Source organism: Micromonospora sp. Mcm103, from assembly GCF_024519755.1.
In the GTDB taxonomy this organism is placed as follows: domain Bacteria; phylum Actinomycetota; class Actinomycetes; order Mycobacteriales; family Micromonosporaceae; genus Micromonospora; species Micromonospora aurantiaca.
Genome location: NZ_JALJRJ010000010.1, coordinates 115,343 through 171,043, shown reverse-complemented (window position 1 = coordinate 171,043; position 55,701 = coordinate 115,343). Strand labels below are relative to the sequence as shown.

Annotated in this window: 57 protein-coding genes and 2 tRNA genes (1 of these 59 running past the window's edge); 33 read left to right on the top strand and 26 right to left on the bottom strand. The window is 73.4% G+C overall.

Annotated elements, in window-relative coordinates:
- The 3 genes from OC439_RS15175 to OC439_RS15165 all read left to right on the top strand — a co-directional run.
- Positions 1–1,423: the 3' portion of an ATP-dependent DNA helicase UvrD2 gene (locus OC439_RS15175; RefSeq protein WP_262013968.1), read on the top strand. Its footprint begins 701 nt before the window's first position; 1,423 of the gene's 2,124 nt are visible here — the last part of the coding sequence; the start codon falls outside the window, past its left edge; it ends in the stop codon at positions 1,421–1,423.
- Positions 1,424–1,552: 129 nt separating this feature from the next.
- Complete coding sequence (locus OC439_RS15170) at positions 1,553–1,807, top strand: hypothetical protein (RefSeq protein WP_262013967.1); 255 nt, start codon at positions 1,553–1,555, stop codon at positions 1,805–1,807.
- A gap of 132 nt (positions 1,808–1,939) precedes the next feature.
- Positions 1,940–2,305 (top strand): WhiB family transcriptional regulator, encoded by a 366-nt coding sequence (locus tag OC439_RS15165; RefSeq protein WP_194800474.1) that lies wholly within the window; start codon positions 1,940–1,942, stop codon positions 2,303–2,305.
- Between the two features lie 336 nt (positions 2,306–2,641).
- Here OC439_RS15165 and OC439_RS15160 read toward each other — a convergent pair whose 3' ends face one another.
- From OC439_RS15160 to OC439_RS15150, 3 genes are all read right to left on the bottom strand, one after another.
- On the bottom strand, positions 2,642–3,988 hold the full coding sequence (locus OC439_RS15160) for an ABC1 kinase family protein (protein ID WP_135241920.1): 1,347 nt from the start codon (positions 3,986–3,988) through the stop codon (positions 2,642–2,644).
- Positions 3,989–3,998: 10 nt separating this feature from the next.
- Positions 3,999–5,111 carry a TOMM precursor leader peptide-binding protein gene (locus OC439_RS15155; protein WP_262013966.1) on the bottom strand — a complete coding sequence of 371 codons (1,113 nt, stop codon included), beginning with the start codon at positions 5,109–5,111 and terminating at the stop codon, positions 3,999–4,001.
- Positions 5,112–5,289: 178 nt separating this feature from the next.
- Positions 5,290–5,457, bottom strand: a complete 168-nt coding sequence (locus tag OC439_RS15150) for a DUF5679 domain-containing protein (RefSeq protein WP_007464795.1) — start codon at positions 5,455–5,457, stop codon at positions 5,290–5,292.
- A gap of 474 nt (positions 5,458–5,931) precedes the next feature.
- Here OC439_RS15150 and OC439_RS15145 point away from each other — a divergent pair, with 474 nt between their 5' ends.
- Together OC439_RS15145 and OC439_RS15140 are read left to right on the top strand one after the other, a co-directional pair.
- Positions 5,932–6,453 (top strand): M48 family metallopeptidase, encoded by a 522-nt coding sequence (locus OC439_RS15145; RefSeq protein ID WP_262013965.1) that lies wholly within the window; start codon positions 5,932–5,934, stop codon positions 6,451–6,453.
- Positions 6,454–6,570: 117 nt separating this feature from the next.
- The gene (locus OC439_RS15140) at positions 6,571–7,206 is read left to right on the top strand and encodes a hypothetical protein (RefSeq protein WP_262013964.1); all 636 of its coding nucleotides are present in this window, start codon (positions 6,571–6,573) and stop codon (positions 7,204–7,206) included.
- Between the two features lie 141 nt (positions 7,207–7,347).
- Here the strand turns inward: OC439_RS15140 and OC439_RS15135 are convergent, their stop codons facing one another.
- Positions 7,348–8,619, bottom strand: a complete 1,272-nt coding sequence (locus OC439_RS15135; RefSeq protein WP_091423230.1) for a zinc-dependent metalloprotease — start codon at positions 8,617–8,619, stop codon at positions 7,348–7,350.
- Between the two features lie 115 nt (positions 8,620–8,734).
- Between OC439_RS15135 and OC439_RS15130 the strand changes: the two genes are divergently transcribed.
- The 5 genes from OC439_RS15130 (at position 8,735) to OC439_RS15110 (ending at position 13,849) form a co-directional block, all read left to right on the top strand.
- Positions 8,735–9,748: a PDZ domain-containing protein gene (locus tag OC439_RS15130; protein WP_194800479.1), complete on the top strand. Its 1,014-nt coding sequence runs from the start codon at positions 8,735–8,737 to the stop codon at positions 9,746–9,748.
- A gap of 127 nt (positions 9,749–9,875) precedes the next feature.
- Complete coding sequence (locus OC439_RS15125; RefSeq protein ID WP_262013963.1) at positions 9,876–12,872, top strand: UPF0182 family protein; 2,997 nt, start codon at positions 9,876–9,878, stop codon at positions 12,870–12,872.
- Positions 12,873–13,043: 171 nt separating this feature from the next.
- Positions 13,044–13,117, top strand: a tRNA-Met gene (locus tag OC439_RS15120).
- Positions 13,118–13,420: 303 nt separating this feature from the next.
- Positions 13,421–13,494, top strand: a tRNA-Met gene (locus OC439_RS15115).
- A gap of 106 nt (positions 13,495–13,600) precedes the next feature.
- A complete protein-coding gene (locus tag OC439_RS15110; protein WP_210900112.1) occupies positions 13,601–13,849 on the top strand; it encodes a hypothetical protein in 249 nt (82 codons plus the stop codon).
- A gap of 46 nt (positions 13,850–13,895) precedes the next feature.
- Here the strand turns inward: OC439_RS15110 and OC439_RS15105 are convergent, their stop codons facing one another.
- Positions 13,896–15,221 (bottom strand): ABC transporter substrate-binding protein, encoded by a 1,326-nt coding sequence (locus OC439_RS15105; protein ID WP_262013962.1) that lies wholly within the window; start codon positions 15,219–15,221, stop codon positions 13,896–13,898.
- A gap of 122 nt (positions 15,222–15,343) precedes the next feature.
- On the opposite strand from OC439_RS15105, the gene OC439_RS15100 reads away from it, so the two are divergent.
- Positions 15,344–16,177: a phosphoribosylaminoimidazolesuccinocarboxamide synthase gene (locus tag OC439_RS15100; RefSeq protein WP_262013961.1), complete on the top strand. Its 834-nt coding sequence runs from the start codon at positions 15,344–15,346 to the stop codon at positions 16,175–16,177.
- A gap of 3 nt (positions 16,178–16,180) precedes the next feature.
- Here OC439_RS15100 and glpK read toward each other — a convergent pair whose 3' ends face one another.
- A complete protein-coding gene (gene glpK, locus OC439_RS15095) occupies positions 16,181–17,665 on the bottom strand; it encodes a glycerol kinase GlpK (protein WP_262013960.1) in 1,485 nt (494 codons plus the stop codon).
- A 64-nt stretch (positions 17,666–17,729) separates the two neighbouring features.
- Between glpK and OC439_RS15090 the strand changes: the two genes are divergently transcribed.
- A complete protein-coding gene (locus tag OC439_RS15090; protein ID WP_262013959.1) occupies positions 17,730–18,668 on the top strand; it encodes a ribose-phosphate diphosphokinase in 939 nt (312 codons plus the stop codon).
- A gap of 10 nt (positions 18,669–18,678) precedes the next feature.
- Here the strand turns inward: OC439_RS15090 and OC439_RS15085 are convergent, their stop codons facing one another.
- Positions 18,679–19,146, bottom strand: a complete 468-nt coding sequence (locus tag OC439_RS15085) for an ATP-binding protein (RefSeq protein ID WP_262013958.1) — start codon at positions 19,144–19,146, stop codon at positions 18,679–18,681.
- Positions 19,147–19,261: 115 nt separating this feature from the next.
- Between OC439_RS15085 and macS the strand changes: the two genes are divergently transcribed.
- Positions 19,262–20,383, top strand: coding sequence for a MacS family sensor histidine kinase (gene macS / locus OC439_RS15080; protein WP_262013957.1), 1,122 nt, complete (start codon positions 19,262–19,264; stop codon positions 20,381–20,383).
- Between the two features lie 11 nt (positions 20,384–20,394).
- Positions 20,395–21,027: a response regulator gene (locus OC439_RS15075; protein ID WP_262014005.1), complete on the top strand. Its 633-nt coding sequence runs from the start codon at positions 20,395–20,397 to the stop codon at positions 21,025–21,027.
- A gap of 4 nt (positions 21,028–21,031) precedes the next feature.
- Here OC439_RS15075 and OC439_RS15070 read toward each other — a convergent pair whose 3' ends face one another.
- From OC439_RS15070 to OC439_RS15060, 3 genes are all read right to left on the bottom strand, one after another.
- On the bottom strand, positions 21,032–21,604 hold the full coding sequence (locus tag OC439_RS15070; RefSeq protein WP_262013956.1) for a DUF5709 domain-containing protein: 573 nt from the start codon (positions 21,602–21,604) through the stop codon (positions 21,032–21,034).
- Positions 21,605–21,683: 79 nt separating this feature from the next.
- Positions 21,684–22,355: an ATP-binding protein gene (locus OC439_RS15065; protein WP_262013955.1), complete on the bottom strand. Its 672-nt coding sequence runs from the start codon at positions 22,353–22,355 to the stop codon at positions 21,684–21,686.
- A gap of 56 nt (positions 22,356–22,411) precedes the next feature.
- On the bottom strand, positions 22,412–23,410 hold the full coding sequence (locus OC439_RS15060) for an SDR family oxidoreductase (protein WP_262013954.1): 999 nt from the start codon (positions 23,408–23,410) through the stop codon (positions 22,412–22,414).
- Between the two features lie 192 nt (positions 23,411–23,602).
- Here OC439_RS15060 and OC439_RS15055 point away from each other — a divergent pair, with 192 nt between their 5' ends.
- Positions 23,603–24,871, top strand: coding sequence for a glycosyltransferase (locus OC439_RS15055; RefSeq protein WP_262013953.1), 1,269 nt, complete (start codon positions 23,603–23,605; stop codon positions 24,869–24,871).
- Here OC439_RS15055 and OC439_RS15050 read toward each other — a convergent pair.
- The 4 genes from OC439_RS15050 to aroA are packed head-to-tail and all read right to left on the bottom strand — an operon-like array spanning position 24,754 to position 29,057.
- Positions 24,754–25,719 carry a hypothetical protein gene (locus OC439_RS15050; protein WP_262014004.1) on the bottom strand — a complete coding sequence of 322 codons (966 nt, stop codon included), beginning with the start codon at positions 25,717–25,719 and terminating at the stop codon, positions 24,754–24,756. The two genes, OC439_RS15055 and OC439_RS15050, sit on opposite strands and share 118 nt — an antisense overlap.
- A gap of 60 nt (positions 25,720–25,779) precedes the next feature.
- A complete protein-coding gene (gene hisN, locus OC439_RS15045) occupies positions 25,780–26,598 on the bottom strand; it encodes a histidinol-phosphatase (RefSeq protein WP_194800491.1) in 819 nt (272 codons plus the stop codon).
- 60 nt (positions 26,599–26,658) lie between these two features.
- On the bottom strand, positions 26,659–27,786 hold the full coding sequence (gene rsgA, locus OC439_RS15040; RefSeq protein WP_262013952.1) for a ribosome small subunit-dependent GTPase A: 1,128 nt from the start codon (positions 27,784–27,786) through the stop codon (positions 26,659–26,661).
- On the bottom strand, positions 27,756–29,057 hold the full coding sequence (gene aroA / locus OC439_RS15035; protein ID WP_262013951.1) for a 3-phosphoshikimate 1-carboxyvinyltransferase: 1,302 nt from the start codon (positions 29,055–29,057) through the stop codon (positions 27,756–27,758). Before aroA ends, rsgA begins: the two co-directional genes overlap by 31 nt.
- 102 nt (positions 29,058–29,159) lie before the next feature.
- Between aroA and OC439_RS15030 the strand changes: the two genes are divergently transcribed.
- The 5 genes from OC439_RS15030 to rsrA all read left to right on the top strand — a co-directional run bounded on the left by OC439_RS15030 (position 29,160) and on the right by rsrA (position 32,514).
- Complete coding sequence (locus tag OC439_RS15030) at positions 29,160–29,867, top strand: SOS response-associated peptidase (protein WP_262013950.1); 708 nt, start codon at positions 29,160–29,162, stop codon at positions 29,865–29,867.
- 213 nt (positions 29,868–30,080) lie between these two features.
- Entirely contained in the window at positions 30,081–30,473 is a 393-nt protein-coding gene (locus OC439_RS15025; RefSeq protein ID WP_013288375.1) for a WhiB family transcriptional regulator, read from the top strand.
- A 101-nt stretch (positions 30,474–30,574) separates the two neighbouring features.
- Positions 30,575–31,186, top strand: a complete 612-nt coding sequence (locus tag OC439_RS15020; RefSeq protein ID WP_262013949.1) for an alpha/beta family hydrolase — start codon at positions 30,575–30,577, stop codon at positions 31,184–31,186.
- A 228-nt stretch (positions 31,187–31,414) separates the two neighbouring features.
- Positions 31,415–32,224, top strand: coding sequence for a sigma-70 family RNA polymerase sigma factor (locus tag OC439_RS15015; protein ID WP_315985935.1), 810 nt, complete (start codon positions 31,415–31,417; stop codon positions 32,222–32,224).
- A gap of 2 nt (positions 32,225–32,226) precedes the next feature.
- A complete protein-coding gene (gene rsrA, locus OC439_RS15010) occupies positions 32,227–32,514 on the top strand; it encodes a mycothiol system anti-sigma-R factor (RefSeq protein ID WP_135241896.1) in 288 nt (95 codons plus the stop codon).
- A gap of 81 nt (positions 32,515–32,595) precedes the next feature.
- Here the strand turns inward: rsrA and OC439_RS30370 are convergent, their stop codons facing one another.
- The gene (locus tag OC439_RS30370) at positions 32,596–32,670 is read right to left on the bottom strand and encodes a 50S ribosomal protein bL37 (protein WP_369752275.1); all 75 of its coding nucleotides are present in this window, start codon (positions 32,668–32,670) and stop codon (positions 32,596–32,598) included.
- Positions 32,671–32,909: 239 nt separating this feature from the next.
- On the opposite strand from OC439_RS30370, the gene OC439_RS15005 reads away from it, so the two are divergent.
- Both OC439_RS15005 and OC439_RS15000 read left to right on the top strand, forming a co-directional pair.
- Positions 32,910–33,125, top strand: coding sequence for a biotin/lipoyl-binding carrier protein (locus OC439_RS15005; RefSeq protein WP_135241895.1), 216 nt, complete (start codon positions 32,910–32,912; stop codon positions 33,123–33,125).
- Entirely contained in the window at positions 33,122–33,634 is a 513-nt protein-coding gene (locus OC439_RS15000; RefSeq protein ID WP_262013948.1) for a GNAT family N-acetyltransferase, read from the top strand. The genes OC439_RS15005 and OC439_RS15000 overlap by 4 nt, the downstream gene beginning before the upstream one ends.
- A gap of 6 nt (positions 33,635–33,640) precedes the next feature.
- Here the strand turns inward: OC439_RS15000 and OC439_RS14995 are convergent, their stop codons facing one another.
- The gene (locus OC439_RS14995; protein WP_262013947.1) at positions 33,641–34,216 is read right to left on the bottom strand and encodes a TetR/AcrR family transcriptional regulator; all 576 of its coding nucleotides are present in this window, start codon (positions 34,214–34,216) and stop codon (positions 33,641–33,643) included.
- Between the two features lie 119 nt (positions 34,217–34,335).
- Here OC439_RS14995 and OC439_RS14990 point away from each other — a divergent pair, with 119 nt between their 5' ends.
- Entirely contained in the window at positions 34,336–35,925 is a 1,590-nt protein-coding gene (locus tag OC439_RS14990; RefSeq protein WP_262013946.1) for an MDR family MFS transporter, read from the top strand.
- Between the two features lie 506 nt (positions 35,926–36,431).
- Here the strand turns inward: OC439_RS14990 and OC439_RS14985 are convergent.
- Positions 36,432–38,033: a tetratricopeptide repeat protein gene (locus tag OC439_RS14985; RefSeq protein ID WP_262013945.1), complete on the bottom strand. Its 1,602-nt coding sequence runs from the start codon at positions 38,031–38,033 to the stop codon at positions 36,432–36,434.
- Between the two features lie 184 nt (positions 38,034–38,217).
- Between OC439_RS14985 and OC439_RS14980 the strand changes: the two genes are divergently transcribed.
- On the top strand, positions 38,218–39,246 hold the full coding sequence (locus OC439_RS14980; protein ID WP_194800719.1) for an SIS domain-containing protein: 1,029 nt from the start codon (positions 38,218–38,220) through the stop codon (positions 39,244–39,246).
- Between the two features lie 25 nt (positions 39,247–39,271).
- The gene (locus OC439_RS14975; protein WP_262013944.1) at positions 39,272–40,864 is read left to right on the top strand and encodes a PAS domain-containing sensor histidine kinase; all 1,593 of its coding nucleotides are present in this window, start codon (positions 39,272–39,274) and stop codon (positions 40,862–40,864) included.
- Here the strand turns inward: OC439_RS14975 and OC439_RS14970 are convergent.
- On the bottom strand, positions 40,839–42,689 hold the full coding sequence (locus tag OC439_RS14970; RefSeq protein WP_262013943.1) for a glycosyltransferase family 39 protein: 1,851 nt from the start codon (positions 42,687–42,689) through the stop codon (positions 40,839–40,841). The two genes, OC439_RS14975 and OC439_RS14970, sit on opposite strands and share 26 nt — an antisense overlap.
- 496 nt (positions 42,690–43,185) lie before the next feature.
- On the opposite strand from OC439_RS14970, the gene OC439_RS14965 reads away from it, so the two are divergent.
- Genes OC439_RS14965 through OC439_RS14950 form a run of 4 tightly spaced genes read left to right on the top strand, consistent with a single transcriptional unit; the run spans position 43,186 to position 46,527 of the window.
- Positions 43,186–44,895 carry a nitrite/sulfite reductase gene (locus tag OC439_RS14965; protein ID WP_262013942.1) on the top strand — a complete coding sequence of 570 codons (1,710 nt, stop codon included), beginning with the start codon at positions 43,186–43,188 and terminating at the stop codon, positions 44,893–44,895.
- Positions 44,892–45,050 (top strand): hypothetical protein, encoded by a 159-nt coding sequence (locus tag OC439_RS14960; protein WP_262013941.1) that lies wholly within the window; start codon positions 44,892–44,894, stop codon positions 45,048–45,050. The genes OC439_RS14965 and OC439_RS14960 overlap by 4 nt, the downstream gene beginning before the upstream one ends.
- A complete protein-coding gene (locus OC439_RS14955) occupies positions 45,047–45,796 on the top strand; it encodes a phosphoadenylyl-sulfate reductase (RefSeq protein ID WP_013288360.1) in 750 nt (249 codons plus the stop codon). Before OC439_RS14960 ends, OC439_RS14955 begins: the two co-directional genes overlap by 4 nt.
- Entirely contained in the window at positions 45,778–46,527 is a 750-nt protein-coding gene (locus tag OC439_RS14950) for a sirohydrochlorin chelatase (protein WP_262013940.1), read from the top strand. The genes OC439_RS14955 and OC439_RS14950 overlap by 19 nt, the downstream gene beginning before the upstream one ends.
- A 63-nt stretch (positions 46,528–46,590) precedes the next feature.
- Here OC439_RS14950 and OC439_RS14945 read toward each other — a convergent pair whose 3' ends face one another.
- Positions 46,591–46,848 (bottom strand): WhiB family transcriptional regulator, encoded by a 258-nt coding sequence (locus OC439_RS14945; protein ID WP_013288358.1) that lies wholly within the window; start codon positions 46,846–46,848, stop codon positions 46,591–46,593.
- Positions 46,849–47,295: 447 nt separating this feature from the next.
- A complete protein-coding gene (locus OC439_RS14940; protein ID WP_262013939.1) occupies positions 47,296–48,246 on the bottom strand; it encodes a diacylglycerol/lipid kinase family protein in 951 nt (316 codons plus the stop codon).
- Between the two features lie 43 nt (positions 48,247–48,289).
- On the opposite strand from OC439_RS14940, the gene OC439_RS14935 reads away from it, so the two are divergent.
- Complete coding sequence (locus OC439_RS14935; RefSeq protein ID WP_262013938.1) at positions 48,290–48,691, top strand: hypothetical protein; 402 nt, start codon at positions 48,290–48,292, stop codon at positions 48,689–48,691.
- Between the two features lie 30 nt (positions 48,692–48,721).
- Here OC439_RS14935 and OC439_RS14930 read toward each other — a convergent pair whose 3' ends face one another.
- The 3 genes from OC439_RS14930 to sodN are packed head-to-tail and all read right to left on the bottom strand — an operon-like array spanning position 48,722 to position 50,087.
- Complete coding sequence (locus tag OC439_RS14930) at positions 48,722–49,129, bottom strand: ATP-binding protein (protein ID WP_262013937.1); 408 nt, start codon at positions 49,127–49,129, stop codon at positions 48,722–48,724.
- Positions 49,130–49,161: 32 nt separating this feature from the next.
- Positions 49,162–49,686, bottom strand: coding sequence for a GNAT family N-acetyltransferase (locus tag OC439_RS14925; RefSeq protein ID WP_262013936.1), 525 nt, complete (start codon positions 49,684–49,686; stop codon positions 49,162–49,164).
- On the bottom strand, positions 49,683–50,087 hold the full coding sequence (gene sodN, locus OC439_RS14920; protein WP_135241884.1) for a superoxide dismutase, Ni: 405 nt from the start codon (positions 50,085–50,087) through the stop codon (positions 49,683–49,685). Before sodN ends, OC439_RS14925 begins: the two co-directional genes overlap by 4 nt.
- Positions 50,088–50,165: 78 nt before the next feature.
- Between sodN and OC439_RS14915 the strand changes: the two genes are divergently transcribed.
- The 3 genes from OC439_RS14915 (at position 50,166) to OC439_RS14905 (ending at position 52,876) form a co-directional block, all read left to right on the top strand.
- Positions 50,166–50,504, top strand: a complete 339-nt coding sequence (locus OC439_RS14915; protein WP_262013935.1) for a S24 family peptidase — start codon at positions 50,166–50,168, stop codon at positions 50,502–50,504.
- A 157-nt stretch (positions 50,505–50,661) separates the two neighbouring features.
- On the top strand, positions 50,662–51,837 hold the full coding sequence (locus OC439_RS14910; RefSeq protein ID WP_262013934.1) for an NADP-dependent malic enzyme: 1,176 nt from the start codon (positions 50,662–50,664) through the stop codon (positions 51,835–51,837).
- An 85-nt stretch (positions 51,838–51,922) separates the two neighbouring features.
- Complete coding sequence (locus OC439_RS14905; protein WP_262013933.1) at positions 51,923–52,876, top strand: zinc-binding dehydrogenase; 954 nt, start codon at positions 51,923–51,925, stop codon at positions 52,874–52,876.
- Positions 52,877–52,880: 4 nt separating this feature from the next.
- On the opposite strand, the gene OC439_RS14900 is transcribed toward OC439_RS14905, so the two are convergent.
- The 3 genes from OC439_RS14900 to OC439_RS14890 form a co-directional block, all read right to left on the bottom strand.
- Positions 52,881–53,846, bottom strand: a complete 966-nt coding sequence (locus OC439_RS14900) for an alpha/beta hydrolase family protein (protein WP_262013932.1) — start codon at positions 53,844–53,846, stop codon at positions 52,881–52,883.
- Between the two features lie 40 nt (positions 53,847–53,886).
- A complete protein-coding gene (locus tag OC439_RS14895; RefSeq protein ID WP_262013931.1) occupies positions 53,887–54,420 on the bottom strand; it encodes a nucleotidyltransferase domain-containing protein in 534 nt (177 codons plus the stop codon).
- A gap of 141 nt (positions 54,421–54,561) precedes the next feature.
- On the bottom strand, positions 54,562–55,560 hold the full coding sequence (locus OC439_RS14890; RefSeq protein WP_262013930.1) for an alpha/beta hydrolase family protein: 999 nt from the start codon (positions 55,558–55,560) through the stop codon (positions 54,562–54,564).
- Positions 55,561–55,701: the final 141 nt, after the last annotated feature.

The window sequence follows — 55,701 nt, the reverse complement described above, 5'->3', positions numbered from 1 at the left end:
GCTCCAGCAGCGGCTGCTGGAGGCGTGGCTGGGCGGCCGGGACGACCTGACTGTGGTCGGCGACGCCAGCCAGACGATCTACTCGTTCACCGGCGCCACCTCGTCGTACCTGGTCGACTTCCCCCGCCTGCACCGGGGCGCGACAGTGGTCCGGCTGGTCCGCGACTACCGCTCCACCCCGCAGGTCGTCGGGCTCGCCAACGCGGTGATCTCGCAGGCCCGGGGCACCGAGGCGCGGCTGCGGCTGGAACTGCACGGCCAGCGCCGGCCCGGCCCGGAACCGGACCTGCGGATCTTCACCGACGAGCCGGCCGAGGCGAACGCGGTCGCCGCCCGATGCCGGGCGCTCGTCGCGGCCGGCACCCCGGCCCGGGAGATCGCGGTGCTGTTCCGCACCAACGCGCAGTCCGAGGCGTACGAGAAGGCGCTCTCCGAGGCCGGGGTGCCGTACGTGCTCCAGGGCGCGGAGCGGTTCTTCGAACGGCCCGAGGTGCGCCAGGCGATGATCGCGTTGCGCGCCGCCACCCGGTCGGCCGACGCGGGGACCCCGCTGCCGGCCGCCGTGGTCGAGGCGCTCACCGCCGTCGGCTGGGCGCCCGACGCGCCCCCGCCGGGCGGCGCCGCCCGCGAGCGGTGGGAGGCGCTCGCCGCGCTGGTCCAGCTCGCCGAGGAGTACGCGGCGCAGGCCGAGGAGGAACCGGGCCTGACCGGGTTCACCGAGGAACTCGCCCGGCGGGCCGCCCAGCAGCACGTGCCCACAGTCGAGGGCGTGACGCTCGCGTCGCTGCACTCGGCGAAGGGGCTGGAGTGGGACGCGGTGTTCCTGGTCGGGCTGGCCGAGGGCACGCTGCCCACCACGTACGCGAAGACGATGGAGCAGGTCGAGGAGGAACGGCGGCTGCTCTACGTCGGGATCACCCGGGCCCGGGAGTGGCTCTGGCTGTCGTACGCCACGGCCCGCTCGCCGGGTGGCCGGGCCCGGCGGCCGTCGCGGTTCCTGCCGCAGCTCGACCGGTCCGGCGGCGGTGAGCGGGCCGGCGGCGCCGGGCCGACGCGGCGGGCCGAGCGGCGCCGGCCGCAGGTGGTCTCCTGCCGGATCTGCGGCGCCACGCTGCTCGCCGGCGCGGACCGCAAACTGGGCCGCTGCCCGACCTGCCCGTCCGACATCGACGAGGAGCTGTACGAGCGGCTGCGCGAGTGGCGGCAGCGGGTGGCGGGCGCGCAGAAGGTGCCGGCGTACGTGGTCTTCACCGACGCCACGCTCACCGCGCTGGCCGAGCGGAAGCCCGGCCGCACCGAGGAACTGGTGGCGATCGCCGGGATCGGGCCCCGAAAAGTCGGGCTTTACGGGGATACGGTGCTCGCCCTGGTGGCCGGTGCCACGGTGGACGACGTCTGCCCACAGAAAACTTCTGAAAACTAGCCGTAAATCGTTTGCCCTCCCCCGAGGGCGAGGAATAGCCTCATGACACACCTCGCGAGCGGCGCCGTTCTGGCTGCTCAAGAGGGATGAGTCCACGGTCGGCACGAGGAGAGTAGGGAGGTGGCACCAGTGAAGATCTTCAACTATGAGCGTCTCGCGGCGATGCCGTCTGCCGTCGCTCCGCTGTCGGCCGTCCGGGTGGCCCTCGCTGCTCGACCGTCGGCTCCGCAGGTGCACCAGGTCCCGGTTCAGGCCGAGCTGAACCTGACCGTTGCGCCGATCGCCGGAGTCGAGGGGACCAGTGGCTTCGCGGGCAAGGGCATCGATGGCGCCAAGAAGCGCACGGATGTCCGCGGTGTTCCACCTCGAGGTAGACCGGTCTGATCCATCAGACCACCGGCTCACCTCGAGGCCGCGGAACCCGCATACCGGGATCCGCGGCCTCAGTTTTTTGTCCCGCCGAAGTACGTCGGAATGCGATCCACGAGATCGAAGTGAGAGAGAGGTGACCGGAGGATGAGTCTGGCGTTGGCCCCCCTCGACGTGAGCGTCGACGTGGAGGCGAACCTGCCCTGCCGGAAGTTCGACCCCGACCTGTGGTTCTCCGACTCGCCCGCCGAGCTCGAGCTGGCCAAGTCGCTCTGCGGGGACTGCCCGCTGCGCGTCGAGTGCCTGGCCGGGGCGGTGGAGCGAGCCGAGCCCTGGGGCGTCTGGGGCGGCGAGATCTTCGAGCGTGGCGCGGTCGTCCCGCGCAAGCGGCCCCGTGGCCGTCCGCGCAAGGAGGACCTCGCCCGTGACGCGCAGCTCCGGGTCGAGGCGGAGGCGCGACTGGCGGCCAGCGGGCTGTCCGAGTCGCGGAACTCCGTCCGGCTGGCAGCCTGACACACCTACGTTCCGAAACCGACCGATGCCGGTGTCCCTCCACCGGCCGACCTGAAAGAGAAACCCTGATGCTGAACCTGCCGAACGGATTCGAGATGCAACTACTCCACGAAGCGTTGTCCAGGGCTCGAATGCGCCGGCCTCAGGCCGGTCGCACCACCACGAGCACTGAGGCAACCCGTTCCGCCCGTACCGTCGCCATGCGGAGTCGCAGCCAGTCGGCCCGCGACCTGGGCGTTCTGTAGAACGATCGTGAGGAAGGGGCGGTGACCTAGTCGGTCACCGCCCCTTCGCCGTGCTCGTGGCCGGCCCGCCCGCTCGCCGGCCGGCCTGCGCTCAGGCCACCGGCGCGAAGCCCGGCAGCCAGCGTTCCAGGATCGACCGGTAGGACGCCTTCGCCTCCAACTGGCAGAGCACCCCGATCGACCCCAGCGTGACCCGGTGGATCATCAGGTACGACGGCGGCAGGTTGAGCTGCCGGCTGAGCTGGTAGGCGGGCGAGCGCGGGCTGGCCAGCCGGGTCGCCTCGGCGCGCAGCCACGCCCGGGTGAAACGGAACTCGTCGGCGGCGATCGGCTCCAGCATCGGACGCAGGAAGTCGAGCACGGCCGGAGCGTCGATCGACTCGGTACGGCTGACGAAGCCCTCGGCGCGCAGCCCCTCCACCACACCGTCGGCGTCCTCGCGCAGCGCCAGCGCCGCGATCCGGCCGATCGGCTCGGGCGTGCCCTGCGGCATCCGGGCCACCGCCCCGAAGTCGATCACGCCGAGCCGGCCGTCCGGGAGCAGCCGGAAGTTGCCCGGGTGCGGGTCGGCGTGCAGCAGACCGGCCCGCTCCGGCGCGGACAGGTGCAGTTCGGCCATCAGCCGGCCGGCCTCGTTCCGCTGCTCCTCGGTGCCCTCCCGGATGATCTGCGACAGCGGGATGCCCTCCACCCACTCGGTGATCAGCACCCGCGGCGCGGCGTCGAGCACCTCCGGGATGAAGATGTCCGGGTCGTCGGCGTACGCGGCCGCGAACGCCCGCTGCGACTCCGCCTCCAGCTCGTAGTCCAGCTCCTCGGTGATGCGCTCGCGCAGCTCGGCCAGCAGCGGCTTGACGTCCAGCCCCGGCTGGATGGCCCGGAACATGCCGCCCAGCCGGGAGAGCTGCTTGAGGTCGGCGAGCAGGGCGTCACCGGCACCCGGGTACTGGATCTTCACGGCCACGTCCCGGTGCCGGGGACCCCCCTCCGCTTCGTACCCCGGATCGCGCCAGACCGCCCGGTGCACCTGGCCGATGCTGGCCGCGGCGGCCGGCGTGTCGTCGAACTCGACGAACCGGTCACGCCAGTCCGGGCCGAGCTGCTCGGCGAGCACCTTGTGCACTGTCGCCGCCGGCAGCGGCGGCGCGGCCTCCTGAAGCTTGGTGAGCGCCTGCCGGTAGGGCGCGGCGACCTCCTCGGGCAACGCCGCCTCGAACACCGACAGGGCCTGGCCGAACTTCATCGCCCCGCCCTTGAGCTGCCCGAGCACGCTGAACAACTGCTCGGCGGTGCGCTGCTGGATCTCGGCGGAGATGACGTCGGACGCGAGGCCGGTCACCCGCTTGCCCATGCCGAGGACGGTTCGACCGGCGAACCCGAGCGGCAGAGCGGCGAGTTTGGCGGTGCGGGACACGGCCCGGCGCGGGATGTCGGTCACCCGGCCATTGTTACCGACGCGGGGCCTCCGCTGCTGCCGTGCGGCGGGTAGTGGCCGGGGCCGACCGGATCGGGCGACGCCGGCAGCAACCGCAGGAGGGGTGCGGCGGCCACCGTCGGTAGCGGACCCGGCCCGGCCCGCGGATCTCCACCGCGCCGCCGAGCGTCTCCGGCTGGGCGCCGTCGAGCTGGGCCAGCACCTCGGCCGTCGCGAAGGCCGCCGCGGCGAGCCGGGTGGCGGCGGCGCAGGCCCGCTCGCCCCGGTCGGCGGCGAGCTGGGCGGCCAGCGCGGGCCAGTCCGGATCCCGGTCGCCCCGGTGCAGGTCGAGGCAGCGCAGGCAGGGACCGACGGGCGGGCGGACCAGCGGGCCGATCACCGGTACGCCGCCGCGCAGGTCGAGCAGCAGGTGCGGCTGGCGCCGGCGGGCGTACCCGGTGGCCAGCAGCTCGGCCGGACGGTCGACGCCGAGCTGCACCACCAGGTCCGGCCGGGCCGCCCGCGACGGGACGGTGACCGTTCCGGGCGCGCACCGCTCCAGCGCCGCGCGTACCGCGAGGGCCAGCGGCCGGCCCAGCTCCGCGGCGGTCAGGCCGGTCCCGACCAGGTCACCGGCGCCGACCGGGCCGGCCAGATCGGGTACGACGTGCCCGACGCCGGCCTGCGCCAGCGCGACGGTGACCGCGGCGCCGAGTCGTCCGGTGCCGGTGACCAGCACCCGGGCGTCGCGGCGGCGGCGCAGTAGCCGGGCCGGTGTGCCGGGCAGGTCGGGCGACGCGAGCGCCAGCGCGGTGGCCTCGGCGGTCAGGCGGGCCCGTGTCGTCCCGGCGAGGTCACGGGGGAGCAGTGCCTGCGCCGGCACCACCAGCCCGGCGTCCCGGAGCGTGTCGAACAGGGCGCGTGCCTCGTCGGGCGGGACCCGGGCGGCGCGCACCTCGGCCAGCACGGCGCGTTCGCTGCGGGTGCCGTCGAGCAGGTCGAGCAGGCGGGCCGTCCCGGGCGAGGACATCTCCAGCAGCACCGCGCGGCCGGGCGGCTCGCCGAGCTGGAGCGTGTGCCGGTCGCGCCAGAGCCGGGTCAGGCCGGGGAGCAGGACGGGACGGACGAGCGGTGTCGGGTCGGTCACGCCACTGATCGTGACCGTCTCCGCGCGCTCCGTCGCTCGTTGTCCACAGGTGCGGCGAGCCGTGGCCAGCGTTGTCCACAGGTTCTCGCCGGTTTTCCACAACTAGCCGGTAACTCTGTCGGCTACACGACCGGGGAGGACGGCCGACGGCCGCCCTCCCCGGTGTCTGCCGTACGGGTCAGACCTTGGCCTTGCCCAGGATGCGGTTCACTGTTGTGCCGCACACCGGGCACTTGCCCTTGGCCATGTTCATGCCGGTCTTCGAGACCTCCACGTGCCCCTCGAAGTCCCGCTTCTCCTTGCACTTCACGCAGTAACCGTTGTAGGTCTGGGCCTGGTCGGCCACGGTAGCCTCCTCGTCTCGTCCGCCGGAGGTGTCCCGGCGGTCTCCCTGCGGCGGCCCACGCGTGGCACCGGCGCCGGGGGGTTCTCCGCGGTCAGTCACCTGACCGTGGTTGGCGGACCCTACCCAGGTACGGGCAGTTCCATGTCAGCTGTGCGCCGACTCTGTGAGCAAGTCGACGTCGAGAGTGTGCATGCCGAGTAACGTCGGATAAGTCAGTTTCGCGCGGACACGCCGGATGAATGCACCCAGATCCGCTTCGGGTGGCCCCGCCGACTGTCACTCGTCGTAGATCACTTAACGTGAACAGGGCCGGTCAGGTGATGGTCAGCTACCGTCGCAAAGAATTTTTTCCGGACTCCTGACAATCAACCGCCACTTTCCGGGCGCGTGTCGTCGTGTTGACTCTTGCGGAGTCCTGGTCAGTACGCATTAGCTTTCCATCGTGACAGTCAACCGAGGCTGCGCGGACCGGTAATGGCCGTGACGCGGAAGCCCGTCGTCGAGGTGCGGCGCAGCCAGCGTCGGCGGCGCACGGTGTCCGCGTACCGGGACGGTGAGCGCGTCGTCGTGCTGATCCCGGACCAGTTCTCCCGGGCCGAGGAGAGCGAGTGGGTCGACCGGATGCTCGCCCGGCTCGCCGCCCGGGAGGGCCGGCTGGCCCGCTCGGACGCCGAACTGCTCGCCCGCGCCACCCGCCTGATCGACCTCTACCTGACCGAACACGGGTCGGCCGCCGCTCCTGCGAGCGTCCGCTGGGTGACCAACCAGAACGGCCGCTGGGGCTCCTGTACGCCCGCCGACCGCACCATCCGGATCTCGCACCGGGTCCAGGACATGCCCGACTGGGTGATCGACTACGTGCTGCTGCACGAGCTGGCGCACCTCATCGTGCCCAGCCACAACGCCGACTTCTGGGCGCTGGTCGCCCGCTACCCCAGGTCGGAGCGTGCCCGCGGCTACCTGGAGGGCGTGGCAGCCACCGCCGCCGTCCCCTGACCACCGCCCATCGCCCACCGCGGTCGATCATGAAGTTGGCCCGGCGTCTCGTCCGCTTCGTCACCGCCAACCTCATGATCGTGAACGGACTCCGGCGGGTGGGGTTAAGGTCGGCGAATGTCGCGACGTGTGGTGGTGGCGCTGCTCGGCCCGGTGACGTGGACGCCGCCCGGAGTCGATCCGGCGCGATGGCGTACCGCGCTCGCCGAGGACGTGGTCGACCTGCTCGCCACGCTGAACGAGGTCGAGACCGCCGTCGCGGTCACCGCCCGCGACCGATGGCTGGCCGACGCGGTGGTCTGGCCCGGCACCCAGGTGTACGAGGTGCCCGAGCCGACGCCGAACGCGGTGTTCGCGGCGATCATCGGCGACCAGGCGGCCCGCGATGACGGGGCGGGCGGCTACGACCAGGTCGCGGTGGTGGCGGCGGACGCGCCGGACGTGCCCGGGCTGACGCTCGGCAAGCTGCTCCGGCCGCTCACCACCCGGCCGGTGGCGGTGGCCCCGGTCGAGGGGGACGGAACCGGGCTGCTGGGAGTGGCGGCGCGACTGCCCGTACCGGCATGGCTGCCGGCGCTGGACCTGGACGCGACCGCGCCGGCCGAGGTGCGGCGGGCGGCGCCGAGCCCGGGCGACGTGGCGGTCACCGCCGGCTGGCACCGGATGCGCGGCCCCGCGGACCTGGCCGCCCTCGATCCGGCCGTCGAGGGCTGGGAGGCGACGCGCGCCCTGCTGTCCGGCCGCCCCGTCTGACACCCCGCCCGCCACGCCCCCTCCGCACGCCGCACCCACGAGGCCGCCGATTCGCCGATCTTGGAGTTGTGGCACCTCACGGAAGCCGCACTCGGGACATCCTGGGCGCCACAACTCCAAGATCGACGGTGGGAGGCCGCGTCAGCGCTTGTCGTCGTCCTCGCCGGGGGACTTCTCCTCCGGGGCGCCGGGGGCGGAGAAGTCGAAGTTCGCCAGCTCGTCGTCGAGATCGGTGCTCGTCGTGGCGAACGCCTCCGGGGCCGCGAAGTCGTCGTCGGAGGGCAGCAGGTCCGGGTGGCCCCAGACCGCGTCCCGCCCGGCGATGCCGCGGTGCTCGGTCAGCGCCGCCCACAGCACCGTCGCCTCACGCAGGCGGCGGGGCCGCAGTTCGAGGCCGACCAGCGCGGCGAACGTCTGCTCGGCCGGGCCACCCGCGGCACGGCGGCGGCGGAACGCCTCGCCGAGGCGTACCACGTTGGGGAGGCGGTCACCGGCGGCGCTGTCGACGACGTGGCAGACCCAGCCCTCGACCAGGGCCAGTACGGTCTCCAGCCGGGCCAGCGACGCCTTCTGGGCGGGCGTGTCCTCGGGCGTGAAGATGCCCTCCAGCGCGATCGCCTGCATCGACTCCGGGTCGGTCGGGTCGACCCGGCCCATCGCCTCCTCGATCGCCTCCCGGTTGACCCGGATGCCCGCGGCGTAGTTCTCCACCGCGGTCAGCACGTGCCCGCGCAGCCACGGCACGTGCTGGAACAGCCGCTGGTGGGCGGCCTCGCGCAGGGCCACGTAGAGGCGTACCTCGTCCTCGGGCAGTTCCAGGCCCTCGCCGTACACCTTGATGTTGGCGGGAACGAGCGCGGCGGTGCCGGCGGGGCCGAGCGGCAGGCCGATGTCACCGGCGGAGAGCACCTCGGCGGCGAGCGAGCCGAGCGCCTGGCCGAGCTGGCCGCCGAAGAGGGCGCCGCCGAGCGTGGCGACCATCGACTGCATCGGGCCGAGCTGGGCGCGGGCCTCCGGCGGCACCAGGTCGCCCATCGCGCCGACCATCCGGCTGGCCACCGGGTCGCAGAGCTTGCGCCACACGTCGAGCGTCTTGAAGATCCACTCGTTGCGGTTCCAGGCGACCGAGGTGCGGATGCCGGAGGGCCACGAGGTCGCCGGCTCCAGCCACAGGTCGGCGATGCGCAGCGCCTCCTCGACCGCGTTGCGTTCGAACGGCGACACCGCCGGGTCGCCGGCGGCGGCGAGCTGGCTGGCGGCTACCTGCCGGGCCAGGTCCCAGTTGACCGGCCCGCTGCCCGGCGCCGAGAGCAGGTGCTGCAACTGCGACATGAACTGCTGCATCGCCGCGGGATCGTTGGGGTCTGGTGGTTGACCACCCGGGAGCGCGAAGCCGAACGGAATATCAGGCACGACGTCTACGGTACGCGGGCCCCGCCGCAGGTCGTGCCACTCGGCGTTGCGCTGAGGGCGAAGTCCGCCGGTCACCGCGCCGGATGGCAGGGGACGGATCGGTACGCTCTGGCCCATGAGACGTCGCGGCGTGACCGTCCTCCTCGGTGCCCTGCTCACCGCTCTGCTCAGCATCGGCGTGCTGAGCGTGCCGCTGCCGTACGTGGTGCTCGGCCCGGGTCCGACGGTGAACACGCTGGGCAGCGAGGACGGCAAGGAGGTCATCCAGGTGACCGGCCGCGCGACGTCCACCTCCGCCGGTCAGCTCCGGCTCACCACAGTCGGTGTGCAGCCGACGGTGCGGCTGCGGTCGGCACTTGCCGGATGGTTCTCCTCGGACGAGGCGGTGGTGCCGCGGGAGCTGGTCTACCCGCCGGGGGAGTCGCAGGAGGAGGTCGAGAAGCGCAACGCGGAGGACTTCCAGAACTCGCAGACCAGCGCCGAGACGGCGGCGCTGCGCGAGCTGGGCTACCCGATCAAGGTGCTGGTCAAGGCGGTCACGCCGGGCGGCCCGTCGGTCGACGTGCTGCGCCCCGACGACGTGGTCACGTCGGTCGACGGGGTGCCGGTGACGAGCGCGGCGAAGCTCACCGAGCTGATCCGGGCGAAGCCGGCGGGCACCGCGTTGACGATCGGCTACACCCGTGGCGGCACCCCGGGTACGGCCACGGTGACCAGCCGCGAGCAGGACGGCCGGCCGCGCATCGGCGTGGAGATCGACCAGCAGCAGCCGCACCCGTTCACCCTGAAGATCGATCTGGGTGACATCGGCGGGCCGAGCGCCGGACTGATGTTCTCGCTCGGCATCATCGACAAGCTGGAGCCGGCCGACCTCACCGGCGGGAAGATCATCGCCGGTACCGGCACCATCGACGACGAGGGTCGCGTCGGCCCGATCGGCGGCATCGCGCAGAAGCTGGTCGGCGCCAAGGACGCGGGCGCGAAGGCGTTCCTGGTGCCCGCCGACAACTGCGCGGAGGCGGTCCGCAACCCGCAGCCGGGCCTGCCGCTGCTGAAGGTCGCCACGCTGAGTGAGGCATTGACGGCACTCGAGACGCTGCGCGCCGGGGGACAGCCGACGCGCTGCTGACGCGGGCCGGGCGGCGGTCACGGCGCGGATCGTGACGTGACCTTGACCCGACGTGCTCAGGAACACCCCGTACTCTTGGTGCCTGGTCGGAGCCGATCACATCGAGCGTGCGGAGCCAACAGTGGTCATGCGTAGCAGTCCCTTACCGAGGATGAGCCGGCGCGGACGCGTCACCATCGGTGTCCTGATCGGGGTGTTCATCTTGTTCACCCTCCTCGGGTGGGGCGTGAACGCCTGGACCGACTGGCTGTGGTTCGACGAGGTCCGCTACACCCAGGTCTTCACCGGCGTGCTCGCCACCCGCCTGCTGCTGTTCCTGGTGGTCGGCGCCGGCATGGCGCTGCTCGTCGGCGGCAACCTCTGGCTGGCCCACCGGCTGCGGCCCAAGATGCGCCCGCACTCGGCCGAGCAGGCCACCCTGGAGCGCTACCGGATGCTGCTGAGCCCCCGGCTCGGCACCTGGATCGCGCTGGCCGCCGCCGTCGTCGGGCTGTTCGCCGGCCTCTCCGCGCAGAGCCGCTGGGGCCAGTGGCTGCTGTTCCGCAACGGCGGTGACTTCGGCGTGAAGGACCCGGAGTTCGGCGTCGACGTCGGCTTCTACGTCTTCCAGCTGCCGTTCTGGCGCTACGTGCTCGGCGTCGGCTTCACCGCCGTGGTGCTGTCGCTGCTCGGCGCGCTCGCCGTGCACTACATCTTCGGCGGCGTACGCCTCCAGGGCGTCGGCGACCGGATGACGAACGCCGCCCGCGCCCACCTCAGCTCGCTGGTCGCCGTGTTCGTGCTGCTCAAGGCCGTCGCCTACGTGCTGGACCGGCGGGCCATGCTGCTGGAGTACAACGAGGGCGCCAAGCTCTACGGCGCCGGCTACGCCGACGTGAACGCGCTGCTCCCGGCGAAGGAGATCCTCGCCTGGATCTCGATCGTGGTGGCGCTGGCGATCATCGTGTTCTCCAACGCGGTCATGCGGAACCTGGTCTGGCCGGGCATCTCGCTGGCCCTGCTGGGCGTCTCCGCGGTGGCGATCGGCGGCATCTACCCGTGGGCCGTGCAGACGTTCGAGGTCAAGCCGAGCGCCCGGGACAAGGAGGCGCCGTACATCGAACGCAGCATCAAGGCGACCAGGTCCGCGTTCGGTCTCGACGGCACGAAGACCACACCGTACGCGGCCAGCAACCTCGTTCCACCCGCCAGCCTCGCCACCGACACCTCGGTGGTGTCGAACATCCGGCTGCTCGACCCGCAGCTCGTCTCCGAGACGTACACGCAGCTGCAGCAGGTCCGCGGCTTCTACGACTTCGGTTCGAAGCTGGACATCGACAGGTACTCGGTCAAGGACAAGACCTCCGACTACGTGGTCGGCGTCCGTGAGATCAACTACGGCGAGCTGACCGACCAGCAGAGCAACTGGATCAACCGCCACACCGTCTACACCCACGGGTACGGCCTGGTGGCCGCCCCGGCGAACCAGGTGGTCTGCGGCGGCCAGCCGTACTTCGTCTCCGGCTACCTCGGCGAGAAGGCGCAGGAGGCGTGCTCCTCGCCGACCGAGGAGATCCCGGCCCAGCAGCCGCGGATCTACTACGGCGAGCGGATGGAGGCGAGTGACTACGCGATCGTCGGGCAGAACGGCGACCGCAACGTCGAGTTCGACCGGCCCACCTCCACCGGCGGTGAGCAGTACTACACCTACACCGGCGAGGGCGGCGTCAAGATCGGCTCGTTCCCGCGCCGGCTGCTCTACGCGATCAAGGAGCAGGAGTCGAACTTCCTGCTCTCCGAGGCGGTCAACGAGAACTCGAAGCTGCTGTACGTGCGTAACCCGCGCGACCGGGTGGAGAAGGTCGCACCGTTCCTCACGCTCGACGGCGACCCGTACCCGGCGGTGGTGAACGGGCGCGTCCTGTGGATCATCGACGGCTACACCACGGCGGCGACCTACCCGTACGCCGAGCGGGTCAACCTCCAGGCCGAGACGACCGACGAGCTGACCGGCCGGGGCACGTTCCAGCTCGCCCGGGAGAACGTCAACTACATCCGCAACTCGGTGAAGGCGACTGTCGACGCGTACGACGGCACGGTCAAGCTCTACTCGTACGACGACACCGACCCGGTGCTCAAGGCGTGGAACAAGGCGTTCGGCGGTGATCTGGTGCTGCCCAAGGGCGACATCCCGGCCGAGTTGGCCGAGCACTTCCGCTACCCGGCCGACCTGTTCAAGGTGCAGCGCAACCTGCTGACCAAGTTCCACGTCACCGACCCCGGCGACTTCTACTCCGGCCAGGACTTCTGGCAGGTGCCGAACGTGCCGGACGCGCCGGACAGCGGGCAGAAGCAGCCGCCGTACTACCTGTTCACCCAGTTCCCCGGGCAGGACGGGCCACGCTTCCAGCTGACCTCGGCGGTGACTCCGAACGGCCGGCAGAACCTCGCGGCGCTGGTCTCCGGGTCGTACGTCGACGGGCAGCCGAAGCTGGAGGTGCTGGAGCTGCCGGACCAGACCCGGATCTCCGGTCCGACGCAGGTGCACCAGCAGATGACCAACAACGGCGACATCCGGCAGCAGCTGAACCTGCTCTCCTCGAACCAGGCGCAGGTGCAGTACGGCAACCTGCTGTCGCTGCCGTTCGCCGACGGCATGCTCTACGTCGAGCCGGTGTACGTGAAGAGCAGTAGCCAGGACGCGTACCCGCTGTTGCAGAAGGTGCTGCTCTCCTACGGTGACGGCGGCTCGTACGTGGTGCTCGCCAACAACCTCGGCGACGGCATCAAGCAGCTCGTCGAGCAGGGCAAGCGGGCACCGAACAACAACCCGCCGCCCAGCACCGACGACAACCCGACGCCCACGCCGTCGCCGTCGCCGACCGGGGGTGACAACAACACGCCGCCGATGAGCGGGGAGCTGGCCCAGGCGGCCGCCCGGGTGCAGACCGCGATCGGCGAGGTCAAGGCCGCGCAGGCGTCCGGCGACTTCGAGCGGTACGGACGTGCGCTGAAGGCGCTGGACGAGGCGATGAGCGCGTTCCAGCAGGCCCAGGCCGCGGCGAACGGCTCGGGCAACCCGGCGCCGTCGGGCAGCGTCTCGCCACCGGCGCCGACGTCACCCGCGCCGTCACCGGGCGGCTGACGCCGAACTGACACCACGAGCCCGTGGTCCGGGACCGCAACGGTCAACCGGACCACGGGCTCGTGTCGTCAAACGGACTCCCGACCACGATCCCGGACCGGGCGTTCTTCGCCCTAACCGAGTACCCGTTTTGCGCCTCCGCGGGTCGGTGCGCTACGGTTGTCGAGCCGACGCGGGGTGGAGCAGCTCGGTAGCTCGCTGGGCTCATAACCCAGAGGTCGCAGGTTCAAATCCTGTCCCCGCTACTCGTGACGAAGGCCCCGGAGTTCTCTCCGGGGCCTTCGCCGTTCTCGCGGGTGTCCTACGCACCCATGTGCGGGTCGCACGCCATGGCCCACGGTCCGCGACCGGCCCGGCAGAAGAGAAGTCCCGAGACGCGTATGACTGTGAGTCATAGTTATGACTCTCAGTCATATCGTTTTCGACCAGAGTGTCTCGGGTTCGACCTCGCCCGGCGAGACGTCGGATCGTCGTGCGGCGCCCGAGGCGGGGATTCCGGGTACCCGGCTGATCTCCAGGAACGGAGTGCGATAAGCTTTACGAGCCGACGCGGGGTGGAGCAGCTCGGTAGCTCGCTGGGCTCATAACCCAGAGGTCGCAGGTTCAAATCCTGTCCCCGCTACTCGTGACGAAGGGCCCCGGAGTTCTCTCCGGGGCCCTTCGCCGTGTCCGGCGACATCCTCGCTGTCCGCCGTGCCCTGGTTGCGGGCCTCGGCGAGGATGGGGTCATGTCTGCATGGAACAAGTGGTGGGGCCGCCTGGGCGCGGTCCTCGGTACGGTCGTGCTGTCGGTCTTCGTGCCGGTCGCGGCCTGGGCGTCGTCCGGCACCGGCGAGATCGTGGTGGAGGCGGCGCGCCGGCGTTCCCGGGGCGGCTTCGGCTTCCTCGGCCTGCTCTGCTGCCTCGTGGTGGTCGGCGGCATCGTGCTGCTGGTGGTGCTGCTGACGCGCGGCCGCCGCAACCGGCCCCCGCGCTGATCCCCGGCCCACCCCGCCCACGCCGGGCGGGGTGGGGAGGGGTGGGTCAGCCGGCGAGGGCGGCGTTCGCCTGGGCCATGAAGCGGGAGGTGGCGGTACGGGCGCCGGCCCGCTTGCCGCGGATGCTCTCGGCCGCCTCGATCAGCAGCGTGCGTACCGCGGCGTGCCCCTTGGGCGGCGGCGCGGGCGACGGGCCGGCCAGGTCGTCCAGCTCGGCGCCGAGCGCGGCCATGCTCTTCTCGGCCCGGCCGGTCACCTCCGCGGCGACGAACGAGCGCACCTGCTTGCTGGCGTTCAGGCCGCGTTCGACGCCGAGGAGCCGGCCGGCCGCCACGTTCGTGGTCAGGAAGTCGAGCACGTCCACCACGGCTTCCGGGTGGCGGGTGCCCCGGAAACCGGCCCAGTACATCGACGCCCGGGGCCACTGGGCGGCCGGCGTACCCGGGAAGGCCACCGCGCCCAGCTCGTCGTCGGTCAGGCTCTGCAACTCGGGCAGCTGATGCGACCAGGCGAAGGAGGCCGCGGTGTGCCCGGTGACCACGAGCTGGCGGGCCAGCTCGCCGCTGTCGGCCTGCTCGACCAGGGCGGCGCTCGGTGTGGCCCGGTCGAAGCGCGCCACCTCCCAGAACTCGAACCAGGCGAGCAGTTCGGCGGAGCTGAAGCCGAGCTGCCGCCCCTGGTACAGCTCGCTGCCCTGGCCGCGCAGCCAGAGCCAGAACGCCCGGTAGTCGCCGGAGGCGTCCATGGTGCCGGCCACCCGGTTGCCGGAGGCGCGGGTGACGCGGGCGGCCCAGGCCACGTACTCCTTCCAGGACATCCCGGTGCGCGGCTCGGGCTGGCCCAGGCGGCGCAGCAGCCGGCGGTTGAACACCAGCGCCGCGCTCGTCTGCGCGGCCGGCACGCCCACCGTGCGCTCGTCCACCCGGCCGTAGCGGGCCAGTTGCTCCGGCACCTCGCGCAGGTCGAGCCGCTCGTCGGCGACGTACCGGGTGAGGTCGAGCAGGATGTCCCGGCCCGCGTACTCGGCGAGCAGGGTGTCGTCGATCTGGAACAGGTCCGGCGCGTTCCCGCCGGTGGCCTGGGTGGCGAGCCGGTCGTAGTAGCCGCCCAGCCCTTGCCAGGTGACCCGGAAGCTGACCCGCGGGTTCTGCTGCGAGTACAGCCGCAGCGCCTGTTCGGTGGCCTGGGCCCGGCGGGCGCCGCCCCACCAGAACACGGACAGCTCGATCGGGCCCTCGTCGGCGGCCACCTCCTCCGGGCTGCACCCGGCGAGCAGCGGCAGCCCGCCGGCGGCGAGCGGCAGCCCGGTGAGCGCGCCCAGGAACCGTCGCCGGTCGATCCCGGGACGGGGTACGGACTGCGGAGCGCGCACGGGTCTCTCTCCGAAGGTCGGGTGGACGGATCATTTCACCGGCCCCCGGCCGGGTGTCAACGCCGGGCGGGACGGCGGTGGGCGCGCCGGGCGGTCCGCGCCGGTCATGGTGTACTAGCGCCGTGGAACTTCTGCACTCGGGCAAGGTCCGGGACGTCTACGCCGACGGCGCGGACCTGATCCTGGTCGCCTCCGACCGCGTCTCCATCTACGACGTGGTGCTGCCGACCCCGATCCCGGACAAGGGCCGCCTGCTCACCGCGCTGTCGCTGTGGTGGTTCGAGCAGCTGTCCGACCTGGTGCCGAACCATGTGATCTCCGCGACGGACGTACCGGCGGAGTTCGCCGGCCGGGCGATCCGCTGCCGGCGGCTGGAGATGGTGCCGGTCGAGTGCGTGGCCCGGGGCTACCTGACCGGTGGCGGCTTCGCCGAGTACCAGCGCACCGGCTCGGTCTCCGGGGTGCCGCTGCCCCGTGGCCTGGTGGAGGCGTCGATCCTGCCCGAGCCGATCTTCACGCCGTCGACCAAGGCGCCGAAGGGCGAGCACGACGAGCCGATCACGTACGAGCAGGTGGTGGACAAGGTCGGGCCGGAGGTCGCGGAGCGGCTGCGGCAGATCACCATCGACGTCTACCGGCGCGGCGCGGAGATCGCCGCCGAGCGGGGCATCCTGATCGCCGACACGAAGCTGGAGCTGGGCTGGGCGGCGGACGGCACGCTCGTGCTCGGCGACGAGGTGCTCACCTCGGACTCGTCCCGGTTCTGGCCGGCCGAGTCGTACCAGCCGGGCCGCGCCCAGTTCTCCTACGACAAGCAGTACGTGCGGGACTGGGCCACGGCGAGCGGCTGGGACAAGCAGCCGCCCGCCCCCGAGGTGCCGGCCGAGGTGATCGAGGCGACCCGGGCCCGCTACGTCGAGGTGTACGAGAAGCTCACCGGCAACACCTGGGCCTGACGCTCAGTCGACCCAGTCGAGTGTGCGCCGGACCGCCTTGTGCCACTGGCGCAGCTCGCGCTCCCGGTGCGCCGGGTCCATCGTCGACTCCCACTGCGCGTCCGAGCGCCACTTCTCCCGCAGCGTGGCCAGGTCGGGCCAGAACCCGACGGCGAGGCCGGCGGCGTACGCGGCGCCGAGGCACGTGGTCTCGGTGATCCGGGACCGGACGACCGGCACGTCCAGCACGTCGGCGAGGAACTGCATCAGCAGCTCGTTGCCGGTCATCCCGCCGTCGACCCGCAGCCGGCGCAGCGCCACGTCGGAGTCGGCGTTCATCGCGTCCACCACCTCCCGGGTCTGGAAGGCCGACGCCTCCAGCACCGCGCGGGCCAGGTGCCCCTTGGTGATGTAGCCGGTCAGCCCGGCGATCACGCCCCGGGCGTCGCTGCGCCAGTGCGGGGCGAACAGGCCGGAGAAGGCCGGCACCACGTAGCAGCCGCCGTTGTCGTCGACGGTGCGGGCCAGCTCCTCGACCTCCGGGGCGGAGGAGATCAGGCCGAGGTTGTCGCGCAACCACTGCACCAGCGAGCCGGTGACCGCGATGGCGCCCTCCAGCGCGTACACGGCGGGCTGGCCCTCGATCCGGTACGCCACAGTGGTGAGCAGGCCGTGCCGCGACGGCACCGGGCTGGCACCGGTGTTCAGCAGCAGGAAGCTGCCGGTGCCGTAGGTGCACTTGGCCTCGCCGGGCTGGAAGCAGGTCTGCCCGAACAGCGCCGCCTGCTGGTCGCCGAGCGCGCTCGCCACCGGCACCCCGGCCAGCACCCCCTGTGCGGTGCCGTACACCTCGGCCGAGCTGCGGATCTCCGGCAGCACGGCGGCCGGGACGCGCAGCGCGTCGAGCAGCTCCGGGGCCCAGTCGAGCGTCTCCAGGTCCATCAGCATGGTGCGGCTGGCGTTCGTCACGTCGGTGACGTGCCGGCCGGTCAGCTTCCAGATCAGCCAGCTGTCCATGGTGCCGAACAGCACCTCGCCGCGCTCGGCCCGCTCGCGCAGCCCGTCGACGTGGTCGAGCAGCCAGCGCAGCTTCGGCCCGGCGAAGTAGGTGGCCGGGGTCAGGCCGGTGCGGGCCCGCAGCCGCTCCTCGTCGTACGTCTCGGTCAGCTCGCGCAGCAGCGGGCCGGTGCGGGTGTCCTGCCAGACGATCGCGTTCGCCACCGGGCGGCCGGTCTCCCGGTCCCACACCACTGTGGTCTCACGCTGGTTGGTGATGCCCACCGCGGCCAGCGACTCGGTGCCGATGTCGGCGCTCGCCAGCGCCTCGCGCACCACGTGCTCGACGTTCGTCCAGATCTCCTCGGCGTCGTGCTCCACCCAGCCGGGCCGGGGGAAGATCTGCCGGTGCTCGCGCTGGGCCACGGCGACGATCTCACCGGCCCGGTCGAAGACGATGCAGCGCGAGGACGTGGTGCCCTGGTCGATGGCGGCGACGAACTCTGCGGTCACGGCAGCACCGTACCCGCCGCGAGCGTCCACCGTCTCCCTCCGGCGGCCCGTACGATCATCAGACGTGCGTGACATTGCCGTGTTCAGCGGGTCGGCCCATCCCGACCTCGCCGCCGAGATCTGCGCCCACCTCCACGTCCCGCTGCACCCGGTGCGGGTGTCCCGGTTCGCCAACGACTGCCTGGAGGTGCAGTTGCAGGCGAACTGCCGGGAGCGCGACGTCTTCCTCATCCAGCCGCTGGTGCCGCCGGTGCAGGAGCACCTGGTCGAGCTGCTGCTCATGATCGACGCGGCCCGGGGTGCGTCGGCCGCGCGGATCACCGTGGTGCTGCCGCACTACGCGTACGCGCGGTCGGACAAGAAGGATGCGCCGCGCATCTCCATCGGTGGCCGGCTCGTCGCCGACCTGCTCACCTCCGCGGGCGCGGACCGGGTGCTGGCCATGACGCTGCACTCGCCGCAGGTGCACGGCTTCTTCAGCGTCCCGGTGGACCACCTGCACGCGCTGCGCGAGCTGGCCGCCCACTTCAAGGGGTACGACCTGAGCAACGCGGTGGTGGTCTCGCCGGACCTGGGCAACGCCAAGGAGGCGGCCGCGTTCGCCCGGATGCTCGGTACGCCGGTGGCGGCCGGCGCGAAGCAGCGTTTCAGCGACGACCGGGTGCAGATCAGCACGATCATCGGTGACGTGGCGGACCGGGACGTGATCGTGCTGGACGACGAGATCGCCAAGGGCAGCACGGTGATCGAGCTGATCTCGCACCTGCGCGAGCGGCGGGTCCGCTCGATCCGGCTGGCCTGTACGCACGGCCTGTTCTCCAGCGGGGCACTGGAGCGGCTGAGCGGGCAGGAGGGCGTCCTGGAGATCGTCTGCACCAACACGGTGCCGATCCCGGCGGAGAAGCGGGTGCCGAAGCTGGAGGTGCTGTCGGTGGCGCCGGCGCTGGCCGAGGCGATGCGGCGGATCCACAACGGGGAGTCGGTGAGCGCCCTGTTCGCCTGACGGTGGCGGGTCAGCCGTCCAGCGGGCCGGTGACGGGCTGGCGGGTGGCGAGCGCGGCGGTGATCCGGACGACGGTGCCGGCGTCGCCGCTCTCCACCTCCATCGTGTCGCTCAGCTCCCGGGCCAGCCAGAGGCCCCAGCCGCCGGCGGTGTCCGGCGCGGGCCGCTCGCGGTCGCGCAGCCGCCGTTCGCTGATCCCGGGCCCGTGGTCGGCGACCTCGCAGACCAGTTCGCCGTTCCGCTCCCAGAGCCGTAGCCAGCCCTGCCCGCCGCCGTGGCGGACCGCGTTGGTGATCAGCTCGTTGACCGCCAGCACGAAGTCGTCCAGCCGTTGGCCGGACAGGCCAGAGCCGTGCGCGCAGGAGGTGACCGAGTGCCGCAGCCCGGTCACCTGCGCCTGGTCGAAGGCGGTGGCGAGAAGCAGGGAAGGTTCGATGGGCACAACCGTACGCGGTGCGGGGAGTTCTGCGTCTGTCATGACCCCGTCCCGACGATGCTCCTCGACGACTTTCGCGGCATTTCCACCGTACGTCAGGGTTTCTCGGACCGCACCGCCCGGGGTGGCCTGGACCGGCTGTGACAGGGTGGCCCACATGCCGTCGTCCTCCGGCCTCGAGGGCCCCTTCTGGCGATCGATAGCGGTGTTCCGCTTCGCCGCGCTCGCGTACGTCGGACTGGTCGTGCTGCGCGACGCGGACCGTTACGCACACCCGGTCGCCGCGGGCGGTGTCCTGCTGGCGATGCTGGCCTGGAGCGGCGTGACGGCGGCCGGCTACGGCCGTCCGGCCGGGCGGCGCTGGCCGCTGCTCCTGGCCGACCTCTGCGTGGTGCTGGCGATCATCCTGGTCACGCCGTGGGTGGTGGGCCGCGCGGCGCTCGCCGCCGGGGTGCCGATGCTGACCGCCGCCTGGCTGGCCGGGCCGGTGCTCGCCTGGGCGGTCTCCGGCGGGCGGCGACGTGGCGCGGTGGCAGCGATCGTGCTCGGCGGTGCCGACCTCGCCACCCGGGACCGGATCAGCCCGTCCGCGCTGACCGGCGCGATCCTCATGCTGCTCGCCGGCGTGGTGGTCGGGCACGTGGCTCGGCTGGCGGTGCAGGCGGAGGAGCGGTTGCAGCGGGCGGTGGAGCTGGAGGCGGCCACCCGGGAGCGGGAACGGCTGGCCCGCGACATCCACGACTCGGTGCTCCAGGTGCTCGCCCTGGTCCGGCGGCGCGGCGCGGACCTGGACGGCGAGGCGGCCGAGCTGGCCCGGCTGGCCGGCGAGCAGGAGGAGGCGCTGCGGGCGCTGATCGGCCGGACGGGCGCGCCACCGGATCGGGCCGGGGACGAGCAGGACCTGCGCGACCTGATCGACAGGTACGCCTCGGCCACCGTCGTGGTGTCCGCGCCCGCCACACCGGTGCCGCTGCCGGCGCGGGCGGCCGGTGAGCTGGGTGCCGCGGTCGGCGCGGCGCTCGACAACGTGGCCCGGCACGCCGGCGGGCGGGCCTGGGTGCTGATCGAGGACGAGGAGGAGACGGTGACCGTCTCGGTACGCGACGAGGGGCCGGGAATCCCGGAGGGGCGGCTGGCGGAGGCCGCCGCGCAGGGGCGGCTCGGGGTGGCGCAGTCCATCCGGGGCCGGGTGACCGACCTGGGCGGCGAGGTGCGGATCGTGTCCGCGCCCGGCGCCGGCACCGAGATCGAGCTGGTCGTGCCGAGGAGCCGCGGGTGAGCATCCGGGTGATGGTGGTCGACGACCACCCGATGTGGCGCGAGGGCGTGGCCCGGGACCTCACCGAGGCGGGTCACCAGGTGGTGGCGACGAGCGGGGAGGGCCGGCAGGCGGTACGGGTGGCCGCGGCGGCCCGTCCCGACCTGGTCGTGCTCGACCTCCAGCTGCCGGACATCTCCGGCGTCGAGGTGATCCGGGGCCTGCGCGCCGCGCTGCCCGGCGTGCGGGTGCTCATGCTGTCGGCCAGCGGTGAGCCGCAGGGCGTGCTGGACGCGGTCAAGGCCGGCGCCACCGGCTACCTGATCAAGTCGGCCGCACCGGCGGAGTTCCTGGACGCGGTGCGCCGCACGGCGGCCGGTGAACCGGTGTTCACGCCCGGCCTGGCCGGGCTGGTGCTGGGGGAGTACCGGCGGCTGGCCGCGGCGCCGCCCGCCCCGGACGACGACGCACCCCGGCTCACCGAACGGGAGACCGAGGTGCTGCGTCTGGTCGCCAAGGGGCTGTCCTACAAGCAGATCGCCGACCGGCTGAGCCTGTCCCACCGGACCGTGCAGAACCACGTGCAGAACACCCTGGGCAAGCTCCAGTTGCACAACCGGGTCGAGCTGACCCGGTACGCCATCGAGCGGGGCCTGGACGACTGAGCGGTCAGCGCGCCTCCGGCGGCCGGGTCTCGTGCACCGCCAGCTCCTCCGCGCTGGCCCCGCCACCGGCCGCGCCAGCGTCGTAGGCGACGTTGTCGGTCTCCTGATCGGTGTGTGCGCCCTCGTCCGGTTCGACCAGCCGTCCCACCTGGTGGTCGGCGACGCTGCCGAGCTGGCCGTGGTCGTACACGGAGACCGGGGAGTGCGGGTCCGAGACCGGGCCCGGGTCGATCACGTCGGCGTCGAGCTGGGCCTGCGCGGCGGCCTCCTCGCTGTCCGCCTCGGCGGCGATGTCCGGGTCGACCGGGCCGGCGAGCGGGTCGTCGGCGGGGCGCTCGTACTGCTCGCGCTGGAGCTTGTAGTCCAGCGACTCGCCGTCGAGCTGCTCCTCCGCCGTGGTGCCGAACTGGTCCACCGCCACCGGCGTGCGGTCGCCGGGGATCTGGGCCGGGTCGGGGCCGTCCGCCTCGCGCCCGGTCAGCACGTCGTCGTGGGCGCTGGAGTCGTCGTCGGCGGTGTCGGGCAGGCCCGACGCCTCGGGATCGGACACGGGGGTGGGGTACTCGTCGTCGCGCATGCCCGGGAACTACCCACTGCGCTCCCCGCCCTAACCGCGACCGGCCGGGAGGATCGGGAGAAACAGTGCGAAAAGCACCTCAGTTGCGGTACGCCGTCTCGTCCTCGGCGTACAGCACGCACCACACCACCTTGCCGTCGGGCAGCGCCGTGCTGCCCCAGCGCCGGGCCACCGTGTCGATGAGCAGCAGCCCTCGCCCGCCCACCGAGTCCACCGGCGCCGGACCGCCGTACGCGGGCCGCCCGGTCGAGTGGTCCCGGACCGCGAGGTGCAGCGCGCCGCCGCGTGGGGCCAGCCGGAGCGTCATCGGCGTGACCGCGTGCGCCACCACGTTGTTGACCATCTCGGTGACCGCGATGCAGGCCGGCTCGGTCAGCTCCGGCAGTCCCCACCTGGCACAGCCGCCGGTCACCAGCACCCGCGCCTCCCGGGCGGCCTCGACCACCGGGGGCAGCTCGGCGTCGAGCGGCTCGGGCGGCGCGTCCGGTGGCGGCCCGTCCGGGTCGAGCAGCAGCCGCGCGGCGGGCCAGTCGTCGACCGCCCGGCAGACCTCGTCCAGCGCGTCGCGTGCCACCGGATCGGGGATCCGCACCCCGGACAGGTCCACGAGCAGCACCCCGGGGTGCCGCCACAAACGGGCGAGCAGCGCGTCCCGTACGGCTTCCACCTCGGACCGGTCGAGCACCCCGGTCAGCCGGACCGTCGGCGAGGAGTCGTCGGTCTCCACCAGGCAACGCGCATCCGTCGGCATGATCGCCCCATTGTGCCCCTCGGTCCGCGCCCGCGCACCGGTCCGGTCGACGGGACTCACGGCCGACCGGCCCGCGACCGGCGGCTGAGCGCCGCCACCGTGCCGACAGCCGTGCCGGCGGCCAGCCCGACCGCCGCGGTCAGCCGCAGCACCTGCCCGCGCCGGCCGGACCACCCGTCGGTCCGCTCCGCCGCCGCGTCCGGCGTGAAGACCGCGCCGGTGGAGTCGGCGCGTACGCCGGGGCCGAACTGGGTGCGCGCGGTGTACCAGCCCAGCACGCGCTCGGCCAGCGCCGGGGCGAGCCGCCACTGGAGGCCGATCAGCCGGGCCGCGCCGCCCGCGTACGCCTCGCGCCGGGGACGCCGCAGCAGCCGGACGATCGTCTCGGCGACCATCTCCGGCGGGTACACCGGCGGCGGCGGGGTCAGTTCCCGGCCGGAGTGGTTGGCCGCGTGCCGGAAGAACGGCGTGTCGATGGTGGCGGGCAGCACCGTGCAGATGGAGATGTTCCCCCGGCCGGTCACCCGCAGTTCCTGCCGGACCGTGTCGGCCAGCCCGCGGATCGCGTGCTTGGTCGCGTTGTACGCCGACTGGTACGGCATCGCCACCTCGGCCAGCACCGAGGCGTTGTTTACGAGCACCCCGCCGCCGGCCGCGTCGAGCCAGGGCAGCGCGGCGCGCGTCCCGTACACGGCGCCGAGCAGGTTCACGTCCACCACCCGGCGGAACTCGGCCATCGGGATCTCGTCGAACAGCCCCACGGTGCCCACCGCCGCGTTGTTGATCCAGGCGTCGATCCGGCCGAACTCGGCCACCGCCCGCCCCGCCAGCCGCTCCACGGCCTCCGGGTCGGTCACGTCGGTGGGCACCACCAGGGCCCGGCCGCCCAGTTCCCGGCAGTACGACGCGACCCGGCGCAGCGCGGACTCGGTCCGGGCCGCCAGCACCACGTCGGCACCCCGGCGGGCCAGCGCGTACGCGGTGGCGGCGCCGATCCCGCTGGAGGCGCCGGTGATGACCACTGTTGCGTCGGAGAGGCTGCGGGTCAGGGGCATTCCCCGTCGGTACCCCCGGGCCGGGCGGTCATGCCGACCGTTTTCGCCGGTGATCGGCTTCGGACGGCTGTCCCGTCCGCGGGACGCCGTGGCCGGGCGACGCCGATCTGTCAGGTTTGGGCGCACCGGACCTGGGTTAATGGGACGCTCTGACCGGAGACCCCGCTCGCAGAGAACGCATGGAGGTGCACCATGCGCGTCGGCCTTGTATGCGCGCACGCCGGCTCGTCCACCGACGGTCCCACCGTCGGGACGCAGGAGCACATTGCGCGCGTGGCGGCGGAACTCGCCGCCCGGGGCCATGACGTCCGCGTCTACGAGCGCCGTGCCGCATCCGCCCAGCCTGCCCTGACCGAACTCGACGGCTACCGGGTGGAACGTGTCCCGGTCGGCCCGCCCGACATGCTCTCCACCGCCGAGCTGGTCCCGTTCGTCGCCGAGTACGGCCGCTGGCTGGCCGGGCAGTGGGCCGGGGACTGGACCCCCGACGTGGTGCACGGGCACTACTGGGTCGGCGGGCTGGCCGCCGCGCACGCGGTCCGCGCCACCGACATCCCGGTGGTGCAGACGTTCCACTCGCTCGGCGTGGAGCAGCTGCGTCACCTCGGCCGTGAGTACGGCGGGCCGGGGGAGCGGATCCCGCTGGAGCGGGCGCTGACCCGGGCCGTGGACGTGGCGGTGGCCCAGTGCAACGACGAGGTCGACGAGCTGACCCGGATGGGCCTGCAACGCACAGCGGTGGCGATGGTGCCGACCGGGGTGGACACCGGCCAGTTCCACCCGGACGGCGAGGCGGCCCCCCGGGACCAGCGGCCCCGGATCCTCTCCGTCGGCGGGCTCGCGCCCGGACACGGGCAGGACGACCTGATCCGGGCCATGCGGCTGGTGGGTGACGCGGAACTGGTGATCGCCGGCGGTCCGCCGCCCGAGCGGCTGGACGGCCACGCCGAGGCGCGCCGGCTGCGCGACCTGGCCGAGCGGGCGGGCGTGGCGGAGCAGGTGAAGCTGGTCGGCGCGGTGCCGCACGACCAGATGGCCACCTGGTACCGCTCCGCCGACGTGGTGGCCTGCACCGCGCACTACGCGTCGGCCGGGCGGGTGTCGCTGGAGGCGATGGCCTGCGGCGTGCCGGTGGTCGGCTACGCCATGGGCGGCATCGCCGACGCGGTGGTGGACGAGGTGACCGGCAAGCTGGTGCCGCCGGGTGACGTCCGCACGCTCGGGGTCACCCTGCGCCGGCTGCTGTCCGACAACGCCGGACGGTTCGCGTACGGGCACGCCGCGGTGGACCGGGTCCGGTGCAGCTACACCTGGGAACGTACCGCCGCCGCGCTGGAGCGCCTCTACGAGCGGGTGATCGGGCGCCGCCGTCCGGCCACGGGAATCGAGCCGACGCCGGTCGAGGCGACGCCGCCGGTCGAGGTGGTCGTCTCCGAACGCGGGCCGGTCGAGGCGGCCTGAACGGGCACCATCCCGGCGCCCGCGATCGCCTTCTGACGGGCGCTGGCGTGGTGGTGCTGCGGTTCGGCGTACCGGGTCAGGCCGACCACCGCCGCGAGCGTCACCAGGAAGCCGAGCCCGGCCAGCCACTCCCGGCCGGGCCAGATCTTGTCGTTGAGCAGCAGCAGGCCGACGATCGCGGCCGGTACCGCGCCGGCGGCGTCCATCGCGGCGACCGCCGCCGTGGTCGAACCGCGCTGCATGGCCAGCCCGAGCAGCAGCTGGCCGATCAGCGAGTGGACGATCAGCAGGTAGAGCAGCGGGTCGCGGACGAACGCCTCGACCGATCCGGCCGAGGCGAGCGGGCGGGCCGCCACCGCCGCGGCGGAGAACGCCATCCCGGCCAGCGACCCGAGCACCACCGACCCGAGCGCGCCGTGCAGCCGGGCGGCGAAGAAGCCGGAGGCGGCGATCGCGACCACCGCCACCGCCAGGCCGACCAGCCCGGCGGTGCCGAGCTGCCGTGACGGCGCCGGCTGGGCGGAGAGCACGAGCGCGGTGATGCCGGCGAACAGCAGCACCAGCAGTACCACCTCGGCTGCGGGCAGCCGCCACTTGAGCACCAGCACGCCGAGGACGGCGGTCACCCCGAGCCCGGCCGCCACGCTGGCCTGGACCAGGAACAACGGCAGGTCGCGGCGGGCCAGGAAGGCCAGCACGAAGCCGACGACCTGGCAGGTCAGGCCGATCAGGTACGTCCGGTGCCCGGCCAGGCGCAGCAGCAGCCCGGGGTCGAACGTGTGGTGCACGGTGGTCCGCGCGGCCGCGACCGACTGGAGGAGGTTGGCGAAGCCGTACGCGATGATCATCGCCGCCAGGAAGCACCAACCGGAGGAAACCACCTGGCGAGGATAGAGGCTCCCCCGGGGTCAGCGCTCGGCTGGACGGCCGAGCCGGGCCAGGATGTCGTCGTGCAGCGCCCCGTTGCTGGCCACGGCGCTGATGTCGGCGGAGTCGGCGCCGGCCGGCGCGGGCCGCCCGGCCAGATCCGTGACGACTCCGCCCGCCTCGGTGACGATCGGGACCAGCGCGGCGATGTCCCACAGCGACAGCTCCGGCTCCACCATCACGTCCAGTGCACCCTCGGCCAGCAGCATGTAGCCGTAGAAGTCGCCGTACGCGCGGCTGCGCCAGGTGTCGCGCATGAGCTGGAGCACCGCGTCCAGCCGCCCGGCCTGCTCCCAGCCGGTCAGCGACGAGTAGCAGAAGCTCGCGTCGCCGAGCGCCGTCACGCCGGAGACCCGGATCGGCGTGCCGTCCGCCGGGCCGGTGCCGGCGAACGCGCCCGCGCCGAGCGCGCCCCACCAGCGGCGGCCCAGCGCCGGGGCGGAGACCAGGCCGAGCACCGGCCGGTCGTGCTCCAGCAGCGCGATCAGGGTGGCCCAGACCGGTACGCCCCGGACGAAGTTCTTCGTGCCGTCGATCGGGTCGATCACCCAGCGCCGCCCGTCCGGCCCGGCCGGCGGCTGCTCGCCGTACTCCTCGCCGAGCAGACCGTCGCCGGGACGGTGGGCGGCCAGCAGCGCGCGGATCTCCCGTTCCACGGCGGTGTCCGCGTCGGAGACCGGGGTCAGGTCCGGCTTGGACTCGACGCGCAGGTCGAGCGCGCGGAACCGGGCCGAGGAGACGGCGTCCGCGGCGTCGGCGAGCAGGTGGGCGAGGGCGAGGTCGTCGGCGTACCCGGTCATGACGGACACGCTAGTGGCGGCGGCCCGGCCGGCGACGGCGGGTCGCCGCCGGTCCGCCGGTCAGGACCCGGCGAGCGGATCGCCGGGGTTGCGCTCCGGCTCGCGCGGGTCGCCGTCGCCGCTGCGGGAGGCCAGCAACCGGCGGTACGAGGCGAGCCGGCGCGCGTCCGCCCTCCCGGCGGCCACCCAGGCGTCGAGCGCGCAGTCCGCCTCGTCGGCGGTGTGCGGGCAGTTGGCCGGGCAGTCCACGGTCGCCTCGACCAGGTCGGGGAAGCCGTGCAGCAGGCTCTCGGCGGACACGTGGGCCAGCCCGAAGCTGCGTACCCCGGGGGTGTCGACGATCCAGCCGGTGTCGCCGTCGGCGCCGGGCTCGGCGGGCAGGTGCAGCGCCACCGCGCTCGTCGACGTGTGCCGGCCCCGGCCGATCGCGCTGACCGTGCCCACCGCCCGTTCGGCGTCCGGGACGAGGCGGTTGACGAGCGTCGACTTGCCCACCCCGGAGTGGCCCACCATCACCGAGACCCGGCCGGCGAGCAGCGCCCGCAGCGCGGCCAGGTCGGAGTCCGGGCGGATCAGCACGTACGGCAGCTCCAGCTCGGTGTAGTAGCCGAGCACCGCCTCCGGGCCGGCCAGGTCCGCCTTGGTGAGGCAGAGCAGCGGCTCGATGTCGGCGTCGTACGCGGCCACCAGGCAGCGGTCGATGAACCCGGTACGCGGTGGCGGGTCGGCGAGCGCGCTGACGATCACCAACTGGTCGGCGTTCGCCACCACCACCCGTTCCAGCCGCCCCTCGGCGGTGGTCTCGTCGTCGTCGGCGGTGCGGCGCAGCACCGAGGTCCGCTCGGCGATGCGCACGATCCGGGCCAGCGCGCCCGGCGCACCGGAGGTGTCCCCGACCAGCCCCACCCGGTCACCCACCACCACCGACTTGCGTCCCAGCTCGCGGGCGCGCATCGCGGTCACGAGCGGCGCGTCCGGCCCGGCACCGGACAGCACGCAGGTGTAGCGGCCCCGGTCGACGGCGATGACGAAGCCCTCGACGGCGTCGGCGTGGCGGGGCCGGGTGCGCGTTCGTGGGCGCGACGACCGGCCCGGCCGGACCCGGACGTCGTCCTCGTCGTACTCACGCCGCTTCGTCGCCAGGACGTCCCCCGCTCTCAGTTCTTGCCGGTCACCATCCCCGACCATAGTGCCGGGAACTCCGGCATGGTCTTGGAGGTGCACGCCACGTCGTCGACCTCGATGCCGGGGACGGCCAGCCCGGCCACCGCCGCCGCGTGCGCCATCCGGTGGTCGGCGTACGTACGGAACGTCCCGCCGCGCAGCGGTCGGGGCCGGATGTCCAGCCCGTCGCGGGTCTCGGTGATGTCCGCGCCGAGCGCGGTGAACTCCTTCGCGAGCGCGGTGACCCGGTCGGTCTCGTGGCCGCGGATGTGGCCGATGCCGGTGAGCCGGGACGGACCGTCGGCGAGCAGCGTGAGCGCGGCCAGCACCGGGGTCAGCTCGCCGACGTCGGAGAGGTCGGCGTCGATCCCGCGCACCGTGCCGGTGCCCCGCACGGTCAGGCCGTCGGTGCCGAGGCTCACCTCGCCGCCCATCCGGTGCAACAGGTCCCGGAGCCGGTCGACCGGCTGGAGGCTGCTGCGCGGCCAGCCCTGCAGCGTCACCTCGCCGCCGGTGACCAGCGCGGCGGCGAAGAACGGCGCGGCGCCGGACAGGTCCGGCTCGATCTCCCAGCCGCGCCCGGACAGCGGGCCCGGCTCGACCGTCCACACGTCGGGCGTGGTGTCGTCCACGGCGGCGCCGGCCGCGCGCAGCATCTGCACCGTCATCCGCACGTGCGGCGCGGACGGCACCGGCGGCCCCTCGTGCCGGACCACGACGCCCCGGTCGAAGCGGGGCGCGGCGAGCAGCAGCCCGGAGACGAGCTGGCTGGACGCGGAGGCGTCGATCACCACGTCGCCGCCGGTCACCCGGCCCGCGCCGAGGACGACGAGCGGCAGGCTGCCGGCCGGGGGTGCGTCGATGCGGACGCCGAGCGTGCGCAGCGCGCCGATCAGCGGCCCGAGCGGCCGGGTCCGGGCGTGCGGGTCGCCGTCGAACGTGACCCGCCCGGCGGCCAGTCCGGCCACCGGGGGCAGGAAGCGCATCACGGTGCCGGCCAGGCCGACGTCGACGTGCGCCGGGCCGGCCAGCGGGTGGGGGCGGACCAGCCAGTGGTCGTCGTCCGAGATCGACATGTGGGCGCCGAGTGCGCGCAGGCCACCGGCCATCAGTTCGGTGTCCCGGGCGCGCAGCGGCCGGGCGAGTGTCGACGGCCCGCCGGCGAGCGCGGCGAGCACCAGGGCCCGGGCGGTCATCGACTTGGAGCCGGGCAGGCGCAGCGTCGCGGCGACCGGGTCGCTCGCGGTCGGCGCGGTCCACTGCTGCGGCGGACGCGTCGCGGTCGGATTGCTCACCGTTACATTCTGCCAAGCTCGCGGCCTGGTGGAACCGTCCGGCGCCGCTGCTCCCGTTGGGCGGGACAGCCGGAACGTCCGGATGCGGCTAGCGTGGGCGCCATGTGCGGGAGGTACGCCACGACCCGGAGCGCCGCCGACCTGAGCGCGCTGTTCGAGTCGGCCGACGAGACCGGCGGGGTGACGCCGGACTACAACGTCGCGCCGACCGACCCGGTGCCGCTGGTCCGGCTCGCCCCGGAGGGGCACCGGCTGCTCTCCCTCGGCCGCTGGGGCCTGCTCCCGCAGTGGTCGCGCAGCGCCGCCGGGGCCGCCCGCATGATCAACGCGCGGGCCGAGACGGTCGCCACCAGCCGGGCGTACGCGCCGTCCTTCGCCCGCCGTCGCTGCCTGGTCCCCGCCGACGGGTGGTACGAGTGGGTCCGCCTCGCCGACGGCGGGCGGCAGCCCTACTTCATGACCCCGCGGGACGGCTCGGTCCTGGCCTTCGCCGGCATCTGGTCGGTCTGGGAGTCGGCCGGTGCGGCCCGGCTCACGTTCAGCGTGCTCACCACCGCCGCGGTCGGCGAGCTGGCCGAGGTGCACGACCGGATGCCGCTGCTGCTGTCGCCGGAGCGCTGGGCGGAGTGGCTCGGCCCGGCCGAGGAGCCGGCGGAACTGCTCGCGCCGCCGGACGCCGGCCTGCTCGCCGGGCTGGAGATCCGGCCCGTGTCCCGGGCCGTCGGCGACGTCCGCAACGACGGCCCGGAGCTGGTCGCCGCGGTGGCTCCGGCGGGTGCCGGGACGGCCGCCGGACCGACGCTGTTCTGATCACGCTCCGCCACATTTGCGCGCCCCGTTTGCCGGGGTTAGGCCGGAAAAGTCGCCCGGACGTTCAGTCAGTTTCATTGAAGACCCTTGTCCTTACGTATTCGAATGCGATAGAACACAGCGCCGGTGATGGGCGTCTGTTCGCACGGGGCGGATGACACTCATCGATCTTGTGAGAGATCTACGCCGGTTCCCACGGGGGAGGTGGGTGTATTGACACGGGCACGTATGCCGCGTCCGCACGAGGTAGCCGCCGCGCGGCGCGATCCGCGACTGCTGCGGGCGCTGAGCGAACGACGCCAGGACGACGCGTGGCGCACCAGGGGCACCTGTCAGAACGTCGATCCGGAGACGTTCTTTCCGGCACCGAACGAACCGGCCGACGCGGCGGTGGCGCTCTGCCGCACCTGCGACGTCCAGGGCTCCTGCCTGGCCTGGGCGCTTGAGGTGGGCGACTGCCACGGCGTCTGGGGCGGCACCACGCCGCGTGAGCGGCGCGCCATGCTGGTGGCCTGGCGCAGCGAGGTGCAGCCGGATCCGGACGCGCTCGACGACGCCGGTCCGCCGGTGCGCGACCGCCTGCTCACGCTGGTTCCGCTGAGCTGATCCCGACGTCGCCCGTGGTCCGCTCCGGCAGGGCCGCGGGCGACGTCGGCGTCTCCGCGCCGAACCACCGGCGGGCGCGCCGGTCCGCGCACAATGGGCCGGTGCGGCACGACGACGAGATCGACACCCCACGCGGACCCGCCCGGCTCCGCTTCGACACACCCGCCGACGCCACCACGGTGCTGGTGCTCGGGCATGGCGCCGGTGGTGACGTGGACGCGCCCGACCTGACCGCGGTGCGGGACGCGGTGCTCGCCGCCGGGGCCGGGGTGGCCCTGGTGACCCAGCCGTACCGGGTCGCCGGGCGACGCGCGCCCGCTCCCGCCGGGCACCTCGACGAGGCGTGGACGGCGGTGCTGGCCGACCTGCGTCGCCGTGCCCCGCTGGTGCGCCACTGGGTGGTCGGCGGCCGGTCCAGCGGCGCCCGGGTGGCCTGCCGTACCGCCACCGCCGTCGAGGCGGCCGGAGTGGTCGCGCTGGCGTTCCCGCTGCACCCGCCGGGACGACCGGAACGCTCCCGGGCCGGCGAACTGCTCACCGGGCTGCCCACGCTCGTCGTCAACGGCGACCGGGACCCGTTCGGCGTGCCCGAGCCGGGCCCCGGCATCGAGGTGGTGGTCCGGCCGGGGGAGCGCCACGACCTGCGCCGCGATCCGGCCGGTACGGCCGCCGTGGTGCGGGACTGGCTGCGCGTACACGGGTGGTCGTGCTGACCGGGCGGCGCGCGCCGTGACCGTCCGGCGCGGCGGGTCGTTGCACCGGTTGGTGCCGGCCGCCCGGTTCGGGCGCGCCGGGGCCACCCTCCCAGGCCCTTCCTGGTCCCAGCGTCGGTCGCGGCCGAGGCCGGGACCAGGATCGGGTGGGGCCGGAGGAATGCCACGCCCCACAACTCGCGTTACTTCCCTTGGACGACGACAGAGCCATCGCGAGGGGGGTGACCGGTGCCGACCGAGACACGGAGCCGGGAACGGGACGAACGGGACGAGCGCCAGCTCCGGCGGCTGCTCGACGCGCCGGAGTGGCCCGCGGCGGCGTCGGTCGTGAGCACCGGCACACACTCCGGAAGTGAATCTGCCGGCAAGCGGGTACGCGTATCCTCGGCGGGAAAGCATCCGACGCGAGGGGATGTGCGGTTGACCACCGAGAAGACGGACGAGCGCAGGGCCCGCTTCGAGCGGGACGCGATGCCCTTCGTCGATCAGCTCTACGCTGCCGGGCTGCGGATGACCCGCAACCCGGCGGACGCGGAGGACCTGGTTCAGGAGACGTACCTGAAGGCGTACGCCGCCTTCCACCAGTTCGAGCAGGGCACGAACCTGAAGGCCTGGCTCTACCGGATCCTGACCAACACCTACATCAACACCTACCGCAAGCGGCAGCGCCAGCCCATCCAGGCGCCGACCGAGGAGATCACCGACTGGCAGCTCGCCGAGGCCGAGTCGCACACGTCCAGCGGCCTGCGCTCGGCCGAGACGGAGGCGCTCGACCGGCTGCCCGACAGCGACGTCAAGGAGGCCCTCCAGCAGTTGCCGGAGGAGTTCCGCCTGGCCGTCTACCTGACCGACGTCGAGGGCTTCTCCTACAAGGAGGTCGCCGACATCATGGGCACGCCGATCGGCACCGTGATGTCCCGTCTGCACCGTGGCCGACGTAATCTGCGGAAGCTGCTGGAGCAGTACGCGGCGGAGCGGGGTTTCAGCGCCGCCTCGTCGAAGAAGGGTTCGACCGCCGCCGCCGGCCGGGAGGTGTGACCGTGAGCTGTGGACAACCGCACGAGACGGACTGCCACGAGGTCCTCGCCGAGGTCTACCTCTACCTCGACCTGGAGTGCGCCGAGGAGCGCCGGGTGCTGATCCGGCACCACCTGGACGAGTGCGGGCCGTGCCTGCGCGAGTACGGCATCGAGCAGGAGGTCAAGGCGCTGGTCGCCCGGTGCTGCGGCAACGAGGCGGCCCCGGAGAAGCTGCGGGAGCGGCTGCGCCTGCGGCTGACCGAGCTGGTGGTCTTCGAGACCACCGAGTCCCGCGAACTGGCCGACTGACGAACGACGCGAAACGGCCCGGGTCCGATCACGGACCCGGGCCGTCTCGCTGTCCGGCGACTGCGCCGCCTGATCGGATGATCAGGAGTTGGGGCGCTTGCCGTGGTTGGCGCTGCTCTTCTTACGGGCCTTCTTCTTGCGGGCCTTCTTCGCCATGCTCTGCCTCCTTGTGCTGGTCACGGTTCCGTCCGCGGCGGGGCGCGGCGGAAGGTCGCGGTGTGGCCCACCGGGCTCGCCGGTGGCCGACCCGCACGATGCTAGTGCCGTCACCGCCCGCCGGGGCGCGGCGGGGCGGATCGCGGCCCGGTGGTGCGCGGCCCGGCGTGACCGGCGTCATGATTGGATACCGTTCGCAGGATTGTCGGGGAGCTGTCGGGGAGAGGGAGGGCCGCGAGATGGCCGAGGAGATCCGCGCCGAGATGGTGGCGAACGTCTGGAAGGTCGTCGTGGCGGCCGGCGACACGGTGTCCGAGGGCGACACCCTCGTCATCCTGGAGTCGATGAAGATGGAGATCCCGGTGGTCGCCGAGTCCGACGGCGTGGTGCAGAAGCTCGCCGTCAACGAGGGCGACGTGGTGCAGGACGGCGACCTGATCGCGGAGATCGGTTGACCGGCCTGCGGGTGCGCCGCGCCGAGCCGGCGGACTTCCCCGTCGTGGCCCGGCTGACCGTCGCCGCGTACGAGGCGGACGGCCAGCTCAAGGACGAGAGCGGGTACGCGCCGGTGCTCGCCGACGTGGCCGGCCGCGCCGAGACCGGCGAGGTGCTGGTGGCCGTCGACGACGTCACCGGCCAGGTGCTCGGCGCGGTGACGTTCGTGCTGCCCGGCACCCCGTACGCCGAACTGGCCGGCCCGGGCGAGGCCGAGTTCCGGATGCTCGCCGTGGATCCGGCCGCGCAGGGCCGGGGCGCGGGCGCCGCGCTCGCGGCCGCGTGCGTGGCGCGCGCCACGGAGCTGGGCTGCACCGCCGTGGTGATCTGTGTCCGCGCCGGGATGGCGGCGAGCGCACACCGCCTCTACGAGCGGCTCGGTTTCGTCAGGTACCCGGAGAAGGACTGGACGCCGCTGCCCGGCATCGACCTGCGCGGCCTGCGGCTGGACCTGACCGCGGCGGGCTGAACCGGCTCAGCCCTGGCCGGTCTCGCCGATCTTGGCGAGCAGCTCGTCGGCCACCTGGAGCGCGATCCGCTTGCGCTCGTCGTCGGTGATGCCCGGCACGCGTACCGCGAACCAGCTGCTGTGCACGGCGAACAGCGTGAGCGCGGCGCGGAGCTGGGCGGCGGGTGAGTCGTCGCCGCGGCACAGCTCGTGCGCCAGCCGCATCATCCGGTCCCGCATCTGCTGGCCGGCGACCAGGCTCTTGAGCACCGTCTGGTTCTGCTCGAAGAAGCGCATCACCTGGGGCAGGTCGCCGGCGAACATGCTGTCGGCGTATTTGCCGATCAGGGCGCGCCGGGTCGCCAGCGTGGGCGGCTGGCCGGCGGCCCAGGCGATCAGCTCGTCCATCCGGCGCAGCCGGTCGTCGACCAGGCTGGTGACGATCTCGTCCTTGCTCTTGAAGTGGTAGTAGAGCGCCGCCTTGGTCACGCCGAGCCGCTCGGCGATCTCCCGCAGAGACGTCTTCTCGTAGCCCTGTTCGGTGAAGAGTTCCAAGGCGACGGCCTGGATCCGCTCCCGCGTGCCACCTGTGGTCTCCCTCACCGGCCGACATCCTTCCAATCCGCTTGACGTGCGCCCGCCATCAGCTTACCGTCCGGCTAGTAAGCAAACTAGCCGGGCGGCAAGTAAGTCGATCATCCGATCTGCGGGGGAGCCTACCGATGAGTCAACCAGCCCAGGTGACCACGAGACCCAATGTCCGGGTCGTCCTGTTCGGTCTGATGATCGCGATGATGCTCGCGATGCTCGACAACATGATCGTCAGCACCGCGCTGCCGCGGATCGTCTTCGAGTTCGGCGGCGCCGACCACTTCACCTGGGTGGTCACCGCGTACGTGCTGGGCACCACCGTCTCCACGCCGATCTGGGGCAAGCTCGGCGACCTGTACGGCCGCAAGACGGTCTTCCTCACCGCTGTGGTGGTGTTCCTGGTCGGCTCCGCGCTCTGCGGCATGTCCGGCTCCGGCGTCTTCGGCGGCGCCGACACCGGCATGACCGAGCTGATCGCGTTCCGCGCCGTCCAGGGCCTCGGCGCGGGCGGCCTGATGGTCGGCGTCATGGCGATCATCGGTGACCTGGTCCCGCCCCGCGAGCGGGGCCGCTACCAGGGCATGATCGCCGGCATCATGGCCATCGCCATGGTCGCCGGCCCGCTGGTCGGCGGTTTCATCACCGACAACCTCTCCTGGCGCTGGGCGTTCTACGTCAACCTGCCGCTGGGCGGCGCGGCGCTGCTGGTCCTTGCCACCACCATGCACCTGCCGAAGTACCGCACCGAACACAAGATCGACTGGCTGGGCGCGGCGCTGCTGTCCGTCGGCATCACCGCGATCGTGCTGGTGACCACGTGGGGCGGCAACGAGTACGACTGGATCTCGCCGCAGATCCTCGGCCTCGCCGTGCTGGCGGCGCTCGCGCTCGGCGCGTTCGCGGTGGTGGAGCGGCGTGTGCCGGAGCCGATCCTGCCGCTGAGCCTGTTCGCCAACCGCAACTTCGCGCTGATCTCGGTGATCGGGTTCCTGCTCGGCTTCGCCATGTTCGGCGCGATGAACTTCCTGCCGCTCTACCAGCAGACCGTGCAGGGGGCGTCGGCCACGAACAGCGGCCTGCTGCTGCTCCCGCTGATGTTCGGCATGCTCGTGGTGTCGCTGGTGGTCGGCCGGACCATCACCAAGACCGGCCGCTACCGCGTCTTCCCGATCGTCGGCGGCGTGGTCATGGTCGCCGGGATGGGCCTGCTCAGCCTGCTGGACGTGGACACCGGCAAGACGCAGTCCTCGCTCTACATGATCGTGCTCGGCGTCGGCATGGGTTTCCTCATGCAGACCTCGATGCTGATCGCGCAGAACAGCGTGGAACAGAAGGACCTCGGCGCGGCCAGCGGCGCGGCCACCTTCTTCCGGTCCATCGGCGGCTCGTTCGGCGTCTCCCTCTTCGGCGCGATCTTCGCCAACCGCCTGGCCGACTCGGCCGCCGGTGCCGCGTTCGCGGGCTCGGGCGGCGAGGGCGGCGCGATGGACCTGGAGGCGCTCAAGAAGCTCACCGGCCCGATGCGCGAGGCGGTGCTCGGCGGCCTGTCCGACGCCATCTCGCACGTCTTCTTCTGGGCCGTCGTCTTCACGGTGGCCGTACCGGTGCTCGCCTGGTTCATCAAGGAGGTGCCGCTGCGCGCGACGAACGACGTACCGCCGGCCGGCACCACCCCGGAGGACGAGGCCGAGGCCGCGCTCGGCAAGGCCCCCGTCGCCTGACGCATCGTCGCGGCCCCGCCGCCCCCGAGTGGGTACGCGGGGCCGCCGCGTACCCACTCCAGTGAGGCGCCGCGGTGCCCCGGTGCCCGGTGCTTCCGCCCGCTGCCCGCCAGTTCGGGGAGGTGGCGGGGTCCGGGGCGAGTTGATCGCGCCACTTCCCCGAGCTGGCGGGGCACCCGGTCCTGGGGGCCGGTGCGCGCTGGCCCTGGGCCCGTGGTCGGCGCGGGGCGGCCGCCACTTCGGGGTGGTGGCGGGGTCGAAGGCGAGTTGATCGCGCCACTTCGGCGAGGTGGCGGTCTACGGGTGCCTGGTGCAATAAGGCCCGATTCCGGGAACCGGTGCGCGGGGTGGGGTGGGTCGTGCTTGCCGATCGCTGCCGCCAGTTCGGGGAGGTGGCGGGGTCGGAGGGGAGTTGATCGCGCCACCTCGGCGAAGTGGCGGCGCTCGGCTGGGTGGTGTGGGCCGGGGAGCGGGCAGGAAATGGGGCCCCGGGACGGTCCCGGCGCTCAGCCGCTGCGGAACAGGGCGGTGAGGCGTCGCCAGAGACGCCGGAGCGGACCGCCCTCGGCGCCGGCGATCAGCCGTTCGGCGGTGGCGCGTGCCGCCGGGTCGAGGGCGGGGGTGGCCCGCGCCAGGTACGCCAGCGAAACCGCCACCGGGGTACGCCGGATCGGCCCGGCGGCCACCTCGGCGATCCGCCCGGACACCAGCGCGGCCACGTCGGCGCGGGTGTCCGGATGCACCCAGGCGGCGGTGACCAGGGCGAACAGTGCCGCCTCGGCGGCCGGTCCGGGATCGCCGGCGGCCAGTTCCCCCAGCACCCGACGCCGGGTCGACCACTCCCACGGCTCGTCGGTGCGGTGGTGCAGCAGGCCGAGGCAGGCCCAGACCTGCGCGCAGCGCGTCCACAGTGCCGGATCCTGCCCGCCGAGCACCCGGCCCAGCGCTGTCGCCGGCGCCTCCGGCGGGTGTGCCAGCAGGGCGAGCAGGTCGGCGAGGTCCAGTGTGGCCAGCCCGACCGCGGCGTCGTACGCGGCCGGCGGATGCGCCCACGCCGGGTGCGCGAGCTGCTGGAGCCGCCGTACCGCCGCCGCCGAGGGAGCGGGACCGTCCGGGGCCGGGGTGTCGTCGCCCGCCGGGGTCACCTGCCCGAGCCAGGGGCGGCCCCGGCAGCACTCGGCGAGGTCACCGTGCTCGTGCGTGTCGTCCGGGTGGTCGCGGACGAAGTCGGCGAGCGCCACCAGGTGGTCCACGTCGCCGTCGCGCAGGTAGCGCAGCCGGTGCGCGGTGTGTACCGCGCAGTCGAACGCGGGGTCCTTCGCCAGTGCCCTGTCGATCCAGCCCAGTGCCGCGTCGAGGCGGCCGTTGTCGGCCAGCGTGCCGGCGATGTCCGCGTAGACGGCGAGGTCGTCGGGGTCGAGCGCGACAGCGCGTTCCAGTGCGGCGAGCGCCTCGGCGGTCCGGCCGGCGCTGCGGTACGCGTACCCGAGCCACACCTCGCCGAGTTTGGTGGGCTGTGCGCGTACCCCCCGGGTGGCCCAGGTGACGGCGAGGGTGACCTCGCCGAGGCGCCGGGCCAGCGCGGACGCCGCGCCCAGCAGCAGCGGATGGGCCGGATGGACGGTGATCGCGTTGCGGGCCAGCGTGAGGTACGGCGCGAGCGGCTCGCGCAGCCGGCGCGGCGCGGGGTCCGGCGCTGCCGCGCAGACCTGCATGAGGATCCGGGCGGTGCGCTCGGGGTCGAGGCGTTCCGGCAGGTCGGAGGCGGTCACCCAGGGCACGGCGGCCCAGGGCGCGGTGGGCGCGTAGCCGGTGGCGGCGGCCAGCAGGTCGAGCCCTTCGGCGGGGCGGCCGGCGGCGGCGAGCAGGTGCGCGCGGGCCACCACGGCGCCGACGAACGCCTGCTGACCGAGCGGGAAGAGGTCCAGGTCGCCACCGCTGGCCGCGTTCAGCCGGGCGAGCGTCTCGTGCGCCTCGGGCAGCGTGGGGGAGCGGACCAGCGCGGCGGCCACGTGGTCGGCGGCGTGCCGCAGGTCCCCCTCGCCCAGCGCCAGCCGGGCCAGTGCGAGTTCCTCCTCCGCGGAGAGCGCGGCGTCGTCCTCGGGCACGTCGTCCTCTCGCCGGTCGGGTCGGTCAGCCGGGCAAGCCTAGGGGATCTTCCGTCGATTAGTGATCCACTGCGCACTCCTGTTCGTTGCGTTGATTGAGGCTGCTCAAACGTGCAAGACTGAGCATCGAACGCGCGGGAAACGCGCAGAAGGAGGTTCTGGAGTGACGCTTCCAGGGGCCGGTATGGCCGCCGACATCGACGAGCAGCCCGCCGGTTACGAGCGTCTGCTCTCCACCGAGCACGCGGCGGCCATCGCCGAGGTGGCGGCCGTCGTCGCGCAACGGCGCCCCCGGCACGTCGTCTTCACCGCCCGGGGCACCTCCGACCACGCCGCGCTCTACGCGGCCTACCTGACCGAGATCCGCCTCGGCCTGCCCGCCGGGCTGGCCTCCCCGAGCGCGATCACCGTCTTCGGCGCCCGGCCCGACCTCTCCGACGCGCTCGTCGTCGGCGTCAGCCAGAGCGGCGGCTCGCCCGACCTCGCCGAGGTGCTGCGGGTCGCCCGCGCCTCCGGCGCGCTCACCCTCGCCGTCACCAACAACCCCGGCTCGCCGCTGGTGGAGACCGCCGAGCTGAGCGTCGACATCGCCGCCGGCCACGAACGCGCGGTCGCCGCCACCAAGACCTACACCGCCGAGCTGCTCGCGCTGCTCATGCTGATCGAGGGCGTACGCGCCGGCGACGGCGTGCTGCCCGCCGAGGAGCACGCCGCCCTGAGCCGCCTGCCCGAGCTGGCCGCGCAGACGCTCGCCGACGACACCCCGGCCCGGCTCGCCCCGCGCTACCGGTTCGCCGCCCAGCTCGTCACCACCGGCCGGGGGTACGCGTACCCGACCGCCCGGGAGGCGGCGCTGAAGCTGATGGAGACCTCGTACCTCCCGGCGCTCGCCTTCTCCGGCGCCGACCTGCTGCACGGCCCGCTCGCCATGACCGACCCGGACGTCCCGGTGCTCGCCGTGGTCGGCTCGGGTCCCGGCGGCACGTCGATGCGTGAGGTGCTGCCCCGCCTCGGCGAACGTCGCGCCGACGTGGTCGTGGTCGGCTCCGCCGAGGTCGGCGAGACCCGGATGGCGGTGCCCGAGGTCGACGAGCGGTACGCGCCGCTGCTCGACATCCTGCCGCTGCAACGGCTCGCGCTGGCCCTGGCGCTGGCCCGGGGCGAGGACCCGGACGCGCCGCGCGGCTTGAAGAAGGTCACGGCGACGATGTGAGGTCAGGCGTGGCACGCTGTGTGGCGTGTCCACCCTCCGTGACCTCGCCGAGGAGCACACCGCGCTCCGCCCGGCCGACATCGACCACCTGCACCGGATCGCCGGCGACTGGCAGCTGCTGTCCGACCTGTCCTTCGCCGACCTGCTGCTCTGGGTGCCGGTGGACGGTGACGGCACGTTCCTCTGCGTGGCCCAGGTCCGTCCCACCACCGCACCGACCGCCTACCTGGACGACCAGGTCGGGCGCATCGTCGGCGGGGCCGAGGTGGCCCACCTGGAGGTGGCCCACCGGCAGGGACGGATCTGGCGCGAGGGCGACCCGGTCTGGTACGGCGACGTCCCGGCCCGCCACGAGGCGATCCCGGTCCGGCTGCGCACCGGCGACGGTGAAGCCGGCGAGGTGATCGCCGTGGTGGGCCGGGACACCAACCTGTCCACCGCGCGCACCCCGAGCCAACTCGAACTGAACTACCTGACCACCGCCGACGACCTCGCCCAGATGATCGCCGACGGCACGTTCCCGCCGCCCCGGCACCCCGGCGAGACCACCTCGGCACCCCGGGTCGGCGACGGTCTGGTGCGGCTCGACGCCAACGGCAAGGTCACCTACGCCAGCCCGAACGCGCAGTCCGCGTACCGCCGCCTCGGCTACGCCTCCCACCTCGTCGGGGAGGACCTGGCCAAGCTGCACCGCCGGCTCGCCGGCGACCCCCTCGAAGGCACCGACGCGGGCAACGCCGTGCTCGCCGCGCTGCGCGGCGAGGCGCCGCCCCGCCGGGAGATCGACGCCCGCGGCGCCACCATGCTCACCCGGGCGCTGCCGCTGATGCCCGCCGGAGTGCCGATCGGCGCGCTGGTGCTGGTCCGCGACATCACCGAGGTACGCCGCCGCGACCGCGCCCTGATCACCAAGGACGCCACCATCCGGGAGATCCACCACCGGGTGAAGAACAACCTCCAGACCGTCGCCGCGCTGCTGCGCCTCCAGGCCCGGCGGGTCGCCATGCCCGAGGCGCGGGTGGCGCTGGAAGAATCGGTACGCCGGGTCGCCTCGATCGCGCTCGTCCACGAGACGCTCTCCCTGTCCAGCGACGAGGCGGTCGAGTTCGACGGCATCGTGGACCGGGTCGCCAGCGCCGCCACCGAGGTCGCCGCCACCGAGGTGAGCGTGGGCATGCGCCGCCGCGGCACGTTCGGCATCCTGCCCGCCGAGATCGCCACCTCGCTGGTGATGGTGCTCAACGAACTGCTGCTCAACGCCGTGGAACACGGCTTCCCGCCGGCCGACGAGGAGACCGCTGCCCCCTCGCCCGCGGAAGCCCCCCGGCCCGAGGCCGAGGTCACCGCGCCCCGGCCCGAGGTGGTGGTCACCGCGCACCGGGCCCGCAAGCAGTTGCACGTCACAGTCACCGACAACGGCCGGGGACTGCCCGAGCAGTTCGACGCCGAGCGCGGCGGCAACCTGGGCCTCCAGATCGTCCGGGCGCTGGTCACCGGCGAGCTGCGCGGCACCATCGAGCTGCGCAACGGCGCCGACGGCGGCACCGAGGCGGCCATCGTCGTACCGCTGGCCCGCGGTACCACCGACCGCCTCACCGGACGAGCAGGGCCACCGTGATCCCCGGCCGCGGCCACACCCGCCGAACCGTGTAGCCCGCGCGCAGCGCGTCGCCCTTCGCACCAGGCACCGCCGCCAGCGGGTCGGCGCGGCGGCCGGTGACCACCAGCCACACCCGGTCCACCCCGGCCAGGCACCGCGCCGGGTCGTCGCACTCCACGGCCCAGAGGCTCGCGTCCTGACGCTGGTCGCGGACCACGAGCACGTCGCGTGGCAGCCTCGGCCCCAGGTGGTACGCCATGCCGAGATCCGGGAACAGCCAGCCGTCCCGGGGCGAGTAGACGATCGCGTCGCCCGGTCGCTGCTCGGCGCGGATGATCCCGGCCGCGCCCGCGTAGTCGACCGGTGCGCTGCGCGGCCACTCATGGGTACGGCGCAGCGCCGCCTGATCGGGCAGCCCGAGCAGCCCGGCCAGGACCACCACCGCGATTCCCGCCGCGACCCGTCCGCGCGGCGACGTCGGTCCTTGCTCTGCTTCCGCGGGCGCGGCAGCGCGGCCGGCCGCGGCGGGTGTCGCCGTGCGCTCCGGTTCGGCGGGCGTTGCTGTGCCCGGCGTTCGGGTCGGTGCGGGAGTGACCCGCGCGGTGGCCAGCGCGGCGCCGGCCAGTACGCAGGCGAACGGCACGGTGAAGACGAGGTAGCGGGTCACCCACAGCGGCACCATCGTGCCGGCGGCGAAGACCAGCAGCACCGGCAGCAGTACGGCGGCGACCGGCAGCAGCGCCCGGCGACCCAGCCGGGCCGTGCCGAGCGCCGCGAGCGCGAGCACGAACCCGCCGACGACGCCGCTCTGCGCCAGCGCGCCCGGTAGTGCCGCCAGGTCGGGCAGGCGCGCCGGGTCCACCCAGTCGAGCTGTCGACCGCGCTGTCCCCGAGCGACGAGTGCCAGTGGGGTGACGAGCACGACGACCGGCAGCAGCGCCAGCAGCCACCCGGCCAGCGCCTCCCGAGCCTCGCCGGTCACGTTCTGCGGTTCCGCTTCCGGTGCGTCCGTGCCATGCTCCCTGCTCCCGGGATGCGGTGACACCCGTGGCGTTCCACCGGCGTTCGACCTCGTGGCTGGGTGGAACGCCGTGGGTGTCTGCGGGGCGCCGTGACACCCGTGGTGTTCCACTCGCGTTCGATCTCGTGGCTGGGTGGAACGCCACAGGTGTCTGCGGCGTGGCCGGCTCGCGTCGGGCATCTGGGCTCGGGACTGGCCGGGCGGATCGACGACCCCCGCGGGGCCATGTGCGGCGACCAGCAGCACCACCACCGCGTGCGCGGCGAGCAGCGTGAGCGCGAGCAGGTGGAGCAGCCCGAGCGCGGCGACCGCGGCGGCGTACCCGGCCCAGCGCCACCGCCCCGGGCGGCGCAGCGCCTCGACCAGCAGCAGCGTGGCCAGCACGGCGAGCAGCGTCGCGAGGGCGTACGGGCGGGCCTCCTGGCCGTACCGCGAGGTGACCGGCAGCACCGCGAACAGCAGTCCGGCCAGCAGCCCGGCGCGACGGCCGACGAGCACCGCGCCGAGGCGGGCGGTTAACCCGGCGGCCACCGCCATCGCGAGCGCCGACGGCAGCCGCAACGCCGTCGGCGACGTACCGGCCAGCGCGGTCCAGCCGTGCATGAGGAGGTAGTACGGGCCGGTGGCGGCGTCGATCGTGCGGGTCATCCGGGCCAGGTCGGGGAGCGGGCGGGTGGCGGCGCTCCAGGTGGCCAGCTCGTCCCGCCACGGCTGGGCGTGCCCGATGCCCGCCAGCGTCACCACGAGCGTGAGCAGGCCCGGCGTCACCCACACCGCCCAGCCGGGAAGGGCGCGAACAGACGCGGGCGCGAACCTCCTCACCCCCGCAGCGTCACACGCCGGTCGCCGTCACCCCGCCCGCTCCACCAATTCCCACCCACCCGGCCCCACCCTCTCCCACCCCGGGCGCGGGCCCGACCCGGTCGATCATGAAGTTGACGGCACTCACCGTCCCTTTTGTCCCCGCCAACCTCATGATCAACAGAGTGGGTGGGTGGGCGGGGGTGGATGGGGGTCGATCTCGGGTGGTGGGCCCGTGATGTGGGATCACAGTGCGGAGCTGTGGTCGTGCGGGGCGTGGTGTGGCAGCATGAGGCACATGACCGCCGCTGTCGTCCGCCGCTTCGTGGCTCGTCGCCACGTCGATTACGGCCGCGTGCGCAGCGCGATCTGTCCGGCCCACTGACGACGCCCGACCTTTCCGTCTCGGGCGCGTACTCGCGCCGGCCGTCATCGACATCGCCGTCCACGGCCCTCTTCAGGGCCGGCCGCCGCGTCCGCGCTCCAGGCACCGCAGCAGACCATGGAGGACGCCGCGATGGCGGTCAGCAGCACCCCGACCCGTCCCGACACCCCGGCGCCTGCCGCCCGTGCGCCCCGCCGGCCACGCGGCGAGGGGCAGTGGGCGCTCGGACACCGTGAGCCGCTCAACCCCAACGAGCGGATCAAGAAGGACGACGACCCGCTGAACGTGCGGGACCGGATCGAGAACATCTACGCCCACCGCGGTTTCGCCTCGATCGACCCGCAGGACCTGCGCGGCCGGTTCCGCTGGTGGGGCCTCTACACCCAGCGCAAGGCCGGCATCGACGGCGGGCGTACCGCCGTGCTGGAGCCGCACGAGCTGGAGGACGAGTTCTTCATGCTCCGGGTCCGGGTGGACGGCGGCCAGCTCAACCTGGCCCAGCTCCGGGTGATCGCGGACATCTCCCGCGAGTTCGCCCGGGACACCGCCGACATCACCGACCGGCAGAACATCCAGTACCACTGGATCCGGGTCGAGGACATGCCGGAGATCTGGCGCCGGCTGGAGGCAGTCGGCCTGCAGACCACCGAGGCGTGCGGCGACTGCCCCCGGATCGTGCTCGGCAGCCCGGTCGCCGGGGTGGCCCGCGACGAGGTGCTCGACCCGACGCCGGCGATCGACGAGATCGTCCGCCGGTACGTCGGCGACAAGGCGTACTCCAACCTGCCCCGCAAGTTCAAGACCTCGATCTCCTGGCTGGTCGACACGCCGTACGAGGCGAACGACATCGCGTTCCTCGGCGTGGAGCACCCGGAGCACGGGCCCGGGTTCGACGTGTGGGTCGGCGGCGGGCTCTCCACCAACCCGATGCTCGCCAAGCGGCTCGGTGTCTGGGTGCCGCTGAACGAGGTGCCGGACGTGTGGGCCGGTGTGGTCGGTATCTTCCGCGACTACGGCTACCGCCGGCTGCGCAACCGGGCCCGGCTGAAGTTCCTGGTCGCCGACTGGGGCGTGGAGCGCTTCCGGGAGGTGCTGGAGAAGGAGTACCTGGGCCGCACGCTGCTCGACGGTCCGGCCGCCGACCTGCCGGCGAAGCCGGTCGACCACATCGGCGTGCACCGGCAGAGCGACGGCGCGAACTACGTGGGCGCGGCCCCGGTGGTGGGCCGGGTGTCCGGCACCCAGCTGGCGCAGCTCGCCGACGTGGTCGAGGCGCACGGCAGCGACCGGGTGCGGCTCACCCCGTACCAGAAGCTGCTCGTGCTGGACGTGGCGCCGGAGCGGACCGAGGAGCTGGTCACGGCGCTGCGCGGGATCGGCCTGGAGGCCCGGCCGTCGGCCTGGCGGCGCGGCACGATGGCCTGCACCGGCATCGAGTTCTGCAAGCTCGCCATCGTCGAGACCAAGCGGCGCGGCGAGGAACTGGTCGCGCGCCTGGAGGAGCGGCTGCGCGACTTCGACGCGGACATCTCCATCCACCTCAACGGCTGCCCGAACGCCTGCGCCCGCACCCAGGTCGCCGACATCGGGCTCAAGGGCCAGCTCGTGGTGGGCCCGGACGGCCGGCAGGTCGAAGGCTTCCAGGTGCACCTCGGCGGCGGCCTCGGCATGGCGCAGGGGCAGACCGCCGGCTTCGGCCGCAAGCTGCGCGGTCTGAAGACCACCGCCGAGGAGCTTCCGGAGTACGTGGAACGGCTCGCCCGCCGCTACCTGGCCGGCCGGACCGAGGGTGAGACGTTCGCCAACTGGGTGATCAGAGCCGACGAGGAGGAGCTCCGATGAGCGACGCCAGATCTGCGCCTCTCTACTGCCCGTACTGCGGGGAGGAGGACCTGCGACCGCACGAGGCCGGGCACGGCGCCTGGGAGTGCCACGCCTGCGCGCGGGTCTTCGCGGTGAGGTTCACCGGCCTGCTGGGCCGGGCGGTGACCCGGTGAGCGGCCTCGTCTCGGCCGCCGGCCTCGGCCTGATCGGCGCGGCCGAGCCGACGCGCCGCGACCCGGAGGAGCTGCGGGCGCTGGCCGAGGAGGCCGGCCGGGAGCTGGCCGACGCCCCGGCGATCGAGATCGCCCGGTGGGCGGTGGAGACGTTCGGCGAGCGGTTCTGCGTGACCAGCTCGATGGCCGACGGCGTGGTGGCGCACCTGGTCTCCCGGGTCGCGCCCGGCGTCGACGTGGTGTTCCTGGACACCGGGCTGCACTTCCCGGAGACGCTGCGGGTCCGCGACGAGGTGGCCCGGCGGATGCCGGTACGCGTGCGCTCGATCCGGCCGCGGATGACTGTGGGGCAGCAGGACGGCCAGTACGGTCCGCGCCTGTTCAACAGGTCCCCGGACGACTGCTGCCAGCTGCGCAAGGTGGAGCCGCTGGAGCGGGCGCTGTCCGGGTACGACGCCTGGGCCGCCGGGCTGCGCCGGGACGAGTCGCCGACCCGGGCGAACACGCCGGTGGTGGGCTTCGACGCGCGGCGCGGCAAGGTCAAGGTGAACCCGATCGCGGCGTGGACGCAGCGGGAGGTGGACGCCTACGTGGCCCGGTACGACATCCCGGTCAACGAGCTGTTCGCCCGCGGCTACGGCTCGATCGGCTGCTGGCCGTGCACCCGGCGGACGAAGGCGGGGGAGGACCCGCGCGCCGGGCGCTGGGCGATGTTCGAGAAGACCGAGTGCGGCCTGCACACCTGAGCGCCGGGCCGCCGGTGGTGCTGGTGGCCCACGGCAGCCGTGACCCGCGCGCGGCGGAGGCGACCCGGGCGCTGGCCCGGGTCGTGGCGGACACCTGCCCCGGTCGTCCGGTGCTGCCGAGCTGGCTCGACCACACCGATCCCGGGCCGGCCGAGGTGCTGCGCGGGCTGGCCGCCGCCGGTCACTCCCGGGCGGTCCTGGTGCCGCTGCTGCTGACCGCCGCGTACCACCGGAAGGTGGACATCCCGGCGGCGGTCGCGGCGGCCGGCGCGGACATCGAGGTACGGGTGACGGACGTGCTGGGGCCGACCGGCGGCGGGGTGGACGGCGGGCTGCTGGACGGGCTGCGCCGCCGTCTGGCGGAGGCGACCGGTGACGGGCCGGACGGGCTGGACGCGGTGGTGCTGGCGGCGGCCGGTACCCGGGATCCGGCGGCGCGGGCCTCGGTGGGCCGGGTCGCCGCGGCGTTCGGCGCCGGGCTCGGAGTGCCCTGCCGCGTCTCGTACGCCTCGGCGGCGCCCCCGGAGGTCGGCGGCGCGGTGACGCGACTGCGCGCGGCGGGCGCCCGCCGGGTCGCGGTGGCCGCCTACTTCCTGGCGCCGGGCCGGTTCCACGACGGGGTACGCGCGTCGGCCCGTTCCGCGGGCGCGGTGGCGGTGGCGGATCCCCTGACCGACCTGCCGGAGCTGGCCGACCTGGTCCGGCGGCGGGTGGCGGCGGTGGCGGGCTGACCCGGTCCGGGACAGCAGAACGCCCCGGCCGGAAGCCCGGCCGGGGCGATCAGCGTGTACGGGTCAGGCGGAGTGAGCGCGCAGCACCCGGAGGCCGCCGCGGCGCTTCACCGCGCGACGCTCCTCTTCGCTCATCCCACCCCAGACGCCGGCGTCCTGACCGGACTCCAGCGCCCACTGCAGGCACTGGTCGGTCACGGGGCAGCGCCGGCAGACGGCCTTCGCCTGCTCCACCTGAAGGAGGGCGGGGCCGGACGTCCCGATCGGGAAGAACAGCTCCGGGTCCTCGTCGCGGCAGACCGAATCGTGGCGCCAGTCCATGGCGGCAACACTCCTCATTCTTAGTGGGTGGCCAGATAACGCTTCGTTGCTATTTCTATATGCGTCCGCATTGCCGAATGGTGACGGTCAGCATCCATCAATTCGGCGCAGCGTGAGCAGGCTGTGGGGTGCCCGGACCTGCTGGAACAGCTCAACCGAACGAGCATATCCAGGCAATGTCCCGGCAACACGAGTTCGCTTGTGAATACTTTCACGAACTACAGCGATGTCAAGGGTGGCGCTCGGAAAAACTCCGAACAGTGAGCGGGCTCACCACCCATTTGTCCGAGTTTGCCAGAGCCCTGGTTACCCGGCGTGCCACAGTCGATAATCAATGTAGTACGGTCTGCGTGACGTTGCTGACATTTCCGGCACCCTTCCTCGGCGTGGCGGCCACCGCGCCCGCGCGGCGGGGGGTCCGCGTCAACCGACTGGGATACCCGAGACCTAGCAGATTACTCTCAGTGCGGCCGGTACGGATGTGAATCGGACTTTCTCCCGCTCGCCGAGGTAGTCCCCGTCCACCTGGAACGGCAACGGGCGCTCCGAGACCAGCGTGAACTCCGCCACGTCGTGCAGCCGCAGCACCTGCTTGCCGTGTGGATCCGGTCGCTTCGAGAAGAACTGCACCGCCGTACGGGCGGTGCTGGCGACCCGCAGCCGCCGCAACGCGAGCACGTCGAGCCCCAGGTCGAACGACGCCTCCGGGTTCGGGTTGATCTCCCGGTCGCCCAGGTACGTCCACGGGGCGGTGTTCTGGATGATCGCGGTGGCCAGCTCCGTCGCGGGCGCCTCACCCGGGCGCTCCAGCGTGATCGACGGGTGACGGCGGTCCGAGCCGACGAAGTACTGACCCGCGGTGGAGCGGAAGTAGAGCGCCGGGGTGGAGACGCGCCCCTTCTTGCGGGCCTGCTCCACCCGGCGGATGACCGCCGCGTCCAGCCCGAAGCCGGCGCAGAACGTGAAGTAGCGGTCGTCGGCCCGGCCCAGCCCGATCGTGCGGGACCGGCCCAGCCGCAGCCCCTCCAGGATCATGCTGGTGCCGTCCGGCCACTCCCGGGGCAGCCCGAGTGCGCGGGCGAAGACGTTCGTCGAACCGCCCGGCACGGTGGCCAGCGCGGGCAACCGCTCGGCCGAGGTCTGTCCGGTACGGAACGTCGGCGGCTCCGCCGCCATCAGGCCGTTCACCACCTCGTTGACGGTGCCGTCGCCGCCGAGCGTGACGACCAGGTCGACGCCCTCCTGGGCGGCCTCCCGGGCCAGGTCCATGGCGTGGCCCCGCCGGCGGGTGTACCGCACCGACAGGTCGACTTCACTGCGCAACGCCCGGACCAGCACGTCCCGGCTGCGCTCGCTGGTGGTGGTGGCCTTCGGATTGACCACCAGGACGGCCCGCATGGGCGGCACTGTACCGCGACTACCCACCGGTATCGTGGCGCCCGTGACGATCGACTCCGACCCGCTCCCCGGCACGCTGCGCGCCGCGGTGCTCCTGCTACGTGCCGAGGCGGTGGCGCTGGGGCTGATCGCGGTGTGGCTCATCTGGTCCGACCTCACCGCCGACACGACGGATCTGACCTCGGCGCTGCTGGTGACCGTCTTCGCGGTCGGCGGCGCGGTGGCGCTCTGGGCGCTCGGCGGCGCGCTGTCCCGCCGCCGCGCCGGTGCCCGCGCGCCGGCCATCGTGCTTCAGCTCATGCTGCTGCCGGTCGGCTGGTTCATGATCGAGGGCGGCATGGGCTGGCTCGGGGTGCCGCTGATCGCGCTCGGGATCGGCATGGTCGGGCTGCTGGTGAGCGGTCCGACCAACCGCGCGCTGGGTTTCGGCGAGCCGGCCGCCTGAGCGCCGCCGGGGCCGTGGCCCCCGCGACGGTCAGTAGATGCCGGCGCGGCGGGTCAGCAGCGAGATGGTGGCCCGGCCGCCGGACGCGTGGGCGTTCGCCCCGGTGGTCAGCGCGGTCAGCACCTTCCAGGCGAACGACGACTCGGACGGCAGCGTGGCGCCCCGGACCGTCGGCACCGTCACCTCGACGGTGAGGGCGTCGTCGGTGACCGCGAAGCGGCACTCCAGCTCGGCGTCGCGGGTGGCGATGGCGAGCAGCATGGCGCACGCCTCGTCGACGGCGATGCGCAGATCCTCGATCTCGTCGAGGGCGAACTGGAGCCGGGCCGCGAGGCCGGCCGTGGCGGTGCGGAGCACGCCGAGGTAACCACCGTCGGCGGGCACGGTGAGGTGGACGACGTCGTCATCAGTCGTCGGGTGCCCGGTCAGTTGAGTCACGGCTCCTCCCCCCGGTGCGGGACTCTACCCGGTCAGCGGGCGGGGCGCGTGGGCGCGGCGGTCGCGTGCGTGGCTAGCTCGTGCAACGCCGGCCCGGCCAGGCGGTACGGCGTCCACTCGTCCATCGGCGTGGCGCCGATCGCGGCGTAGAAGCGGGCCGCCGGGTTCCAGTGGATCATCCACCACTCCAGGCGCTGGTAGCCGCGCTCGACGCAGATCGAGGCCAGCGTGGCGAGCAGCATCCGGCCCGCGCCGGTGCCCCGGGCGTCCGGGCGGACGTAGAGGTCCTCCAGGTAGATGCCGTGCACGCCGGCCCAGGTGGAGAAGTTGAGGAACCAGAGCGCGAAGCCGATCGGCCGGTCCGAGGCGTCGACGGCGACGTGGCCGTACAGCGCCGGGGACGGGCCGAACAGCGCCGCGTCGAGCTGTGCCGTGGTGAGGTGGCACTGCTCGGGCGCGCGCTCGTACTCGGCGAGTTCGTGCACCATGGCGACGACGGCCGGTACGTCCTCGGGACGTACCGGCCGGATCGTCGGAGTGCCGTCGGGCGACGTCACGCCTGCTTGGTCTCCCAGAAGATCTTCGAGATCTCGTCGATCTTCGCCAGCAGCTCGTCGGCCTTGGCCGGGTCGGTGCCGCCCTTGGCGCCGGCCGCGCCGGCCAGCTTGGTGGCCTCGTTGAACAGCTGGTGCAGGTGCGGGTACTTCTCGAAGTGCTGCGGCTTGAAGTAGTCGGTCCAGAGCACCCACAGGTGGTGCTTGACCAGCTCCGCCCGCTGCTCCTTGATCAGGATGGCGCGGGTGCGGAACTCCGGGTCGGTGTTGGCCTGGTACTTCTCGCAGATCATTTTGACCGACTCGGCCTCGATCCGGGCCTGGGCCGGGTCGTATACGCCGCAGGGCAGGTCGCAGTGAGCGCTGGCCGTCACCCGGGGCGTGAGGATGCGGGGAAGGCGCATCAGGGTCCTCCATGGGTTGTTTGCGATGATCCAAGACGACATTACTCCTGGAGACGCCTTCCGGGGCTGGGAGGTGACATGGCGCCCACCGGGGAACCTCCGGCCCTGCGCGGCCCGCTGGTGCCGGTGCTGGTGACCGGCCCGTCCATGGCCCCGACGCTGCGTCACGGCGACGCGGTGCTGGTCCGCACGAAAGGCCGGGCGGTACGCCCCGGTGACGTGGTCGTCGCGGTGTTCCGCAGCCGTCCCGACCTGCTCGTCGTGAAGCGGGCTGTGGAACCGCGCGACGGCGGATGGTGGTTGCGCGGCGACAACGAGTTCGTCGCCGACGACTCCCGGGCGTACGGGGTGGCCGACGTCCGCGGCCGGGTGGTGGCACGCTGGTGGCCGCGTCCGGGACGGGTCAGGGGCGGGTGACGACCGGAGCGGATATGACCCCGCTCACATACTGGGTGCCGAAGCGTGACTATGCTCGAAAAGTGCCCGGGTGACCCCCGCACCGCCGCGCCGCCGGTCGCTGACCACCGCTGACCACGCCGGCCGGTCCGTCTGCTCGACAGATCCTGGAGTCACCATGTCTTCGTCCACCCCGGACCCCGCCGATCCCGTCTTCCGCCTGCACGTCGGCGGCAAGATGGCAGTCGCCTCCACCGTGCCGCTGACCAGCCGCGAGGACCTCTCCCTCGCGTACACCCCGGGGGTTGCCCGGGTGTGTGAGGCGATCGCCGCCGACCCCGCGCTCGCCGACACCTACACCTGGGTGTCGCACACCGTCGCGGTGGTCACCGACGGGTCCGCCGTACTCGGTCTGGGCAACATCGGCCCGCGCGCCGCGCTGCCCGTGATGGAGGGCAAGGCGGTGCTGTTCAAGCAGTTCGCAGGCGTGGACGCGGTGCCGGTCTGCCTGGACACCCAGGACGTGGACGAGATCGTGGCCACGGTCAAGGCGCTCGCGCCCTCGTTCGGCGGGATCAACCTGGAGGACATCAGCGCCCCGCGCTGCTTCGAGGTGGAGCGCCGGCTCGACGAGGCGCTGGACATCCCGGTCTTCCACGACGACCAGCACGGCACCGCGATCGTGGTGCTCGCCGCGCTGCGCAACGCCGCGACGCTGCTCAACCGCAAGCTCGGCGACCTGCGGGTGGCGGTCAGCGGTGCGGGCGCGGCCGGGGTGGCGGTCACCAAGATGCTGATCGCCGGCGGCGTCGACCCGGACCGGGTGGTGGTGTGCGACTCGCGCGGCATCATCGGCCGGCACCGCGAGCTGACCGGCACCAAGGCCGAGCTGGCCGAGCTCACCAACGCCGAGGGCCGGCAGGGCGGCATCACCGAGGCGCTGCGCGACGCGGACGTGCTCGTGGGCGTCTCCGGCGGCCAGATCCCGGAGGCGGCGGTGGCCGGCATGGCCCCCGGCGGCATCGTGTTCGCGCTGGCCAACCCCACCCCGGAGGTGCATCCCGAGGTGGCCGCCCGGCACGTGGCGGTGGTCGCCACCGGGCGCAGCGACTACCCGAACCAGATCAACAACGTGCTCGCGTTCCCCGGTGTGTTCCGGGGCGCGCTGGACGCCGGGGCCACCCGGATCACCGACTCGATGAAGGTGGCCGCCGCCGACGCCATCGCCGGCGTGGTCGCCGAGTCGCTCACCGCCGACGCGATCGTGCCCTCGCCGCTGGACCCGCGCGTCGCCCCGGCGGTGGCCGAGGCGGTCGCCGAGGCCGCCCGCCGCGACGGCGTCGCCCGCCGCTGAGATGTAAGGAAGGGGCCCTTCCCAACGCCTCCGGTAGAGGACGGGCCCCTTCTTAACTCCTGCTCAGCTTGTTACCGTGCCGATCATGCGTGCTGCCTATGCCTCGGCCTTCGACGCCGACAACCCGCTCGCCGCGCTCGCCGTCGGCGACCGTCCCGAGCCGACCGCCCCACAGGACGACTGGGTCACCGTGCAGGTCCGGGCCAGCTCGCTCAACCACCACGACCTCTGGTCGCTGCGCGGTGTGGGCCTCACCGCCGGCCAGCTCCCGATGATCCTCGGCTGCGACGCGGTCGGCACCGACCCGGACGGCAACGAGGTGGTCATCTACCCGGTCGTGCCCACTCCAGGTGACCCGCGCGGGGTCTCCATCCTCTCCGAGCACTACCAGGGCACGTTCGCCGATCGTGTCGCCGTACCCCGGATGAACCTGCTGCCGCTGCCCGACGGCCTGTCGGCGACCGACGCGGCGTGCCTGCCCACGGCCTGGCTCACCGCGTGGCGGATGCTGACCACCAAGGGCCGGGTCGCCGACGGCGAGTCGGTGCTGGTCCAGGGCGCCGGCGGTGGCGTGGCCACCGCGGCCGTCGCACTCGGCGTCGCACTCGGCAAGCGGGTGTACGCGACCAGCCGCGACGCCGGCAAGCGGGAGCGGATCGCCGAGCTGGGCGCGACCGCGCTGGAACCCGGCGCGCGGCTGCCGGAACGGGTCGACGTGGTGATCGAGACGGTCGGCGCGGCCACCTTCGACCACTCGCTGAAGTCGGCCGCCCCGACGGCCCGGATCGTGGTCTCGGGCGCCACCTCCGGGCACGAGCCGAAGATCAACCTGCGCCGGGTCTTCGCCATGCAGCTGGAGATCCTCGGCACGTCGATGGGCACCCCGGACGAGCTGACCGAGCTGCTCGCGTTCTGCGCCGAGCACGAGGTGCGCCCGGTGGTCGACCGGGTGGTGCCGTTCAGCCGGATCGAGGAGGCGTTCGCCCGGCTGCACTCCGGTGACGTCTTCGGCAAGGTGGTCGTCGACCACACCTCCTGACGTCTCAGAGCCGGTCGTCCAGGGTGGCCAGGCCGCCCCGGGCGGCGTCGGCGGGGAGGCGCTTCTTCGCCGCCGGATCGCCGTAGAGCGTCCAGCGGAGGAACTCGACTGTGGTGTCGGCGACCACGCCCAGCGCCTTGCCGTCGCCGAGCAGCGCCCGGCCGTGGTCGCCCTTGGGCAGGCTGAGCATCGCCTTCGGCCACGGCACCGCGTCGTACACGGCCTTGCCCGCCGCGTACGACACCACCTCGTCGGCCTCGCCGTGCACGAACAGCTGCGGCGCGGCGGCGCCGGCGAACGCGGTACCCACACCGAGCGCGGTGCCGGCGAAGACGATTCCCGCGTCCAGCCGCTCGTCCCGGCCCGCGGTGAACAGCCCGATAGTGGTCACGCCACCGGCGCTGTGCCCGGTCGCGGCCACCCGCTCCGGGTCCAGCCGGCCGCGCAGCGGATCGCCGGCCTTCTCACCGAGCGCGAGCACCCGGGTCAGCACGTACGACACGTCGGCCGGCTGGTTGAGCACGTCCAGCGGGTTGCCGTCGGTGCCCCGGGAGGTGTGCGGGAAACGCGGCGCGGCGACCACGAACCCGGCCGCCGCCCAGCGGGTCAGCAGCGCCTGGTAGTCCTCCGGCCGGGCACTGAGCCCGTGGCTGAACAGCACCACCGGGAACCGCCCGTCCGCCGCCGGGGCGGACCGCTCGACCCCGCCACCGGCCGCGCCGGCCGCCGGGTACCAGAGCGTCACCGGCAACGGCCGGTCGCCGTCGCGGTTCAGCTTCACCTGGCGTACGCCGACAGCGAAGCTCTCCGCAGGCGCCTTGCCGGCCGGTACGCGCGGAGTCGGCGCGGCACTTGTCGGTGGAGCGTCGGGAGCGGGCTGCCCGGCCGGAGCGGTGGGCTGCTGCGAGCAGCCGGCGAGGGCGGCGCCGAGCACGGCGGCGGTGAGCAGGGCGACGGGACGACGGCGCATGAACTCGATTGTGCCTCGCGATCGCGGCGGACAGGCCCGGTCAGTGCTCCGGGTGACCACCGGCTGACGCCCGGAGACGGGCCAGGTCGGCGGCGTCCTTGGGCCGGCGCGGGCGCTCCGGCATCCAGACCGGGAACATCTCCTTGAACTCGATCTGCGCGGCCACGCTGATCACCGGCGCCGTGAGCGCGCCGATCCGGCCGGGCGGCCCGGCCAGCATCCCCTCCGGCAGGATGGTGCCCACCCACGGTCCGGCGCCGACGACCACCCGGCCCTCCGCGTCCCGGTCGAGGTACGCGAAGCTCAGCTCGACGTCGTCGCGCAGCAGGTCGAGCTGCGTCGCGGCGGGCATCCGGGGATCGGGGCGCCAGCCGAGCGCGCCGAGCCGGTCGGCCAGCGTCGCGGCGTCGCGCCGCCAGCAGTACCAGTCGACGTCGACGTGCGGCCGGGTCACCTCGCCGAGGTGGAAGTCCATCGCCCAGCCGCCACGCAGCCACACGTCGATCCCGCATGCGCCGGCCACATCGACGACCTCCCGGATCGCCCCCAGCTGCCGCCCCTCCAGCCTGCCCACCCCGGCACCCTACCCACCCCACTCCGCCCCAGGGGAGCGTCGATCATGAAGTTGACGGCGACAAACCGGACAGCGAACGCCGTCAACTTCATGATCGACGAGACAAAGGGGGCGGGGGCGGGGCGGGGCGGGGGGGGGGCGTCAGGTGGGGAGGGCTCGGGTGGTGAAGGTGGTGGTGGCCGGCGCGGTCGCGTCGGTGGGGAGGCGGTGCAGGGCGGCGCGGTCGGCGTAGAGCGTCCAGCGCAGGAAGTCGGTGGTGGTGTCGAGCACCTGGGGGAAGCCGGGCCGCCCCGGTGTCAGGTATTCGCCGTGGCCCTGACCGGTGAGGCTCAGGAAGGCGGCCGGCCCGAGACAGCGGGCGTACGCGGCCCGGCCGATCGACTCCGGCACGATCCGGTCGGCGCTCCCGTGCACGAACAGCATCGGCGCGAGCGGCCGGGAGGGGCCGGCGACCATGCGGCCACCGGCGATCACGATTCCGGCCCGCAGCGGGGACGACTGCCCGGAGGCGAACATGCCGAGCGTGGTGTGCCCGCCGGCCGAGTGCCCGGCGGCGGCGAACCGGTCCACCGCCAGGTGCGCCCCGAGCGGATCGCCGGGGCGGGCGCCCAGCCGGACCAGGTGACGGATCAGCCGCCAGGCATCGGCGGGCTGGTTGCGGACGTCCTCCCGGGTGAACGCGCGGGCGCGCTGGTTCGTCCGCGGGTAGGTGGGCGCGACCACCACGAACCCGGCGGCGGCCCAGCGGCTGGTCAGCGCCGCGTGCAACGCGGGCAGGCTGCGCAGTCCGTGGCTGTAGAGGACCACCGGGAACCGTCCGGCGGCGAACGGCGCTCCCGGCCGGACGCGCGGTCCGCGCGCCGGACCGGGGCTCGCCGGTACGGCCCGGGGGGAGCCGGAGGGAGTGGCGGAAGCAGACGTGGGCGGGCCGGGCGAAGACGGGGTGGCCGGGTACCAGACGGTGACCGGCAGTGGGCGCCTGCCGTCCGGGTCGAGCGTGAACTGCCGCATCCCCACCGCGTACGAGCGTTCCGGCGCGGGCCCGACGCCTGCCGGGACCGGGTCGGACGTGGCCACGGCCGGGCCGCAACCGGCCAGCAGCGCCGTCATCAGCGCGGCGACCAGCCGCTGCCCCCTCACACCTGCACGGTAGGCAGCCGAGCGGTCGGTCCGCGCCCGCCGTCCGGGCCGGTCGGGGTCGCCACCCGGGCGGCTACCGCCTCCACCGGGTGGCCGGGTTTGCCCGATCCCGCCGACCGGATCCGCAGGTGGCGGCCCGGC

Excerpts from the sequence above, each read along its gene's own strand:
- OC439_RS15130 (WP_194800479.1), top strand. The coding sequence starts at position 8,735 with ATGAGACGTCGCGGCGTGACCGTCCTCCTCGGTGCCCTGCTCACCGCT.
- OC439_RS14960 (WP_262013941.1), top strand. The coding sequence starts at position 44,892 with ATGAGCGACGCCAGATCTGCGCCTCTCTACTGCCCGTACTGCGGGGAG.
- rsgA (WP_262013952.1), bottom strand. The coding sequence starts at position 27,786 with ATGGTCGGGGATGGTGACCGGCAAGAACTGAGAGCGGGGGACGTCCTG.
- OC439_RS15125 (WP_262013963.1), top strand. The coding sequence starts at position 9,876 with ATGCGTAGCAGTCCCTTACCGAGGATGAGCCGGCGCGGACGCGTCACC.
- OC439_RS15060 (WP_262013954.1), bottom strand. The coding sequence starts at position 23,410 with ATGCCCCTGACCCGCAGCCTCTCCGACGCAACAGTGGTCATCACCGGC.
- OC439_RS14900 (WP_262013932.1), bottom strand. The coding sequence starts at position 53,846 with ATGCGCCGTCGTCCCGTCGCCCTGCTCACCGCCGCCGTGCTCGGCGCC.
- OC439_RS15055 (WP_262013953.1), top strand. The coding sequence starts at position 23,603 with ATGCGCGTCGGCCTTGTATGCGCGCACGCCGGCTCGTCCACCGACGGT.
- OC439_RS14940 (WP_262013939.1), bottom strand. The coding sequence starts at position 48,246 with ATGCGGGCCGTCCTGGTGGTCAATCCGAAGGCCACCACCACCAGCGAG.
- OC439_RS15110 (WP_210900112.1), top strand. The coding sequence starts at position 13,601 with ATGTCTGCATGGAACAAGTGGTGGGGCCGCCTGGGCGCGGTCCTCGGT.
- OC439_RS15030 (WP_262013950.1), top strand. The coding sequence starts at position 29,160 with ATGTGCGGGAGGTACGCCACGACCCGGAGCGCCGCCGACCTGAGCGCG.
- OC439_RS15070 (WP_262013956.1), bottom strand. The coding sequence starts at position 21,604 with ATGCGCGACGACGAGTACCCCACCCCCGTGTCCGATCCCGAGGCGTCG.
- OC439_RS14945 (WP_013288358.1), bottom strand. The coding sequence starts at position 46,848 with ATGGACTGGCGCCACGATTCGGTCTGCCGCGACGAGGACCCGGAGCTG.
- OC439_RS14990 (WP_262013946.1), top strand. The coding sequence starts at position 34,336 with ATGAGTCAACCAGCCCAGGTGACCACGAGACCCAATGTCCGGGTCGTC.
- OC439_RS14910 (WP_262013934.1), top strand. The coding sequence starts at position 50,662 with ATGTCTTCGTCCACCCCGGACCCCGCCGATCCCGTCTTCCGCCTGCAC.
- OC439_RS15050 (WP_262014004.1), bottom strand. The coding sequence starts at position 25,719 with ATGATCATCGCGTACGGCTTCGCCAACCTCCTCCAGTCGGTCGCGGCC.
- OC439_RS15145 (WP_262013965.1), top strand. The coding sequence starts at position 5,932 with ATGGCCGTGACGCGGAAGCCCGTCGTCGAGGTGCGGCGCAGCCAGCGT.
- hisN (WP_194800491.1), bottom strand. The coding sequence starts at position 26,598 with ATGACCGGGTACGCCGACGACCTCGCCCTCGCCCACCTGCTCGCCGAC.
- OC439_RS14905 (WP_262013933.1), top strand. The coding sequence starts at position 51,923 with ATGCGTGCTGCCTATGCCTCGGCCTTCGACGCCGACAACCCGCTCGCC.
- OC439_RS15075 (WP_262014005.1), top strand. The coding sequence starts at position 20,395 with ATGGTGGTCGACGACCACCCGATGTGGCGCGAGGGCGTGGCCCGGGAC.
- OC439_RS15140 (WP_262013964.1), top strand. The coding sequence starts at position 6,571 with ATGTCGCGACGTGTGGTGGTGGCGCTGCTCGGCCCGGTGACGTGGACG.
- OC439_RS14980 (WP_194800719.1), top strand. The coding sequence starts at position 38,218 with ATGGCCGCCGACATCGACGAGCAGCCCGCCGGTTACGAGCGTCTGCTC.
- OC439_RS14965 (WP_262013942.1), top strand. The coding sequence starts at position 43,186 with ATGGCGGTCAGCAGCACCCCGACCCGTCCCGACACCCCGGCGCCTGCC.
- macS (WP_262013957.1), top strand. The coding sequence starts at position 19,262 with ATGCCGTCGTCCTCCGGCCTCGAGGGCCCCTTCTGGCGATCGATAGCG.
- OC439_RS15005 (WP_135241895.1), top strand. The coding sequence starts at position 32,910 with ATGGCCGAGGAGATCCGCGCCGAGATGGTGGCGAACGTCTGGAAGGTC.
- OC439_RS15065 (WP_262013955.1), bottom strand. The coding sequence starts at position 22,355 with ATGCCGACGGATGCGCGTTGCCTGGTGGAGACCGACGACTCCTCGCCG.
- OC439_RS14915 (WP_262013935.1), top strand. The coding sequence starts at position 50,166 with ATGGCGCCCACCGGGGAACCTCCGGCCCTGCGCGGCCCGCTGGTGCCG.
- OC439_RS15165 (WP_194800474.1), top strand. The coding sequence starts at position 1,940 with ATGAGTCTGGCGTTGGCCCCCCTCGACGTGAGCGTCGACGTGGAGGCG.
- OC439_RS15085 (WP_262013958.1), bottom strand. The coding sequence starts at position 19,146 with ATGACAGACGCAGAACTCCCCGCACCGCGTACGGTTGTGCCCATCGAA.
- sodN (WP_135241884.1), bottom strand. The coding sequence starts at position 50,087 with ATGCGCCTTCCCCGCATCCTCACGCCCCGGGTGACGGCCAGCGCTCAC.